This window comes from Pantoea sp. B623 (assembly GCF_024814475.1).
GTDB classification, from domain to species: Bacteria; Pseudomonadota; Gammaproteobacteria; order Enterobacterales; family Enterobacteriaceae; genus Pantoea; species Pantoea ananatis.
On sequence record NZ_JANUXM010000004.1, the window covers coordinates 458,050 to 515,720 of the forward strand.

Below are 57,671 nucleotides of genomic sequence, written 5' to 3' on the forward strand. Positions count from 1 at the left end.
CCTGGACGTTGATTTAACGCGCCGTCATACGCTGCCCGATACGCTCGGGCTTCGCATCGATCAAACCGTGCGCATGTGGTATGAAACGCTGCCCTGGACCGGTCCGTCGCAGCAGGAGATTACCCAGCGCATTATTACCCGCGTGATGGAACTGATTGCGACAGAACGCCCTCTGCTGCCCGGTGTTGAATCGGCCCTGAGGTTATGTAAGCAGCAGGGGCTGAAAACCGGCCTGGTCTCGGCCTCGCCGCTGTTTATGCTGGAAGCCGTGCTGGAGATGTTCAACCTGCGGCCCTGGTTTGACGTGCTGTCTTCGGCGGAGAACCTGCCTTACAGCAAGCCGCACCCTCAGGTGTACGTTAATGCGGCGGAGGCGCTGGGCATCGATCCGTTAAACTGCGTCGCGCTGGAAGACTCCGTTAACGGAATGGTGGCGAGCAAAGCGGCACGGATGCGCGCCATCGTCGTGCCGGCTGCCGTCCATCAGGAAGATGCTCGTTGGGCACTGGCCGATGTTAAACTCGGCAATCTGACACAGCTGATGCCCGCCCACTTACTGGGGTAATCGTGCCTGTGTTGTAACCTGTTGCACAGGCTTAAAAAATTAACGCTTCGTTACAGCGTCACAGGTTCTCATTTACTGGATAAATCCCTATACTGGATGCATCGACAGTTTTTGCAGCCAGGTTTTATCATGACGGCCGAGGGCCATATCTTTTTTGCGGTTGCCAGCGCTATTTTTGCCAAACGGGCCGAACTCACGCCGGTGATGGCGCACGCAGACTGGTGGCATTTGATCCCGGCCACGTTACTGACCTGCCTGCTTCCCGATATCGATCATCCCAAATCTCTGTTAGGACAGCGGCTTCGCTGGCTGTCCCACCCTATTGCGCGGGCCTTTGGTCACCGGGGATTTACCCACAGCCTGCTTGCGGTGGCGGCCAGCCTGTGGCTGTTTCAGATTAACGTCCCGAAAAGCTGGCCCCTCCCGGCCGATGTATTGCAGGGCATGACGCTCGGTTATCTGAGCCATATTGTGGCGGATATGCTCACTCCCGCTGGCGTTCCACTACTCTGGCCCTGCCGCTGGCGTTTTCGCCTGCCGGTACTGAATAGCCAGAAAGGCAATCAACTGGAGCGAGCGCTCTGTTTATGCCTGATCGGTTACGCTCTGTGGTTCCCGGTAGGGATGCCTTCATTTGGCGAAAATGGCTGGCCCGCCCAGGTATTCGACACCTTACAAAATGGCGTTAGCCGTCTCATTTCTGCGCAATCTGAGCGTTAATTGCCCGGGAAAAGGGTAAGGTTATAAGCTATTCCATTTGGATATAAGATCGCGCGATTTCTAACTGTTACCATTTCTGGATACGTATCTTTACGATCAAACCTCTGCTGCTCTCCTGACCAGGGAATGCTGCATTACATCGGAGTTGCTATGGATATTCCTCTTACGCTTAACGTCGTGGCATTTGTGCTGCTACTGCTTTTGCTGTCGCGCCTTGGCCGGGCAAACTGGAGCCTGTCGAAAAAGGTTCTGACTGGCCTGGTGCTGGGTGTAGTGTTTGGCCTCGCGCTTCAGCTGATTTATGGCGGCAACAGCGATATCGTTAAAGCCTCTATCGGCTGGTTTAACATCGTGGGTAACGGTTATGTTCAGCTGTTACAGATGATTGTGATGCCGCTGGTGTTCGTGTCGATTCTCAGCGCCGTGGCCCGCCTGCACAATGCCTCCTCACTGGGAAAAATCAGTTTTCTGACCATCGGCGTACTGCTGTTTACAACGGCAATTTCTGCCCTGATCGGCGTTTTTGTCACCGGCCTGTTTCACCTTAACGCGACCGGTCTGGTACAGGGCGCCCAGGAAACGGCTCGCCTGAGCGCGATTCAGAGCAACTACGTTGGTAAAGTCGCTGATTTGACAGTGCCTCAGTTAATCCTGTCATTCATTCCTAAAAACCCGTTTGCCGACTTAACCGGTGCCAGCCCGACGTCCATCATCAGCGTGGTCATCTTCGCCGCGTTCCTGGGTGTGGCTGCCCTGCAGTTGCACAAGGATGATGAGGTAAAAGGCCAGCGGGTACTGACCGCCATTGATACGCTGCAGTCGTGGGTGATGAAGCTGGTTCGCCTGATTATGAAGCTGACACCTTATGGTGTGCTGGCGCTGATGACCAAAGTCGTTGCCGGCTCCAACGTGCAGGACATCATCAAGCTGGGCAGCTTTGTTGTGGCATCCTATTTGGGCCTGACCCTTATGTTTGTGGTTCATGCGCTGCTCCTGTCGGTCAACGGCATCAATCCTATGCGCTTCTTCCGCAAAGTGTGGCCGGTATTGACCTTTGCCTTTACCAGCCGCTCCAGCGCCGCCAGCATTCCACTGAACGTGGAGGCGCAAACCCGCCGCCTTGGCGTACCTGAATCGATTGCCAGCTTCTCGGCCTCATTTGGTGCCACCATTGGACAGAACGGCTGTGCCGGTCTTTATCCGACGATGCTGGCAGTGATGGTCGCCCCGACGGTCGGCATCAATCCTTTTGATCCGCTGTGGATTGCCACGCTGGTCGGCATTGTGACATTGAGTTCAGCAGGCGTAGCCGGTGTCGGCGGCGGAGCGACCTTTGCCGCGCTGATCGTCCTGCCTGCGATGGGGCTGCCGGTCACGCTGGTCGCGCTGCTGATTTCCATTGAGCCTCTGATTGACATGGGACGAACCGCGTTAAACGTCAATGGCTCAATGACCGCAGGATCGCTTACCAGTCGCTGGCTGGGCCTGACCGATAAACGCGTTTTAGAGCGCAGCGAACACAGTGAATTAGAGCACAGCTAATCACGCCAGACCTGGCGTCCACCGCCAGGTCTTTCTCTCTGTTTTTGTCTTATCTTCTCCTTATTTCTTCATCATCATCCTGTTCCCGTTAAGAAAACGTTAAGCGTGGTAAACGGGCAATAATGCACAGCATTTCCCCTTGTCTTTACGCAGCAAAAAGAGAATTCTGCAGGTAATAACTGCAGGAGAATGCTCATGAAAACGGTTATCGCCTCATTACTGGCGCTAGCAATTGTCGCGCCCACTCACGCGTTTGCTCGTCCCGGCGACTGGGGCCCGGGTCCACACTGGCGACCCGGCCCAGGTTGGCATGGTCCGGCACCGCGCTGGCACGGCCCCGATCACTTCCATGTTCTGCCGCTGGCCGCAACGGCGGTATTGATTGGCGGATTAACGTATTACCTGCTTAACGGCAGTTATTATCAGCGTCACGGAGAAGAGTACGTGGTGGTTGAGCCGCCTGTGCAAACCTACGAAACGGGCATGAGAGTGCTGGATTTTAACGGCAGGCGCTTTTATGTGCAGGACGGGCACTACTATCAGCGGGAAATTAACGGCAGCTACATTGAAGTGCCCCGACCGGCAGGATTGTAGCTATAAAAAAAACGGCTCACCCAATGGCGAGCCGTTTCTTATTTAAAGCGGCTAATTACTGCTTAACCTGCGGGTCTGTGTCGTATTCAGCACAGCTCTGGAAGCCGTAGTTCATCACGCGGCCTACATCGTTGTAGCTGACGAAATAGGTTTGGGCTTTACCGTCACGCTCGCCGATAACGTAGGTCTGGCAGGTACCACGTGCATGCACCATGGTGATTTCAGTGGAAGCTGGGCCAGCAATCTGGCGTACCTGCTCGCGGGTCATGCCTTTTTTGACGTCCTTAACCACCGGCTTAGTCACGTAGCTTTCGGCACGATCGTAAGTCGTACAACCAGAGAGCGCAGCCAGCGTCAGCGCCGCAGCGATACATCCCATCACTTTATTCATCTTGTTGTTCCTCGTTTTTTGTCCATGTGCTGAAAAGCCTGGAACATAAAACGGTTTTTTTCAAGTTAATGACAGACTTAAACTCAACTCGCTCAGGATGCTTTGATAACATGCCCCGAGATGACCTTTGCGCAGCCGCCAATAAGTGAGACAGCACGCTTGCCGGGCCTGCCCTGGCAACAACCCTTAAAAGTGACAATGTCACATTTTTTACTTACAGAGGATACATGAAGCTTTCATCACCAAACCGCCTGGTTTATGCCATTACACTGGGATTGCTTGCCGCGCTGGGGCCGTTGTGCATTGACCTGTACCTGCCCGCGCTGCCCCAGTTGGCAACGGATCTTCAGACATCGACCTCAACGGCACAGCTCAGCCTGACGGCCGGGCTGCTCGGTCTGGGAGCCGGGCAGCTGTTTTTCGGGCCGATGAGCGATAAATTTGGCCGCCTGCGCCCACTGACGTTGTCCCTGGTGCTGCTGTTTATTGCCTCGGTGGGCTGCGCGCTGGCGCAGGACATTAACCAGTTGCTACTGGCTCGCCTGTTTCAGGGACTGGCAGGCGCAGGCGGTGCGGTGCTCTCACGGGCAATTGCTCGTGACATGTACAGTGGTCATGAACTTACCCGCTTTTTTGCCCTGTTAATGCTGGTAAACGGCCTGGCACCTGTCGCTGCACCTGTACTGGGCGGCGCACTCATGACCTTTCTGAACTGGCGCGGTATCTTTGTGGTGCTGGGCTGTATCGCGGTTTTACTTATCCTGCTGGCGCGCGGAAAGCTGCATGAAAGTCTGCCCGCAGGGCGACGCAGTCAGGGATCGGTCTTTTCTGCCTATGCGGCGCTGGGCCAGGTTATTACCCATCGCCCTTTTATGGGATTTTGTCTGACGCAGGGGCTGATGATGTCGGGCATGTTTGCCTATATTGGCGCCTCGCCGTTTGTTCTGCAGGAACGTTATGGCCTGTCACCGCAGGCGTTCAGCCTTTGCTTTGCCGCAAACGGTTTCGGGCTAATCATCGCCTCTCAGACCAGCGCCCGGCTCTGTCCGCTGTGGGGGGAGTTTCGGGTGCTAAAAGGCGGGCTGACGTTGGCAGGCGTGGCATCCAGCCTGTTGCTGATCGCGGGAATAAGTCATGCTCCCCTGCCGCTGTTACTGCTGGCCCTGTTCTTTACCGTTGCCAGTAACGGCGTGATTTCCACGACGGCGGCCTCACTGGCGATGCAAAGCCAGGGGCAGCGCGCCGGTAGCGCTTCAGCCGTGATTGGCGTGACGATGTTTACCCTGGGGGCCATTGCCATACCGGTGACGGGCATCGGAGGAACATCAGTAATCAGTATGACGCTGACCGTTTTTGGCTGCTACATGCTGGCTATAATGACGTTTATGGCTTTGGCGAAAAAACCGGCATCTGGTGCAAAAACCCTGTGATTCCGCCTGCCCTGATAAAAACAGCTGTCGCTTTGGCTTGTTGTTTACAGGGATGCGCGTTAGCGTTAAAACAGGCGTTGTATTGTGCCAATGAGCGACAGACTTGAGGAGATGTTGATGTCACTGCAGCAGGAAATCATTACCGCACTCGGCGTTAAGCCGACTATCGATCCACAACAGGAAATCCGCACTAGCGTTGATTTCCTAAAAGCGTACTTAACCCGTCACAGCGGCGTTAAGACGTTGGTACTCGGTATCAGCGGCGGACAGGATTCAACCCTGACCGGCAAACTGGCCCAAATGGCAATAACGGAACTTCGGCAAGAAACGGGCGATAAGGACTATACCTTTATCGCGGTGCGCCTGCCTTATGGCGTGCAGGCCGATGAGCAGGACTGTCAGGATGCACTGGCCTTTATCCAGCCGGATCGCTCGCTGGTGGTCAACATTAAAGAAGCGGTGCTGGCCAGCGAGCGGGCGCTGAAAGACGCGGGCATCGTCCTGTCCGATTTTTTCCGCGGTAATGAAAAAGCCCGCGAACGTATGAAAGCGCAGTACAGCATTGCCGGCATGACCAAAGGTGTGGTGGTCGGTACCGACCACGGCGCAGAAGCCGTTACCGGTTTCTTCACCAAATATGGCGACGGCGGGAGTGACATCAACCCAATCTTCCGCCTGAATAAACGTCAGGGAAAACAGTTGCTGAAAACTCTGGGCTGTCCCGAGCATCTCTATCTGAAAAAACCCACCGCCGACCTTGAAGACGATCGTCCTGGCCTGCAGGATGAAGTCGCGCTGGGTGTGACATACGACATGATCGATGACTATCTGGAAGGCAAAACCATTGCGCCGGAAAGCGCGAAGATCATTGAAGGCTGGTACCTGAAAACCGAGCACAAGCGTCGTCCGCCTGTGACCGTTTTCGACGATTTCTGGAAATAATCCCCCTCGTCTTTATCCGTTAACATCGCGCCCGGTCAGCTCAGTAGCCGGGCGCTGCCATGTAATAGGTTCCCGATTAAAAACGCTGCCAGTCAGCGTCACCCGCCGCTGCCATCGCGTTGCGGGCAGGAAGTGGCACGCGGTCTGCACGTCCGACCCTGCTGCTTTGGATCGGTGCCTGGCGCTGCGTTTTGGCGAGCGTGAAGGTAGCAACCAGCTGGTTGAGGGTTGAGGCCTGATCCATTAATGAACGGGATGCAGAAGACGCTTCTTCAACCAGAGAGGCATTTTGCTGCGTCACATCATCCATCTGGTTTACGGCCAGGTGCACCTGATTAATCCCTTGAGACTGTTCGTTTGCAGCAACCGAAATCTCATCGACTAAATCGGTCACCTGACGGACCGCGTCTGTCATGCGCGTAATATTGTTACCCACGCCTTCTGCCTGATTCGAGCCGGCTTCCACATGGAGCATAGAAGCTTCAATAAGCGCTTTGATCTCCCTGGCAGAAGAAGACGATCGCTGAGCCAGATTGCGCACTTCCCCTGCCACCACGGCAAAACCACGCCCCTGTTCGCCTGCCCGCGCCGCTTCAACCGCCGCGTTAAGCGCCAGGATATTGGTCTGGAATGCAATACCTTCAATCAACGCGATAATATCGGTAATTTTTGTCGAGCTCGTCCGGATATCGCCCATGGTCATCAGCATCGCCTTCACGCGTGACGCACTGTCTTCAGAGATATCACGCGCGTTTTGGGCAAGCTGGCTGGCAAGTCGTGTATTTTCTGCCGTCTGACGCACTGTTTCACTCAACTCAGACATGCTGGCAGCCGTCTGTTCCAGGGAGGCAGCCTGCTCTTCCGTACGGGAGGAGAGATCTTCGTTGCCCGCAGAAATTTGTGCGGAAGCCGTGCTGACCGACTGCGCCGCGCTTTCTACTGCGCTGAGGGACAGGGCAACGTTTTCCACCAAATGGTTAAATGCCTTTGCCGTCAGGCCGATTTCATCTCTGCGAGCGTCATCTGCACGTAATGTCAGATCCAGATTTTCGCTCGCGGCTTCCATTGTGTGGCGCATCGCGTTGAGCTGACGACGAATAGCAAAAATGGTTTTAAGCGTAAAAAAGCCCAAAAGCAGTATGGCTGAAGCTGAGCCGGCAATCAGAATGAGTAAAGTATGACGATAGGTGCTGTCATTTTCTTTACGGAGTTGATTACCAATATCCACATTCAGTTGCAGCTGTTTCTGATAATCGATAATCAGCTGTCGGGTTACCGCACCGATACCGCTATTACCCTGCAGCATCGACAAAGAAACCGCATCGTTCTGTGCGCGTGAGGCGGTGAGAAAAGCAGGCAGATCCGCCTCAATTTTTTTAATGGTGACAAATGCCTTTTCGGTCATCTGTCGATCTTCCTCACTGGAAATATCGTTCTTAAGGTAATTCTGGTTGAGCAGCGAAATATGGTTTAAGACACCGTTGATTTCTTTCTCAATCTGCATCTGCTTAGCGGGATCGGTCATGCTCTGATGATGGTAGAGCGCGATGATAATGGCGTTGCTGCCGTCAACCATTTTGGCGATATCAGTAATAGAAGGAAGTGTATTTTCCTGCACATACTGGAAACGGTATTGAAAACCGTCCGCCACAGAAACCGCCACGATAACCATGGTTATCAGCGCCATGCAGAGAAGAGAAAAGGTCAGTAAAAGCCGCTGTGTTATAGTCATATTTTTCACCTGGTTGTAATTAAAACAGTTAATTCGTCTAAAAATTTCAGACGCAGACCTTAACTATCGACATAAAAACGTGATAACAGCGCCCAAAACAGGCATTGTTTATTAAGCATTTAACGTGGATGAATTATTTGAAAAACAATAAGTTATTATTATGATGACGTATAAAAAAACACATCGTTACGCACTGTAATAAACCCTTAACCAATTCTTAACGCTCCACCCTGTTTTGGCGCTCGCGGACGGAAATCTATGAAACCTAATCCTGTGGTCATTCCCCTTTGCCTGCGCGGGATTGATGCGCTTGCGAGGCTCGTCAATAGAGGGAAAGCCACAAGGGTTGGATTGCGATCGGCAAAAGGCGTTATGCAACCTGTTAATCAGGCCATTCATGAAGGGCGTTGAGGGAAAAACGTTGCTCCGCACAGGGCCTGTTACAGGTTCCCGTGGGGGAATACCTGATGGACAGGCTACATGCTTACCGTTAGCATACTTCGCGCCCGCTGCCCGCTGGCGGCTCCTTTAGATAGACGTTGAGTTTTATGCCTGCTAACTTATCACGCGCAACCTTAATCGGTTTGAGTGCGATTCTGCTCTGGAGCACCACCCTTGGCCTGTTGCGCAGCGTCAGTGAGGCGTTTGGCCCGACCGGCGGCGCCGCGCTGATTTATTCCACGACAGCGATTTTACTGTGCCTCACGCGCGGCATCCCCCATCCGCGCTCCCTGCCAGGGCGCTATCTGCTTGTGGGCGGCACCCTGTTTGTCGGCTATGAAATTTGCCTGGCGCTGGCGATTGGTCTCGCCAGCAACCGTCAACAGTCGCTGGAACTGGGGATGATCAACTATCTCTGGCCATGTCTGACCATCCTGCTGGCCATTCCGCTTAATCAACAGCGTTTTCGCCTGTGGCTGTGGCCCGGACTGCTGCTTTCCCTGTGCGGAATCATCTGGGTGATGAAGGGCGCCAACGAAGATGTACTGGGCCAGATGACGCAGAATATGGCCCGCAATCCCACAGCCTACCTGCTGGCGTTTATTGCGGCATTAACGTGGGCACTCTACAACAACATCACGCGCCGCTTTGCACGTGGCAGCAACGGCGTCACCCTGTTTTTTGTGGTGACGGCTCTGGCGCTGTGGCTCAAATTCGCGTTGTTCACCCCTCAGGAAACCATGCAGTTTAGCCTGACGGCTGCTGCAGAAGTGCTGTTTATGGGCGCATCGACGGCGCTTGCCTATTCGGCCTGGAACTATGGTATCCAGCATGGCAACCTGACGCTGCTGGCGACCGCATCCTACTTCACGCCGGTGCTCTCGGCGCTGCTGGCCTCGCTGTGGCTTGACCTGGTGCCGGCGGTGAGTTTCTGGCAGGGCGTCGCCCTGATTACCGCCGGGTCGCTACTTTGCTGGCTGGCGACCCGACGTTTATAAATCTCAGACTGGCGAACGTTTAACCTGCCTGTTACACTGTATGGACAACCAGTACAGGAGTCCGTTTTGGTAAGACGTGCAGCGACCCATCGCCTCGAATTTGACGCGGCAACCATTTATGAATACCCGGACCATTTGCGTGAATGGCTGGAAGGCCTGCCCAATCAGCCCGGCGTTTATACCTTTCATGGCGACAGCGAGACCTTGCCGTTGTACATCGGCAAAAGTGTGAATCTGCGTTCGCGTGTGATGTCCCATTTTCGTACGCCAGACGAAGCAAAGATGTTGCGACAGTCGCGGCGCGTCAGTTGGATCCCTACGGCGGGCGATCTCGGTGCGCTGTTGCTGGAAGCGCAGATGATCAAAACGCAGCAGCCCCTGTTTAATAAACGTCTGCGCAAAAACCGCCAGCTCTGTTCGCTGCGCATTACTCCAGAGGGTAAACCGGACGTCGTCTATGCCCGTGACGTCGATTTTAGTCAGTCACCGAATCTGTTTGGGCTTTACCGCAGTCGTTTTGCCGCGCTGGAACGCCTGAAACAGCTCGCCGATGAATATCAGCTCTGCCACGGTTTACTCGGTCTGGAAGCGGTGAGTGCCAGCCGGGGCTGTTTCCGCTCTGCCCTGCGCCGTTGTGCCGGGGCCTGCTGTGGCAAGGAGCCCGTCAGCGATCATCAGGACAGGCTGCTGTCTGCGCTGGAGAGCGTGCGGGTATTCTGCTGGCCGTGGCAGGGTGCCGTGGCGCTGGTGGAGGAAGGCAAACACATGACGCAGATCCACGTTATCGATCACTGGTTTTATCTGGGCTCGGTAAACACGATCGAAGAGGCAAAAGCCCTTAAACGTGGCAAAGGTGGATTCGATCATGACGGCTACAAAATTCTCTGCAGCCCGGTGCTGTCTGGCAACTACCCTGTTATTCCCCTCTAACATAAAAAAACCGCCGACACTGCCCACATCACATGGACAAGGCCGGCGGTCTTCAACCGTGTTTACTGATTAACGTGCAGCTTATTGCGCGGGTGCAGGTGCGGGTGCCATCTTGCCGTGCATCGGACGTTTTTCAGTCAGGTGCTTTTCAAAATTGGCGTTGTACTGTTTTTTCTGCTCCGGCGTCAGCACGTTATACAGCTTATTCTGCGTTTCCATCATGGCAACCGCGTTTGCTTTCGCGTTGGCCGTCATTTTGTCTGCCTGGGCTTCAGCCTGGGCTTTATCAAAGCTGTCAGAGGCGATGATGGCATGGGTTGCACGACGCTCATCCAGTGACGGACGCTGCATTTCACCACGGCGCTCTTTCATAATTTCATGCATTTTGGTTTTTTGATCGGCGGTCAGATTCAGACCGCCGAACATCATATCCATACCGTGCCGCATTGGTTTATGCATCGGCTTTTCCGTGCCTGCCGGTGGTGGTGTCAGATTATCTGCCTCAGCATGAACAACCGATGCCGCGCCAAATGCCAGAGTAGAAGCCAGTAACAGAGAAGTTAATTTACGCATCACAGTGTCCTTTTTATTCACTTGTTCAGTTTCGTAACGACAGCACTCTGTCGCGTCTTCGGAAACAAGCATACGACGCTGAACGTCAATTACTGCGAGCGAGAGTAAAAGCGTGAAAGCGCAAAAGCCACAATTCAGGCAATCATGGAGGGATTAAGAAGAAAGAGGAGAGGAATTGAAAAAGAGTATGAATAATCAGGCGATTTCGGATAAATCGTGGAGAATTGTAATGCCTTTAGCAGTAAAGCGGAAGGTGTCTTCCGCCTTTTTGTTTGAATAAGGTCAGAGAGGCAATGCCTGGGTTTGTTCGCTTTCTTCAATCAACATCAGGCCCGCCCGCAGCCCCAGCGCAACACGCGGGTTAGGAAACAATACATACTCCCGCGCCTGCTGCACGAAGTAGCGTTTTTCCCCGTCTTCAGCCAGTAAGGCCCCCTGCGGGAAGGCGGTGAAGTTTTTGGTGTCATCACTCATATGAAGCTGAAAGTTCTCGCTGTGGCGGGTGATCTGCTGGCTTACCCGATAGCGGCGCGGAACGGATTGCGCTTCCGGTAAGGTCTCGCCATACAACAATGCTGCCAGCGCCTGGGCAGCCGCGCTAAACTGGGTTAAATCGTTTTCGCCAAAGGGCCGGGCCTGCCCCAACTCCAGCGTACAGCTGGCTGCGCCGAAATGCTCACAGCTGAAATGGGTGAAGGTGCCCGCTGGCGAACGGTGGAAAACCAGCGCCTCCAGTCCGGCTACCGCCAGCCAGTGCAAAAACGCCGCCGGCCATGGCCGATCGTTTCTGGGCATTACGCCAAAACGCGTATGATAAGAACCGCGCAGGGCCGTATGCATGTCGAGGTGCCAGCGGGTTTCATCACACTCGCCCAGTTGCCAGAAATTCTCCAGCGTTTGTTCCAGCCGCAGCACTCGCCGCGCCTCATCCCCGTCATCAATCTGTTGCCAGCGTCCGCCGAACAGTCGGTTAATGTCGTAGGCCACATAGCGTTTTCCTGCGCGCAGCGCTGAGGGATTACCCAATACCACCAGCATGCGCTGCTGAAGCGGCTTCTCGCCCTGAAGTAAGGGCGTGATGAGCTGGTTAAGCATTTCTACAGGGGCAGTCTCATTGCCGTGAACCCCTGCAGAAAGCACCAGCGCCTGTTTAACCGGCGTTTTGGGCTCCATGAGAAGAATACCGTGATACAACCACTGCCAGCGAAGATGCGCCGTCTCACCTTTACGCTTACGCGGTGCTTCACCAGACAGCGTCTGCTGTAAAAAGTCCTGCATCGTTCCTCCTTAAAACCGGAAGCGGGCAGCCCTCATGGCAGCGCCTGCTTCACTGCTGAAATGCATACACATTTCCTAAGTCTAGCAGTCTGGTCAATTCATCAAGGGCAACCCGCCCTTCCTGCAGCAATTGCGGATCGGTTAAATCGTCTTGCGTTAGCCTGTCGCGGTAGTGACGGTCGACCCACTGGTTGAGCATGGTGAACAGGCGATCGTTCATCAGTACCGCAGGATTCACCGCCCGTTGCTCATCTGGCGTTAACACCACGCGCAGACGCAGGCAGGCCGGTCCACCGCCATTATGCATGCTTTCCCGCAAATCAAATACCTGTAATGACTGCAACGGTCCATCGCGTTCTACCTGCTCGCTCAGGTAGCGCCATACGCCAGGATGCTGGCGGGACTCTTCAGGCAGCACCAGCATCATGCTGCCGTCGGCACGGGTCAGAAGCTGGCTGTTGAACAGGTAGGTGCTCACCGCATCCTGCACGGAAACCCGGGAGGTTGGCACTTCAAGCGCGACAAACCCCGGAACACATTCGTGCAAGCGACGCAGCAAAGCGGGCTGATCGACAAATGCCTGCTGATGGCAGAACAGCATTTGCTGATTGCTGACCGCAATGACATCGTTGTGGAAAACGCCCTGATCGATGACCTCCGGATTTTGCTGAGCAAAGACCACCTTGTCGGAGGCAAGCTGATGAAGACGGGCGACGGCTTCGCTGGCCTCGCGGGTTTGTCGGGCAGGATAACGCTGCGGGGTCGAGCCAGACTGGTTATCACGACCGTAAATAAACAGTTGTACGCCAGCATCGCCATAATCGCCGCCCAGACGATTATGGTTGGCGGCGCCTTCATCGCCAAACAGCGCGACCTGAGGCAGCGCATCATGCACGGAAAAATGGGCCGGATCGCGAAATATGGCCCGCAACAGCGCCGCCGTTTCCGGGGCTTCAATCGCGCGATGAAATTTATTATTGAGGTTGGCAACGGTAAAATGCACACGACGATCGGCGCTGTCGGCAGAAGGCGAAACCGTGGCGGCATTTGCCACCCACATCGCCGAGGCTGAACTCGCTGCGGACAGCAGCGCCGGTGCGGTTTTCCCTGCTTTTTCCAGCACCTGTGCGTCGCTGCCGCTAAAGCCCAACTGACGCAGCACGGCGATATTAGGCCGCTCATGGGGCGGTATCACGCCCTGAACGAATCCCATATCGGCCAGGGCTTTCATTTTCAACAAGCCCTGCTTTGCCGCCAGGCGCGGGTTCGACGGCTGTCGCTGGTGACGCGTGGAGGCTTCGTTGCCAAATGACAAGCCCGCATAATGGTGGGTCAGCCCGACCAGACCGTCGAAATTCGCTTCAATGGCTTTCATTAACGGGCTCCTTGCGGCGAAAAGTCGAGGCCCGGCGATAAGGCTTCAGGAAGGCTAAGCTCAGGTGATTCCAGCGAGGCCATCGGCCAGGCACAGTAATCCGCCGCATACCACGCGCTGGCACGGTGGTTGCCCGATGCACCAATACCGCCAAAAGGTGCCGTGCTGGCGGCGCCCGTCAGGGGTTTATTCCAGTTCACGATCCCGGCCCGCGCTTCCAGCAGCAGTTGTTCAAACTGTGCACGCGAGGGCGAAATCAAGCCGCATGACAGACCATAGCGCGTCTGGTTGGCCAGACGAATTGCCTGAGGATAATCGTCATAACGGATCACGCCCAGCAGCGGCCCGAACACTTCCTCATCAGGCAGACCGTCCACCGCCGTCAGATCAATAATCCCCGGGGTTAATAATGCCTGTTGGCGATCGGGCCAGCGCATCGTCAGCAGCACCTTGCCGCCCGCCGCGACGCGCTGCTGCCATTCGGCATAAATTTTTTCGGCGGCGGCGCAGGAGATGACGCTGCCCATAAAAGGTTGGGGACTGGCGTTCCAGGCGCCCGGCTGCAGCCTTCCTGCCACCTCGATCAGCCGCTGCAGGAAGGCATCGCCTGCGGCACCGCGCCTGACCAGCAAACGTCGGGCGCAGGTACAGCGCTGACCTGCGGTAATAAACGCCGACTGAATCGCAACATGCACCGCGCCCTCAATATCCGCTGGATCTTCAACGATCAGTGCATTGTTACCGCCCATTTCCAACGCCAGCATTTTTTCCGGCTGCCCGGCAAACTGGCGATGTAACTGATAACCGGTATGCGCGCTGCCGGTAAACAGCAGCCCGTCAATCTCCTGTTCCGCCGCCAGCGCCTGACCGGTTTCACGGCCGCCCTGGACCAGCCCGATGACGCCGGCAGGTACGCCCGCCGCCTGCCACAGCTGCACTGTTTTTTCTGCGGTCGCAGGCGTAAGTTCGCTGGGTTTAAACACAACACAGTTTCCCGCCAGCAAGGCCGGCACAATGTGCCCGTTGGGCAAATGTCCCGGAAAGTTATAGGGGCCAAATACCGCCAGCACGCCATGAGGACGATGACGCAAGGCGCTGTCGCCCTGCTGCTGTTCCCCGGTGCGCTGATGATAGGCCTTCACTGAAATACCAATTTTATTGATCATTGCGGTGACTTCGGTCAGGGCTTCCCAGCGCGGCTTGCCCGTTTCCTGCGCGATACACTCGGCCAGGGCCGTTTTATGTGCCTCAAGCTCTGCCGCAAAGCGTTCGACCAGGGCCTGACGCGCGGCAAACGGCTGTCTCGCCCATGCCGGAAATGCCGCCCGCGCCGCCTGGCAGGCCGCGCTCACCTGCGCCGTTGAGGCCGCTGAACCTTGCCACAGGATTTCACCGCTGACCGGATCCTGTTTGGAAAAATGCACCGACTCGCCATTGAGCCAGTGTCCGTTAATCAGGTGCGTCATGCTTTTTTCTCCTCGCTCCACAGCGTCACGACGCGCAGGCTGTCGCCCGGCTGGCAGTGTAACGCCTGCAGCTGTTCATCATTGAGCTGAACACTTTTCGCCATGGGTTCGACAGGTAAAAGTGCAACACGAAACTGGTGATAATCGCTATTCGCGACTAAACAGAGCGGCGCATCCTGTGGCGCATCCCCCCGTTGAGCCGTCAGTACCCGGCTTTCGCGCACCGCACGAATGTCGTCGATATCGCACTCCAGCGTGGGGCCACCATCGAAGATGTCGATATACTGGCGATAGCGAAAGCCTTCGGCTTCCAGCACCGCACGCGCGGGGGCCGTTTTGGGATGTACCTGACCAATAACGGCCTGCGCTTCTGGCGTCAGATAGTGCAGATAAAGCGGGTGCTTGGGCATCAGTTCGGCGATAAAGGCTTTTTGCCCGGTGCCACTCAGAAAATCGGCTTTGCGAAATTCCATTGAAAAGAAGTGAATGCCCACGCTGTCCCAGAACGGTGAATGCCCCTGCTCATCACTGACGCCGCGCATTTCGGCAACCACCCGCTCCATAAAGTATTCGCGGAAGTTCGCCATAAACAGAAAACGGGATTTCGACAGGAGATAACCGTTTTTGCCATCGCGGTAATCGGCATCCAGGAACAGCGTGCAGAGTTCGCTGCTGCCGGTATGATCGTTACTCAGCGATAAGGTCGGTAAGGCGGCGTAAACGTTCAGCTCTTTCGAGGCGTGCACCTGTGTTCCTACACGAAAGTTATACCAGGGTTCCTGCAGCCCAACCGCAACCTCAATGGCGCAGATCCCCACCGCACGATTATCCTGGCTGTCGGCCAGTACAAACACATAGCCCTGCTCGGCCCGCGGCAAACTGCCCTGCCAGGTTTGCAGCGATCGCTCAATTCGGGCCTGTAAGGTGGCGCTGTCAACCGGCAACGAGGTCAGCCCGCCGCCCGTTTTCGCCGCCAGTTCCATCAGTTGGCTGAGATCGTCCCGTTCGACCGGACGGATCACCATCATGATGTCTTTCCTTGTAGCAGGTGTTCACACGCCTGGGCAAAACGCGCCATGCCGGTCTTCACTTCCTGCTCGCTGATGTTGAGCGCAGGCGCGAAGCGCACCACGTTGGCTCCGGCAATCAGCACCATGACGCCATATTCCGCGGCGATAAGGTTGATCTGTTTCGCCTTGCCCGCAAAGTCGTCGCTGAGCACGGCACCGATCAGTAACCCCAGCCCGCGCACCTCTTTAAACAGGTGCAGACGCTGATTAAGGTCGTTTAGCGCCGCGACAATCCAGTCATGACGTTGCGTGACACCGGCCATCACTTCAGGCTGGTTAATCAGTTCCATGACTTTTCCGGCCACTGCGCCCGCCAGCGGATTGCCGCCATAGGTCGTTCCGTGGGTACCTACGCCCATGACCTGAGCCAGATCCTCGCGCGTCAGCATCGCCCCTATAGGAAACCCGCCGCCCAGCGCTTTAGCACTGGTTAGCACGTCTGGCGTCACGCCATAGTGCATATAAGCGTAAAGCGCGCCGGTCCGGCCCACGCCGCTCTGCACTTCGTCGAAAATTAACAGCGCGTCATGTTTATCGCACAGTTCACGCAGCCCACGCAGGAAGGCGGGTTCGGCGGGCACGACGCCGCCTTCCCCCTGAATGGGCTCGACAATCACGGCGCAGGTGCTGTCGTTAATCAGGTCTGCCGCAGAGGCAAGGTCATTAAAGGCGGCGTGCTGAATATCCGCAGGGAGCGGCGCAAAATCCCGCGAATAGGCGGGCTGGCCACCCGCTGAGACCGTAAACAGCGTACGGCCATGAAAGGCATTTTTAAACGCCACGATGCCGCTTTTATGCTGCCCGACTCTGTCGTGGGCCACTTTACGGGCCAGCTTAAGCGCCGCCTCATTAGCCTCGGCACCGGAGTTACAAAAGAAAACCCGATCGGCAAAGGTGGCATCAATCAACTGCTTCGCCAGGCGTAAAACGGGTTCATTGGTATAGCCGTTGCCCGTGTGCCAGAGGCGTGAGGCTTGATCCTGAAGTGCCTGCTGGAGAGCGGGATGCGCATGCCCGAGCGCATTAACGGCAATGCCCCCGGCAAAATCGATATAGTCTTTTCCCTGCTGATCCCAGAGGGTTGAACCTTCAGCACGGACGGGTACAAAGCTGGCGGGTGCATAAACGGGCATCATCCATTGATCAAAATCCTGACGCGAAACCTGCAGTGACATAGCCCTTCTCCTGTTCCCCAGCGGGTAACGTATTTGTATGTTAATTGTTAAAATATAATAAATCTCGCCCTACTCTAGTTTGCAGATAGAGTGCCAGCCAAGGACTAAAATGCATAAAACAAGCTGGATTAAGGAATATCAATAGGTTACGAAAGGTTGCTATTCACTTATTTTGCATAATAAGTGAATAGTTATCTGATAAAGGCGGGATAGCAGAGCTTTTTAAAGCAGAATTATGCATTCGCGGAATGAAATATCGCTTTTGTGATCGCTGATAAACTATCTGCTCAAAATAGTGCAGCAACCGCCTTAAATCAGGGCAGTTGCACGGCTGTCGTGCAGAGGAGGATAAGTATTAGAGATAACGTTAATGCGACAGACATGATTTTTATCGGCGTAATTTAAAAAAGTGATAAAAAAATACTCACCCTCTCAATTTAAATATATTTATATGAAACTGGTAATATTGTTTCGCAGGTTATCATCAGAGCGTTAATAAATTACCGATCGCCGATTTAATTATCACTAAGCAACCTAATGGTTAACCATCAAACCTGTTTTGTTCATTTATTGCACGAGGTGTGTTGATTATTTAGACAGAAAGGCTAGCAATATCATTTTTTTGCCATATTGCATTTCCCCTTTCTATAAAAATCACTAATCATCTGTTTTATATGCTTTTCTTGCATTTACATTGCTGGCAGGGTCATAAGAAAAAGCACTGACAGGTAGCACCATCGCCGCCAGACTGGCTTGATTGGGATTTAGTTCCTTAAAATACACAATTAGTTACACTTATTGCGCTAGGCTGAATTAACAATTTGTGTCATTTTCTTTTCACCCCAACAGAGGGGAAATAATAATATAACCACAGGGTAAATAATAAATGATGAAGCGCACATTAGTGGCGGCATTAATGCCGTTACTGATCGGTCTGTCTACTGCTCAGGCCGCACAGATTTATAATAAAGACGGGAATAAGCTGGATATTCAAGGCAAGGTTAACGTATTGCGTTATTTTTCCGACGATAATAGCAACAACGGTGACGCCAGTTATGCACGTTTAGGTTTTAAAGGTGAAACCGCGATTACCGATCAACTCACTGGTTACGGTTTCTGGCAGTACCAATACAGCCTGAAAAACTCTGAAGGTAGTGATGCTAACAACGGTAACAAAACCCGTCTGGGCTACGCCGGTCTGAAATTCGGCCAACTGGGTTCGGTGGACTACGGCCGTAACTACGGCCTGGTTTATGACGCACTGGGTTATACCGATATGCTGCCTGTGTTTGGCGGTGATTCAGCGAACTCTGATGCGTTTTTAAGCCTGCGTTCGGGCGGCCTGCTGACCTGGCGTAATAAAGACTTCTTTGGTCTGGTTAAAGGCTGGAACGTTGCGGCGCAGTATGAAGGCAAAAACGATCGCACCAGCACCACTGATACAGGCCTGGAAGTGCGTCGCTCTAACGGCGATGGCTTTGCCCTGTCTACGTCCTATGACTTTGATTTTGGCCTGAGCTTTGTGGGCTCCTATGCCAGCCTGAATCGTATTGCGGCGCAAAACACTGCAGCCTTCGGTCGGGGTGATAAAGCACAACTGTGGGCAACAGCAGCCAAATATGACGCCAATCAGATCTATCTGGCAGCCATGTACGGTGAAACCCTCAACGCGACTCCAATTAACGGTGGTTTTGCGAATAAAACGCAAAACATGGAAGTTGTGGCACAGTACCAGTTCCTGAACGGCTTCCGACCCTCTATTGGCTACGTCGCCTCGAAAGCGAAAGATCTTGAAGGAATTGGCGAGGCTGATCTGTACAAGTATACGGCAGTTGGTGCGACCTATTACTTTAATAAAAATATGTCAGTGTATGCTGAGTACAAAATTAACCTGCTGAAGAAAAACAACCCGCTGGGTCTGGCAACAGACGACATTACGGGCGTAGGTATGACCTACCAGTTCTAATCGTTTACCCTCATTGCAAAACGGCCCGGCCTGTGTCTGACGGGCCGTTTTTTCATCCGCCAGCCTAAGCCCGATCTTCCCACTCACACTTCAAACCCCTTTAACAGCGCCAACGCTGGGAGTGAGAAATCACGTCGACGTTCAACAGCCTGCGGGTTCAATAATCACCCGCGCTGTCAGTTCGCGGATAAGATTTTCGATGATGTCAGCGCGTGCACTTCCGTCTGAAGATATCGCCACAATCCCGAACGGGATCGGTAAAAGACACAAAATGTCGCCTCGTGTCTGACCCGAGAAGGTGAATACGTCTGCGCATCCAGGCTGGCAGCAAGAAGAAGCAAAGCAACCCGGTGATCGCCATTTTTAAAAGATCGCAGGCACTTTCCCGCACGACAACATACTCTCTCTCTCGCTCTGTAATCTTGCTTATTCGCTAAAACTCAGGCTGTTACTGGACGAGGGCATCTGGACAGCACCGTCAACCGCGGGCTCATCCATCGACAATGGCGCTTGCACTTTCAGGGTGATCCAGTTTGAAGTGACGCGCTGCTGTTTACTGTCTTCCACCGTGACCGACAGACGGTACTCATTGCTGGCGCCCGGCGTGCTGTCCCAGGGGGGAACAATCACGCTCCAGCCATCAATGGCATTATTGTTCGGCGGTGATGTCAGGCTCAGTGCCTGAGTATCGCCCTGCCAGCTCAGCGCCTTAATGCTATGACTAGCGCGCAGTTGCAGCTTGAGCGGTACGCTCTCACCGGGATTAAGCTGCCACGGCGGCGTCGCCAGGAATACAGATAGCGTTTTACGCTGCCTGTAGGCCATCACCGGGTTTTGGCTGCGCGTCACCGTGTCGTAGCGGCTGCCCCGTAAGGAGCGCGCTTCCGCGACGTTATTGGCATCCAGCTGCTTGCTCAGCGCGACCCCAAAGCGGTAATTGAGTTTGAGGCCAAGCTGATCCTGGCTCTCTCCGGCACTGCTGGTTTTGTGGCTGGCCGAAATGGTCACCAGCGGCACGGGCGTATAAGACAGCCCCAGCGAGAGCGCCGCCGGGTTATGGTAACGGTTGCCGCTGTTAAACAGGTCAACCTTTTCCCCCAGATATTGCTGATAGCTGAATGATACGCCCAGCTGACGATAGAACGGCAAATAGCTTTGGGTGGTGATGTCGTAACCTTCGGCCATGCGGGACTGCTGGCTGTCACCACGATTACGCCATCCGGACAAGGGATGATAGTAGTTAGCAGAAAAGCGCAGATTGTTGCTCCAGGCCTCAGTGCCCACCGAGGCGCGCTGAAGTCCAGTGCGAAAGCTACGATCGATAAAACTGTTGTAACCCAACAGCCAGTTGCCTGCGTCCCAGCGCTGACCCAGCCCGGCATTACCTACCACGCCTTCAACAGAGTCGTGCAGCCCAAGCTGACTGAATGTAAGGTAGCGATTCTCATCAGCCAGCGGGCTGAACAGATTGCCGCCGGTGCCGTCAAAGTTGCCGGCCATGTCCACGTTTAAGTTGAACTCGGCGTTGCCATAAGGCGACAGTAAAGACTGCCCTTCACTCTCAACCCGCGTCGCCACTTCGTCGCGCAGTCGGTCAAAAGCCCACTGCCCGGCCTGCTCGCCCAGGGTCAGATCACTGCTGCTTTCATTGGCTTCCGCAATACTTTTGGCCGCCTTCGCCAGCTTTTTGCTCCAGTCATGGTTATCTTCGACGTTGCCAAGAGAAGGAAGATCGTTCAGTGACTGGCGAAAACGCGTGGGATCGCTAAAAGGGGTTTCCGACACCTGATGATCCGTTTGCAGCGCACCGGCGGGCAGCGCCAGAAGCGCTGTCAGAGCAGCGAGAGAGAAAGTCACAGGTCTAAACATCAAATCATTACGTCCGGGCATAAAAATCATCAGGTGGTTTCTCAACGAGAGTGATAAAACCAGCGCTAATTATTTTAGCATAATGTGACCCAGATTCATGACTTAACTCGATATTTGTGCATCTGCGAGCCGCCTGGCCGCATGTCGCGGCCAGGCAAGCCGCTTGTTTCAGGAAAAAATTAGCCCGCCATCAACATTAACGGTTTGTCCGGTAATGTAGCGCGCATCATCCGATGCCAGAAAGGCGACCAGCCCGGCAACGTCCTGTGGCTGCCCGGCCCGTTTAAGGGGAATGTTCTCTACCCATTCCGCCATCAGCTCGCCTTTACCATAGGTTTTTTGTTGCGTGCTCAGAATTTCGCCCCAGACGCGATCGTTGTAATCCCACATTTCGCTTTCGATGATGCCAGGGCAAAACGCATTAACCGTGATATTCCAGCGGGCCAGCTCCAGCGCCAGACTTTGCGTAATGCCAATGACGCCCATTTTGCTGGCAGCATAGTGCGGCGTGTAGATAAATCCTTTACGACCCTGCCCTGAAGACGTGTTAATCAGGCTGCCGCCGTTTTGCTGCACCATGTATTTAGCGGCTTCACGACAGCACAGCCAGACGCCCGTGGTGTTCACCGCCAGCACGCGTTCGAAATCGCTTTTGGGTATATTCCCGAAGGTATCAATCGTGATAATGCCCGCGTTCTGAACCGAAACGTCAATGCGGCCAAAGCGCTCAAATGCCTGCTGATACACCTGCTGCACGTCGTTCTCATCGGTTACATCCGCCTGCAGGGCCAGAATCGCGTTGGCGATGGGCCGCAGGCTGTCCGCCGTAGCAAAAACACGTTCAGAATTGGATACCATCACCAGGTTTGCGCCGTCCTGGGCAAACCTGGCGGCAATGCCTGCGCCAATACCGCGACAGGCGCCGGTGATGACGACCGTTTTCCCACTAAAATCCCGGTTCATTGTGTTCTCCTGTTATCCATGACGAATGTCAGCATGGGGCACCGCCGGCGGCTGCTTATCATGGCGGCGCAGTAGTATCACTTTGCTTTGTAAACGCTGCTGGAACTGGTCAATCACCACGGCGGTGACAATCACCACGCCCTTGATCACCATCTGCCAGAAATCACTGACGCCCATCATCACCATGCCATCGGCCAGAAAAACAATCACGAAGGCACCGATAATGGAACCGGACACGCGGCCACGGCCGCCTGCCAACGCCGTGCCACCCAGCACCGTGGCACCGATGGCATCCATCTCAAACATGTTGCCTGTCATGGGGTGCGCGGTCTGCAGCTGAGAAGCCACCACCAGCCCAACTAATCCGGCACACAGCCCGGAAAAAGCGTAAACAAACACTTTGACTTTGATGATGGGCACCCCCGCCAGCCGCGCGGCCGACTCATTGCCGCCGGTGGCATAGATATAGCGCCCAAGCGGCGTTTTCCGTGTCAGGTACAGGCCAAGGAGTAAAAAGCCGATCATCAGCCAGATGGGAATAAAAACCCCCAGTACGGTGCCGGAACCCAGCAGTGCGAAACCGGTATTGCCCAGCGCGGGCATGCCAACCAGATTGGCGTAGGTGGCGCCATCGTTAAACAGCAGCGCTGCGCCACGGGCCACATACATCATGCCCAGCGTACAGATAAAAGGGGCAACGCCGAGGCGAGTAATTATCGTGCCGTTGACGATGCCCACCAGCGTGCCAAACAGCGCGACCGTGAGGATCACCTCCGGCACATTAAGAAACAGTCGCGCGCCATTCCACAGCGGCACGCCCGACGTCAGTAACGCGCCCGCCACCATGCCGCAGATCCCGGCGACGGCACCGACAGACAGATCGATACCTCCGGTCAGGATCACCAGGGTCATGCCGATAGCCAGCAGCCCGGTAATCGCCACGTGCTGGGTCATAATCAGCATGTTCGACGGCGTCAGGAAATTAGGCACCATCACGCTAAAAAAGCCGACCACGATCAGCAGCGCAATAAAGGTACGCGCCTTGAGTAAGTACATGTACAGCAGATATTTTTGATTCATCTTATTCTCCGGCAACCTCAGGCTTGCGGGGTGGATGCACTAATCAGTTTTTCGCGCGTGGCAGCGGCACGGGGCAAATCGGCAGTAATACGGCCATCGGCCATGACCAGAATCCGATCGGCGAGCGCCATGACCTCATCCAGTTCGGACGACGAAAACATCACCGCCAGCCCCTGCTGCGCCAGTTTGCCAATCAGGTGATACACATCGGTTTTGGCCCCGACATCAATGCCGCGGGTGGGCTCATCCAGCAACACCACCGCAGGTCCGGTCATCAGCGCTTTTCCCAGCACCACCTTCTGCTGATTGCCGCCGCTTAACGCGCTGATAGGCAACTCGCTGTCGCTGACTTTAATCACCAGGTGCTGAATCATTTCATTGACACGCTGCCGTTCTTTGTCAGGGTGCACGATGCCCAGCGCCCGGCGAAAGCCGCGCAGGCTGAGATTCGACAAGGTCATATTGGCGCTAATCGACATCAGCTCGATCACGCCTTCACCTTTACGATCCTCCGGCACCAGCGTGATGCCGCGCTTCAGTCGCTGCTGGAAACTGCAGTTGTCCAGCCGCTGTCCACCTAACTGAATCTCCCCACGCTGACAAGGCAGTAACCCGGTTAATCCCTTAAACAGCTCTGTTCGTCCGGCGCCCAGCAGGCCATAAATACCAATCACTTCGCCTTTGCGCAGGCTGAAACTCACCGCATTGAGCCGGTAGCCACCGTTCTGATGCAGTGCGGTGAGCCCCGCCACCTGCAGCACCGTCTCCCCCTGCGGCGCGGGTTGATAGTCGAAGTGCTTTTTCTTGTCGCCAACCATTTGTTCAATGATCCAGGGCACGCTGACGTCGCGCACCTCACGCGCGGCGATGAAACGCCCGTCCCGGAAAACCGTAATGTGGTCGCCGATCTCCATTAGCTCTTCCAGCCGATGGGAGATATAGATAATGGTGACGCCGCGTCGCTTGAGCTGTTTAATGACGTTGAACAGCACTTTAACTTCCGACTGACTCAGGGCGCTGGTCGGTTCATCCATAATCAGCACGCGCGTATCCTTCGACAGCGCGCGGGCGATCTCGACCAGCTGTTGATGACCAATGCCCAGCGCATCCAGCGCAGCATAGGGATCGACGTCCAGTTCCAGCCGTTCCAGCAGTGCTTTGGCCAGCTGATACTGATACTTTTCGTTGATGACGCCGCGCTGGAAGAACTCATTGGCGATAAAGATGTTGTCCATCACGTTCATATTCGGGAACAGGTTCAGCTCCTGAAAGATAATGCTGATGCCCAATTTTTCGGCCTGTTGGGTGGAGTGAAGCGTCACAGGTTTGCCATCCAGCAGAATCTCGCCTGACGATGGGGATTCCACCCCGGCCAGCATCTTCATCATGGTGGATTTGCCGGCACCGTTTTCCCCGATGAGCACATTGACCTTGTTGCGATAAACCCGGTAGTTAACCTGATCCAGGGCGGTCACGCCGGGATAAACCCGCGACAGGCCGCGCGTCTCAATAATGACGTCGTCTTGCTGTTCAGTAACATGCATGATCACCTCCTCACTGACGCGTGATCTGGGCGGGCGTAATATCGGGTAGCGCGTGGGGAATGTCCCAGCTGCTAAAAACGCCGACCACGTCAACCCGGTCGCCCGGTTTTACGGCGGCGTTATGTATCATGGTGACCGCCTGCTGATTGATGGCTTTACCAAAGTCGCTAAACATCACCTGATCGTTAAAATCCTGATAGCTGGCCCCTTTGTAAGCATCCCGCAGCGCCGTCCCACGAATGATGGGCCCGATCTGAATAGTGACAGTGTCACCTGATGCCGCTTTAACTTTCATTTTGCCGTTGCGTGAGGTGGTATCCAGCGCCGTGACTTCCCCACTCACGCTGACGCTGAATATGCAGGGATTCTCGCTCTGCGCCCGGTAGCCCAGGGCGCGACAGGCGCTGTCCAGATCCTTCTCTGACTGCAGGCGCTGAGTGAGCTCGCCCAACGGCTTTGCCTGCGCCACGATCTGTGGCACCAGCTTCTGCTGCCAGAGTTGCCCGATATTGGCCATGTGAGGATTCGGGGGATTCTTGAGGTCGGCCAGTTCCTGCTGGGACACAATACGACAGCTACCCAGTGCTATCACGATCGGTATCAGCCAGAGTCGGTTGTACATGACATTCTCCCTGGCGCCCGTCAGTACGGGCGCGACAACAATGGATTACGACTTGTAGTTAAAGTCCTGTACGTTTTTTGCATTGTCCGGTGTGATCAAAATGCCGCGAAACATCACGCGCTGCTTCTCAGGCTTCACGCCTTTCTGAATGTAATTATCAAGATCGGTTACGCCCTGAGCGGCAATGGCCTGCGCCTGGAGCATCACGGTGGCTTTTAACGTTCCGGCCTGCACCGCATCGCGTTCATCGTTACTGCCATCAATGCCGACGACCACGACATCATTGCGTCCGGCTGCTTTCAGGGCGGCAATGGCGCCTAACGCCACCGGGCCGTTACCACAGATAACGCCTTTTACATCCGGGTGAGCCTGCAGAATACTGTCCATGATGCGCTTGCCGTCGATCAACGTGCCTTTGGCATCCTGACGCGCGACGCTTTGCATATCCGGATACTGTTCCAGCACCTGATGGAAGGATTTCGAACGGGTGACGCAGTTATTGTCGGCGAGGTTGCAGGTCAGCTCGGCGTATTTCCCTTTCTCTCCCATTTTCTCAACAAACACGTTGGCCACATCAGAGCCCGCCTGGAAGTTATTGTGGGTAATCTGTTCCAGCGCCACGTCATCTACCGGAATTTCACGGTTGATCAGCACCACCGGAATACCGGCCTGTTTGGCTTTTTGGATGGCCGCCACGCTGGCCGTGGAATCCGCGTTGTCCAGGATAATGCCCTGCACTTTTTTGCCGATAGCCGCATCAATCAGCTCGTTCTGCTTCTTAACGTCTTCACCGTGAGAGAGCACCGAGGTTTTGTAGCCCAGCGCCTGAGCTTTCACGTTGGCGCCCTTGGCCTCCGAGGCGTAATAAGGGTTATCCAGTGAGTTAACCAAAATCATAATGGTGCCTTTCTCAACCGCCAGCGCGGTGTGAGAAAACAAACAGGCCGCAAGCGTGGTGCAGAGCAACGTCGTTTTTTTCATGGTGTGTCTCGCTATTAGGGTGTTGGCAGAGGAAAACGAAGCCTGGCGGTGGCCTTACCAGATGGTAAAGCCACCGTCGATCATCAGGTCGGCCCCGGTAATCATGTCGCTGCCGTTGCTGGCAAAAAACAGCACGGCGGCGGCGATCTCGTCGGTGTAGGCAAAGCGGCCTAACGGGATCAGTTTTTTCATTTCGGTGCCCTTCTCACCGCGCCAGGCTTTTTCCCCCATCGGGGTCAGCACCACAGTGGGCGACAGGGTATTCACGTTAATGCGGTGCGGAGCAAACTCTTTCGCCATCACTTTGGTCATGCCCAGTAACCCGGCTTTGGCGGAGGTATAAGCGACGTGGTTGTCGATAGCGATGGAGGCCGCCTGAGAGGCGATATTGATGATCTTGCCGCCGTTGCCCGCCTTGACCATCTGCTTGCCCGCAGCCTGTGAGCACAGAAAAGGCCCGGTCAGGTTCACGGCGATCTGCTTTTGCCACTCGGCAAAATCGGTTTCCAGCACGGGCTGAAGCATCACGTAGCCGGCACAGTTCACCAGAATGTCGATATGACCGTAGTGATCAACAATGGCGTCGAACGCCTGCTCAACGTCGGCAGGATCGGTTACATCGCAGCAAATAAACTGCACCTGTCCGGCCAGGGCTGCGCGCGCACTGTCGACCTTATCCGCTTCAAAGGGCGGATAAAGCAGCGCCAGGCTCGCCCCTTTCTCCAGCAGCATCTGATTACTGGCCATGGCGATGCCGCCCAGCCCGCCCGTCACCACGGCCACTTTGCCGCTCAGATTCATTGTGGTGTCTACGCCATAGCGCAGGTTAACGTCATATTCACCGCTCATCCGACTGTCCTCTCTGGTATTTTATTTGCCGCATTCATTTTCGAACAAAAATATAAGCTATCGAATTGATGGTTAATGTGGCTAAGATCAAATTTCACAACACTGCGTGCCTGGCGGCGTGATTCGCTTCAAAGCGCGTGATCCCGGTTGCAAACCGCCTGAGTAATATGGATTGTGTTGCTGTCGCGAAGGTGAAAGGGATAAAGCATGGCGCATATTGACTTTCGAACGAAAATAAACATCTTTTCATGCTGACTCGCAAAGGCGAAATCTGCGGGTTAAACTCTGCGACAACGCGTTATCGCTATAAGCCCGATGCGATTAAAAGAGGGAGCGTTTCGATTGAAAAGCAAGACTGAGCAGCTAGCTGAAATGCAGCAGCGTCGTGACAAGATCCTGGAGATGATTCGGGAGGACGGGACGGTGACGGTGAAAGCGCTGACGAAAACGTTCGGGCTGACCGAGGCCACGCTGCGAACCGACCTGCGGATGTTGCAAAAACAGGGTTTCGTGCAGCGCTACCACGGCGGTGCGACCCTGATGACCGGCAAACAGAATACCGGCCTGCTGCAGCTGGAACGTCAGACCCACATGGAAGAAAAAGACGCGATTGGGCGCCTGGCAGCCCAGCATATCGAAAACGGTGATACGGTGATTTTCGATTCTGGCACCACCACCACGGCTATCGCGGATGCCATCAGCCACATCCGGCGTTTATCGGTGGTAACCACCGCCGTGAATATCGCCCTGAAGTTGGGCGGCGAGCCCGGGATCAATGTGCTGCTGACGGGCGGGACCTTTAAATTTCCGACGCTTTCAACGTCCGGAGACAAGGCCGCCAGCTTCTTTGAAAACGTGCTGTCAGAAAAACTGTTTCTCGCCACCGCCTGTATCTCGCCACGGCTTGGCCTGAGCTTTCCCAGCGAAACCGACATCAAAGTAAAAATGGCGATGATCAAATCCGCCAGCACCGTCTACGTCGTGGCCGACTCCAGCAAGATTGATAAGGTCTCGATGTTTGCGCTGCCCTGCGACTGGAGCCACATCCACTACCTGATTACCGACAGCGGGATCAGCCAGGCGCATATCTCCGCGTTTGAGGCATTGGGCGTTAAGGTGCTGGTTGCGCCCTTACCCGCTCGCCGCGCCCCCTGATGTTAACGCGTGGCCTTGGCAACCTGATTATCACGCCTGGCAAATGGCCGCCTCTGCGCCCAGCCTGACAAGCAGGTCGGCTCGATAGTAGCGAACCACGTCTCCGACGATCAGCAACGACGGCGACACCGGTTTATGCTGCGCGATCGTCTCTGGCAGCCCTGCCAGCGTGGTCACCAACACCCGCTGATCCTGGCGCGTGCCGTTTTCGATAATGGCGACCGGCGTATCCTCCCTGCGGCCATACTCACGCAGACGGCTGCTAATGATGCTGCTCCAGCTCAGCCCCATGTAAAACACCAGCGTCTGATTACTGGCTGCCAGCGCGGCGGCATCCAACTGAGGCTCACCGCTGCGCCCGTGTCCGGTAATAAAGCGCAGGGACTGGGCGCAATCCCGGTGCGTCAGCGGAATCCCGCTTGCGGCGGCACAGCCGACGGCAGCCGTAATGCCGGGCACGACCTCACAGACAATGTCAGCCTGCTGCAGGCACACCATCTCTTCGCCACCGCGACCAAAGATAAAGGGATCGCCGCCTTTCAGGCGCACGACGTTGCGCCCGCTGAGCGCCAGATCCACCAGCAGTTGATTGATCTGCGCCTGTTTCAGGCCGTGGTGACCGGGCCGTTTACCCACGTCGATGCAGAGCGCGCTGTCCGGCACTTCCGCCATGACCGCCTCACTCACCAGGCGATCGTAAACCACCACTTCAGCGCCGTGCAGTAAACGCAGCGCTTTTACCGTCAGCAGGTCGACATCGCCCGGCCCGGCGCCCACTAACCAGACGCGGCCGGGGCGGGACGCGTTTTCGGGCGCCAGCAGTTTATCTAAGGTGTGAATAGCCAGCGTCATAATTCCTCCGGGACAGAGACGGAAAGCAGAAGGTGTTTTAGCTCCGGCAGGCAGGAGCCACAGTTGGTGCCACATTTGAGCGCTTTGCCCAGTGCCTGGGTGCTGTGGCAGCCCTGACGAATAGCATCAAGAATCGTTTGTTCGCCCACGCCATAGCAGCTACAGATAATGCGTCCGGTCGCCGGGGCCTGCGCCGCCTGGCCTGCCAGCAGCGCGTGGCGTTCAGCGGCGTCCGCCGGTGCCTGACGAAAGGCCTGAGCGACCCTGTCGTGCTGGATTTCAGGTAAGCGCTGGTCAGCATAAAAGGCCAGCTGCAGTTCACCGTCCCGCCATGCCAGGAGTCGATAGCTGTGGCCGCCATCGCTGGCGGTTTGCAGTTGCAACCCTTCAACGCTGAACTGAGACGCCAGCCAGCGCTGCGGCTGGTCCTCTCCGGCCAGCGCAAAGCGATGCGCGCCTTCATGCGGGGTGCGCGCCCAGTAACGCAGCCCGGCCGGTGGCGCACTGTTTCTCTGCCAGAGCCAGCCCTGCCAGCGGGGTTGTAATAACTGAATTCGCACCGCTGTCTGTTTAAAGGCGGGCTGAGCCGAAACCGGGCAGCGGGTCGCGGCCACTAAACCCCCGACGTTACCCTGCAGGCTGAACTGACGGTTCCAGTGCATCGGCACAAACAGCTCCCCGCGCCGCAGACCGCTGTCCAGCGTCACGCGCACCACCATCCATCCCCATTCAGACTGCACGCGCGCCAGCGCCCCGGCAAACAGGCCATAACGGCGCGCCTCTTCCGGATGCAAGGCGGCAAAAGGCTCGTCACAGTGCTGCATCAGGCGAGGCACCAGGCCGGTGCGCGTCATGGTGTGCCACTGATCGCGTACGCGCCCGCTGTTCATCAGTAAGGGATAACGGGCACTGCGCTCTAAAGGCGGCGGCGTGGCCGGTGGCAGCAGCCGTGCCTTGCCATCGGGATGATAAAAACGCCGGTCGCTGAACAGCCGGGCACAGCCTTGTGGGTGACGGGCATTGACGGGCCACTGAACAGGCGTCAGCGCATCCCACTCGGCATCGCTGAGCTGCGCCAGGCCGCTGATATCAAAAGCGCGTTCGCCGTGGTTCTCAAAGCCGGACAGCGCCGCATGCTCGCGGAAGATCGCCGCCGGATGGGTCCAGTTAAATGCCTGACCGAACCCCAGCCGCTGCGCCACCTGCGCCAGCAGCCACCAGTCGGGTTTGGCTTCCCCGGCGGGTGCAACAAACGCACGCTGGCGGGAAATACGGCGTTCAGAATTGGTCACGGTGCCGTTTTTTTCGCCCCAGCCCTGGGCGGGGAGCAGAATATGGGCAAAGACTGTGGTATCCGTGTGCGCCAGCACGTCGGAGACGATTACCAGCGGACAGTTGGCCAGCGCCCGGGCCACGCGATTGCCTTCCGGCATTGACACAGCCGGATTGGTGCCCATGATCCAGACGGCTTTAACCTCTCCCCGATCGATCGCGTCAAACAGCGCCACGGCGGTCAGTCCGGGCTGGCGGGCAATGGTCGGGCTGTGCCAGAAACGCTGTAAACGATCGCAGTCCGCTTCGTTAAAACTCATGTGTGCCGCCAGCTGGTTGGCTAAGCCGCCCACTTCACGTCCGCCCATGGCATTGGGCTGGCCGGTGAGTGAAAACGGCCCACAGCCGGGACGGCCTATTTTTCCGCTGAGAAGATGCGCATTAATTATCGCATTGTTATTGTCACTGCCGCTTTGTGACTGGTTGATGCCCATGCACCACAAGGTCAGGACCCGATCACGCTGGGCAAACAGCTGATAAAAGGCCACCACCTGCGCATCGCTGAGATCGCAGTGTTCCGCAACTTCAGCTATTCCCCACTGGCTGGCTGCCTGCAGGGTGGCTTCAACGCCGTCCAGGTGCGGCAGCATTGTCGCCTCAATGCCCTGATTCTGGGCCAGCCAGTGCAGCAGGCCTGAAAACAGAGCCGGATCGCTGCCCGGCCGCACTGCCAGGTGGAGATCGGCGATATCACAGCTGGCGGTGCGGCGCGGATCGATCACCACCACCTGCATCTCCGGCCGCTGCTGTTTCGCCTGTCTGAGTCGCTGAAAGATGACCGGATGGGCCCAGGCCGCGTTGGAGCCGACCATCACAATCAGATCCGCCTGCTCCAGATCCTCATAGCAGCAGGGTACCGCATCCGCCCCGAGCGCCCGCTTATAGCCCACCACCGCTGAAGCCATGCAGAGGCGCGAGTTGGTATCGATATTGGCGACGCCAAGAAAGCCTTTCATCAGCTTGTTGGCCACGTAGTAATCTTCCGTGAGCAACTGGCCTGAGCCATAAAAGGCCACGGCCTCAGGGCCGTGCTCTGCGATAATCTTCCGGAGCCCGTCAGCGGCGGCATCCAGCGCCGCCGCCATGCTGACCTGCTGTTGATGAATACAGGGATGCAGCAGGCGTCCCGTCCGGGTCAGTGTTTCCCCCAGCGCGGCCCCTTTAACGCACAGTCGCCCGCCGTTGGCCGGATGCAGCGGATCGCCACTCACCTGTGCAGATTCGCTGTGATGCAGGGTCACCTCGACGCCACAGCCCACGCCGCAATAGGCACAGGTCGTTTTCATGATGCCTGCGCCATCAGGTTAAGCGGACGGTTAGCGACCCAGACCTGGCCATCCTCCAGCTTCACCGGCCAGCAGCGCAGCTGATACTGCGGATCATCCAGACTTTGGCCGTCGCGCAGGCGCACGCGCTGTTTGTAGAGCGGTGAAATAACGACGGGTTCACCGGCCACATCGCCGAGAATGCCCCGCGACAGCACGCTGGCGTCGCTGCCCGGCTCGCGATCTTCCAGTGCATAACAGTCGTCGCCAAAACGGAACAGCGCAATGCGCACGCTGCCGAGGCGCGCACCGATCCCCGCTTCGGCTGGAATGGCATCCAGCGAACAGACTTCGCTCCAGGTTTCGGCGGGCAGGTGCATCAGCGGAATACCGCTGGCGGCGTGCGGCTGACGCTGACCGCGTACGCGCGCATAGTGCAGCGTTTCATCCGGCTGATCGCTGTTCACCGTGGCGGTAAACAGCGCCCGGCGCGATGGCTCTGCCAGCGTGGTCTGCCATTCACACTGATACGTTTCCACAACCTGCTGCATTTCCTGCTCCAGCACTGCGGCAATACCGAGGCTGTCATTGATCACGACGTCGCGCAGGTAATCCAGGCCGCCTTCCATGTTATCCATCCAGACGCTGGTGCGCTGTAAGCGCTCCGCCGTGCGCACGTAGAACATCAGAATGCGATCGACATAGCGGATCAGGGTTTCATCATCCAGATCGCTGGCAAACAGCTCGGCATGGCGCGGTTTCATGCCGCCATTGCCGCACACGTACAGGTTCCAGCCCTTTTCTGTGGCGATGACCCCAATATCTTTGCTCTGCGCTTCCGCACATTCGCGGGTACAACCCGAGACGGCCATTTTGATTTTGTGCGGCGCGCGCAGGCCTTTGTAACGATTCTCCAGATCGATGGCGAAGGCGGTGGAATCCTGCACGCCGTAGCGACACCAGGTCGAGCCCACACAGGATTTCACCGTACGCAGCGACTTCCCGTAGGCATGGCCGGTTTCAAAGCCTGCTGCCAGCAGGGTTTCCCAGATCTCAGGCAGTTGATCCAGCCGTGCGCCAAACAGGTCGATGCGCTGACCGCCGGTAATCTTGGTGTAGAGATCGTAACGTGCCGCCACTTCGCCAATGGCGATCAGCCCCTGCGGCGTGATCTCCCCGCCCGGCACGCGCGGCACGACGGAATAGGTGCCGTCTTTCTGGATATTGGCAAAGTAGCGATCGTTGGTATCCTGAAGCGGCAGATGGGCCGGTTTCAGCAAATAGTCATTCCAGCACGAGGCCAGCAGAGAACCGACCAGCGGTTTACAAATCTCGCAGCCGCAGCCGCGCCCGTGGCGCGCCAGCAGGTCATCGAAGGTTTTGATTTCGTTGATGCGGATCAGGTGATAAAGCGCCTGACGTGAATAGGCAAAATGTTCGCAGATATCTTTTTTCACCTCAACGCCCAGGTTTTCCAACTGACATTCCATCACCTGCTTCACCAGTGCCGAGCAGCCGCCACAGCCCGTCGCGGCTTTGGTGCAGCTTTTAATGCTGGCCATATCGCCGCAGCCACTCTGCACCGCCTGGCAGATATCGCCTTTGCTGACGTTGTGGCAGGAGCAGATCTGGGCGCTGTCGGGCAGCATGGCAACGCCCAGACCTTTGGCTGGCGCGCCCTGCAGCGCAGGCAGAATCAGCCCTTCCGGCGCCTCGGGCAGCGGCATCGCGTTTAACATCATCTGCAGCAGCGTGGCATAGTCGCTGCTGTCACCGACCAGCACACCGCCCAGCAACCGCTTACCGTCAGCGCTGACCACAATTTTCTTATAAATGCCTTTCGGACCATCGGCCCAGTAGTAGCTCAGGCTGCCTGCCGTTTTCGCGTGCGCATCACCAAAAGAGGCCACTTCCACGCCCAGCAGCTTCAGTTTGGTGCTCATATCGGCCCCGCTGAACCGGGCTGGCTCGGCGGCCAGATGCCCGGCCAGCACGCGCGCCATCTGATAGCCCGGCGCCACCAGGCCAAAAATTTGTCCGTTCCACAGGGCACATTCGCCGATAGCGTAGATATCGTCATCGCTGGTCTGGCAGACGTCATTGATCGTAATGCCGCCGCGGGGACCAACGCTGATATCGGCGGTGCGGGCCAGCTCGTCACGCGGCCGGATGCCCGCAGAGAACAGCACCAGATCGGTGGCCAGTTCGCCACCATCGGCAAAGTGCAGCACCAGGCTTCCGTCTGGCTGGGTCGCAATCTGTTCAGTCTGCCTGGAGGTGTGAACCGTCACGCCCAGCGAATCAATTTTCTGCCGCAGCATCAGCGCGCCGCCTTCGTCCAGTTGCACGGCCATCAGGCGCGGCGCAAACTCAACGACGTGGGTTTCCAACCCCAACTGCTTCAGCGCATTGGCGGCTTCCAGCCCCAACAGGCCACCGCCGATGACCACACCGCGCTGGCTTTTACCGGCACAGGCGGCGATCGCATCCAGATCGTCCAGCGTGCGGTACACAAAGCAGCGTTCGCCCTCATGTCCCGGCACCGGTGGCACAAACGCGCGCGAACCGGTCGCCAGCACCAGTTTATCCCAGCACAGTGCTTTGCCGTCGCTGTCGTGCAGGCTACGCTGCTGACGATCGATCGCCTCCACCCGACAGCCGCTGCGCAGTTCAATGCCGTGTTGGGCAAAAAAGTCCTCGCCAACCAGCGAGAGCTGCGCGGCCTCTTTGCCGGTGAAGTACTCAGACAGGTGCACGCGATCGTAGGCCGGATGGCGCTCTTCGCCGTACACCACGACGTGATACTGCTGATGCAGATCACGCGCTACCAGCTGTTCCAGAAAATGGTGGCTGACCATGCCGTGACCCACGACGGCTAATACAGGTTTAGAGTGATTCATCACGGGGTTTCCTGCAGCCTGCGGCTGCGTTTCAGGTTCATCAAGGCCAAACAGCGTATTGACAGAAACCTGCCTGGCGTTATGCAGTTGGTTCAGCAACGCGGCACCCTGCTGGCAGTCGCCATACAGCAGCACACCGTTGAGCCGTCCCTGTTTGAGAAAAAGACGTCGATAGTGACCGGAAAGCGGATCGAAACTGGTGACGGAAGGGGCTTCACGGATATCACCCGCGCTGAACAGCGCGATCCCGCTCACCTTAAGACGCGTGCCGGTGGCTTCACTGTAGAAATCAGCCTGAGGACATCCCGCCAGCTGAGCGGCCAGCACCGCCGCCTGCGCCAGGCAAGGCACAACCAGGCCAAAGGTTTCTCCGCTGATTTCACAGCATTCGCCGACCGCATAAATCCCGGCATGGGCGGTGCGTAACTGCCGATCCACCAGAACGCCGCGCTGACAGGGAATGCCTGAGGCCCGGGCCAGGGCGATATCTGGCTGCACGCCCGTTGCGATAACGACCTGCGCCGCCGCCAGCTGTCGGCCATCGTTGAGAGTCAGTGACTGCGGGCCGATTTCTGCGACGCTGCAATTCAGTTCACAGCGGATACCGCGTGCGCTGAGCTGGGCAAGCAGTAATTCCCCTGCCATAGCGTCCAGTTGCCGGTCCAGTAAGCGCGACTGACGATGTACCAGCGTGACATCGCGCCCTTGCGCCTGAAGGGCTGCCGCGGCCTCAATGCCCAGAAAACCGCCGCCGGCGACCACGACCGGCCCGCTACCGGCCAGCAGTAAATCCACATCCTCCAGCGTGCGGAAAGCCGTTACGTGCGGCAGATCGATGCCTGCCACCTGCGGCATGCGCGGTTGCGATCCGGTCGCCAGAATCAGACGATCCCAGTGCAGCAGGCGCTGGCAGGTACGCAACGTGCGCGCCGCCACATCGATCTGCTCAGCCGTTTCCCCGGCCAGCAAGGTGATGCCCTGGCGCGCGTACCAGTCACGATCGTGAATCTGGATTTGCTCCACGGTTTTTTCGCCAGCCAGCAGCGGCGACAACAGCACGCGGTTGTAGTTACCGTGCGGTTCACGGCCAATGACCGTAATGTCATAACGCTCCGGTGCCAGCTGCAACAGCGTTTCCACGGTGTGCATGCCCGCCATCCCGTTACCGACCACCAGCAGCCGTTGTCTCATGGTGTTTTCCTTACGCCGCCGAGGTCTGTTTTTCGTAGAGAAAATGCAGCACTTTTTGGCGCAGTTGGTGATAGCGCGCATCCTCAGCCAGCGCCACGCGCGAACGCGGTCGGGGTAAATCGACGGTAAGTATGTCCCCCACCTGGGCGGCGGGGCCGTTGGTCATCATCAGGACCCGATCAGAAAGCAGCACGGCCTCATCCACGTCGTGGGTGATCAGCACAATGGTGGTATTTAACTCCTGCTGAATACGCATCACGCTGTCCTGCAGGTGCGCGCGGGTTAACGCATCCAGCGCGCCGAACGGCTCGTCGAGCAGTAAAACGCGCGGCTTCATTGCCAGGGCGCGGGCGATGCCGACGCGCTGCTTCATCCCACCAGAGATCTCGCCGGGACGCTTGTGCAGGGCATGGCTCATTTGCACCCGGTTGAGGTTGTGCTCGATCCAGTCGTGCATCTCCGCCTTGTTCATCTTGCCTTTAAAAACCTGCTGCACCGCCAGTTCGACATTCTGAAACGCCGTCAGCCACGGCAGCAGAGAGTGGTTTTGAAACACCACCGCCCGCTCAGGGCCGGGACCGGTGACCTCGCGGTTATCGCACAGCAGCACGCCGCTGGTGGGTCGGGTCAGGCCGGCAATCAGGTTAAGCAGCGTGGATTTACCGCAGCCGGAGTGACCGATCAGACTCAGGGTTTCGCCCTGATGAATATCGAAACTGACGTTGTCCAGCGCCAGAAAGTCTCCGCCCGAGGTGGTAAAGCGCTGGCTGACCTGTTGTACGCGAATGATAGGTTGCATGATGTTCCCCTTATTTATCCCAGCTAAAACGACGCGCCAGCAGCATCAGTCCCTGCTCAAGCAGCAGGCCGACTACACCAATCAGCAGAATGGCAATCAGGATGTTTTCAACGTTCAGGTTGTTCCATTCGTTCCAGATCCAGAAGCCAATGCCCAGACCGCCCGTCAGCATCTCCGCCGCGACAATCACCAGCCAGGCGATGCCAATCGAGAGGCGCACCCCGGTGAGGACGGCAGGCAGCACGGCGGGAAACAGGATGCGGCGCATAATGGTCCATTCAGAGAGCTGCAGCACGCGCGCCACGTTGAGGTAATCCTGCGGGATGCGCTGTACGCCTTCTGCGGTGTTGATGATCATCGGCCAGATCGAACAGATAAAAATGGTCCAGCTAGAGGCCGGTTCCGCCCGCTGGAACAGCAGCAGACCGATAGGTAACCAGGCCAGCGGACTGACCGGACGCAGCAAGGCGATAATGGGATTGAACATGCGCGCCACAAAGGTGAAACGCCCCAACAGAAAACCGGCGGGAATGCCCACCAGCGCCGCCAGACCGAATCCGATGGCCACGCGCTGCAGCGAGGCCAGGACGTTCCAGCCAATGCCCTGATCGTTAGGGCCGTTGTTGTAAAACGGATCGGCAAACAGGACTTTCGCCGCCGCCCAGGTCGCGTAAGGCCCCGGAAAGCCCTGGCTGTACAGCGCCGCGATCTGCCATACCAGAAGCAGGAGCAGGACACCGCACAGCGCCGGAATACAGCGCTGTAGCAGCGGACGCAGGCGCGCAGGCGGGCACACTTTTTTAGGCGTAACCTGGAGGGAAACCACCGTTGCCTGAGTGGGCGTATTGACCGGCTGCGCCAGTGGACGATTCTGGGTTTTCATCAGGGCCTCTCTTAACGTTTGATCGCGAAGCTGGCGGCATAGGCGGCGGGATCGGTGCCATCCCATACTTTGCCGTCCAGTAAAGTGCTGCTGCGCATGTCGCTGCCGGGCAGCGTGACGTTGCCGACCGCGCTGGCAGCCTGTTTGTAGATATCAATACGGTTAATCTGCCTGGCGACGGCCAGATAATCGGGATCGCTGTTGAGCATGCCCCAACGCTTAAGCTGGGTCAGGAACCACATGCCATCGGAGAGATAAGGGAAGCTGACGCTGCCGTCGTGAAAGAAACGCATCGCATGGGGATCCTGCCATTTTTGACCCAGTCCGTTTTCGTACTGGCCCAGCATGCGCCCTTCCAGCGTCTCGGGTTTGGTGTTGATCCAGGCGCGTCCGGACAGTACCTGCGCCGTTTCACGTCGGTTATCGTCTGACGCATCGATCCAGCGCGCGGCTTCCAGCACCGCAGACGTGAGCGCGCGGGCCGTATTCGGGTTGTCTTTGACCCACTCTGCGCGGGTGCCCAGAATTTTTTCCGGATGATCCGGCCAAATCTGCTGGCTGGTGGCGGCGGTGAAACCAATATTGTCGCTGATCGCCCGCTGGTTCCACGGCTCTCCCACGCAGAAGCCGCTCATGTTACCAATCTTCATATTCATCACCATTTGCGGTGGTGGAACCACGACGGTGCGCACGTCCTCAAACGGGTTGATACCGGCGTTAGCCAGCCAGTAATAGAGCCACATGGCATGGGTGCTGGTAGGAAAGGTATGCGCGAAGGTCATGCTGCCCTTCGCCTGGCTGTCGATAGCCTTTTTCAGGCTGGCGCCATCGGTCACCTTCTGCGCCTTGAGCTGGTTTGACAGTGAGATGGCCTGACCGTTGTTGTTTAACGTCATCAGGTTCGCCATATCGTGCTGAGGACCGGCGACGCCCAGTTGAAGGCCATAGATCAGGCTGTAAAGTACGTGTGCTGCATCCAGTTCACCCGAGGTGAGTTTATCGCGTACCGCCGCCCAACTCGCTTCTTTGCTGGCCTGCAGCGTCAGGCCGTATTTCTTGTCAAACCCCTTTACCGAGGCCATAACCACCGGCGCGCAGTCGGTCAGTGGAATAAAGCCGACGCGCACGGTCGGTTTTTCTGGCGCGTCGGAACCTGCCGCCCATACCGCGTTGCGCAATCCCGGCAGCAGCCAGAGTCCACCGACGGCGGCGCCGGATAACAGCAGTTGACGACGAGAGAGTGAAACTGGCGATTTGCTCATCTTTACCACCCTGAAGAAATAAAAAAAGGCGTCCTCCCCACTGCTCTCGCAAGGGGACGGACGCCTTTATCCCAAGCACTCGCTCTACCGCCGTTGGCAAAGCAAATACGTACACTCTTTAAGGTAAAGCAAACCGCGTGCCAGAATTATTTGCCGTCACGTCTGCCCTGCGCGGCGAGAGGTGGCGGATTTTTAATCGTTTTTGCACGTTGGTGACGCAGGTCACGCACAAGCGTTGTGCAGCTAACCCTTTCGGGTTAGCGCTTCACTGTGGCCGCGACCGTCACGATCGCCTGGGCGATTTCCGGCAGCCGTTTGTTTTGATCCATCGCGCTTTTGCGCAGCGTCTGCCAGGCCTTTTCTTCGCTCAGGCCATGCTGCTGCATCAGCCAGTTTTTAGCCTGATCGAGCAGCTTGCGCTCTTCGAGCGTAGCGCGCATGGCGGCCAGCTCATTGGCCTGGCGCTGCAGATGCTGAGACTGCTCACCAATCAACGACAGTAACGATCGCCCCAGTTGTGGGGCGAGGCCTTCGCTGTTAAGCGCGGTGGGCCGGGTAGCCAGCCAGTCTGCGCCAGACACATAGAGCGTGAAGTCACAGCCTGACGGCGCCACGCTCAGGGGCGCGCCAGCCTGATGCTGCGCCAGGGCGATAGCGTCCCGGCAGTGCGCCATCAGCACAGCAGACAGTTGGTCCTCCAGCGACTTCATTTGATCGATGCGCTCAGATAGCAGCGAGAACCAGTGCAGCGCCCCGCTGTCGTCGCGCCTGCCGTCGGTACAGGCGATGCGCCTCAGCCGCTCAATTTCCCGGCTGGGCTGCGCCAGCGGCTGCCAGTTGAGCAGCACGGTCTCATCGGCAAACTGCTGAAAGGTATTAAAGCTCTGTTCCTGCGCCTCAATAAGCGCCACCATCGTGCTGCGCTGTTCGGCCGTAAACTCCCCGGCCGCAAATCCGGCCGCGCCCTGGGCCCGCTCCTGTCCCGTCAGCTCTTTGCCCTGCATAAAGCTGAACAGGGCGATAAGTGCCCGGGTAATTTCCGGATGGCTGGCGGTGTCGGCCGCTTCAAACACCAGATTAAGCAGGCTACGAATAATCGCATTGAACGCCGCCATCGCCTGCGCATGTGTGACGTCCTGACGGGCGATCTTCTGGCGCAGAACCGGCAAGTCTGCCAGTGCCTGTAACGCTGTCGCGATCAGGTTGCAAAAACGGCTGTATCCGGGTTGAGCCTCCGCTCTGGGTAATGCCCGGCTGAACGCAAGCTGGCTCCGGCTGACATCCTGCTCACTTGCACTGCGCTCCTCGCCATACAGCCGCCCTTGCGAACAGATCCACAGGTTGCTGGCCCCCCGTTCGCGCTGCAGCTGATGAACCAGCTCGCAGACCGTAGTAATTAATTTACCGGTCTGCCGAAGTCGCTCCAGACTGGCAATATCGCTTTGCCGTGAGGCCTGCAACCAGCTCAGTGCGTCATCCATTGCTCAACCCTCTGAATGCAAAAAAAGAGTCAAGCAAAAGCCGTGCCGCTTCCGATCGCAGGGCCATAAGGATGAGGGTGCCTGAACAATGACCGCCAGGATCGCAGTCCAGGCAATGCGTGCTGTTAAATTGTTATTGGCGCTTAGGCTTTTTTTTGCCTGTCATCTGACTGTGCCACTATCCAGCCCGACGTGTCTGGCTGGCCTCGGCATGTCTGCTTTGCCCTGTGCGCGACAAGGTGAAACCGACACGACAACGCGGTGTGATAAGAAGGTGATGAACGCGCTTTACCATGCTATATCATTGGGTGCAATGGTTTGAATTCTCAAAAGTCTTAGGTAGACTGAGCGCTGTACAGGATAAATGTCATTTACCGCATTATCTTAACGGCTTACCTACCCGACTGCGCTTCCTCCCCAGTGAAGGTGAACAGCCGTGTTCTGATAAACAACATGCAGGTATATTGATAATATCGTGAGGAAAAAGGTGAAAAAAAATTTAGCGTTTATCCTGTTAGCGGGACTTTTATTGTCCGGCTGTAAAACGCCACCGCCTGCGGTGAATGATGACACCCTGGTCACCAGTGATGTGAACGGTGTGAAACTGGTACACCGTCATGCCGTGGCGGCACCAACAACCTTTACGCCCATCAATCAAACCTGGCGCGCCCTGTACAAGGCGTCGGTGATGACCCAACCCGATTACGGCGGCAAGGTTGTTCGTTACCTGGAGGCGGGCAAGTCTTTTGAGGTTCTTGGCAGCGTTGAGAACCACTGGCTGGCCATTGCTGATAAGCCGGATGGCATGTTAACCGGTTACGTGCCGCTGAAGGCGGGCGTAGAAAGTCATCGTTATGATGACACGTTACGCAATGACCGTCCGCGTCCGCGAAAAACTAAACAAGTGTGCGTTGACGTCGGAGGCGACAGCAAAGCCTGTCGTAATACCGCGACGGCGACCTGGATTCTGAACTAATGAAATTAACTACCTGCCGTGCTGGTCACGTTGCCAGAAACGCTATCTGTCGCGGGAAGAACACACAGTAATGAGCGTGGAATCCTCACCGCGAGAGGTCACGACCTCGGGTACCGAAAATCTTTTGCTTAAAGCGGCCGCGCCACTGCTGAATGCGGTGGTGCAGATTCGTCAGGCCGCCACGCACGACGATCCTGCGGGTTTACGTCAGTCACTGATTGATGAAGTGCGCGTCTTTGAACAGCGCTGCAAGCAGGCGGGTTTGCCGTTTGAAATGATCATTGGCGCACGTTACTGCGTCTGCAGCGCGCTGGATGAGGCGGCCGCGCAAACGCCCTGGGGCACGCGCGGCGTCTGGTCCGGTAACGGCATGCTGGTCACCTTTCACAATGAAAGCTGGGGCGGTGAAAAATTCTTTCAGCTGCTGTCTCGCATCTCGCAAAGCCCTCAGCAACATCTCTGGCTGCTGGAAATCATCCATTACTGTCTGTTACTGGGTTATGAAGGTCGTTATCGGGGCAGTGAAAAAGGCCGGGCGCAGTGCGACAGCCTGCGGGCACGACTCAAGGCCCTGATTGATGAAACCCGCGCTCAGCAGAGTACCGATTCCGCCCCGCTGGTGCAGGTGCATCCGCTGGTCAGCACGCTCGCGCGGCCGATGGTGCCGCTCTGGGCCTGTGCGATGCTCGTCGCCCTGATCGGCTGTCTGATTTACAGCGGGCTGAACTGGCGACTGGGCAATGCGGCCGAACCGCTGCTGCGCAGCCTCTACAACATGCCGCTGCCGCAAATCACGGTAAATCGCCGCCCTTCCTCGCCGCAGGCCCTGCTGGATTTACGCCAGCGGCTCAATGACGTGATCGCCGCCGGTCAGCTGGAGGTCAGTGATGGCGCGTTTGGCAGCAAGGTGATTATTCCTGCTGACAAGCTGTTTGCCGAGCAGGGAACGGTCATCAACCCGGTTGGACGGGCCATCCTGGCGCGGGTTTCCAGCGCGATGAAAGATGTGAAGGGCACGATTCTGGTGTCGGTGTTTACCGACGACAAGCCCGTGGACGGCAGCCGCTTTGCCTCCAGCTACGAATTTTCCTTTGCCCGGGCGCGTTCCGTCAGCCAACTGCTGCAGGTGCAGCTCGCTGACACCCACGTTATCCGCTCTGAAGGACGCGGCGACAGCGATCCCCTGCTGCCGAACGACAGCAGCGAGAACCGAACCCGCAACCGCCGTGTTGAAATTACGCTGTTCGCCGCACCTGAAACACTGAGCACTCACCAAGGAACACACTGATGCGCGCTTCTTTTCGCTTATTTTTAACGCATCGACTGCTGTGGAGCTTTATCGGTGTAACAGCACTGAGTTGCCTGATGTGGATGCTGGGGCCGCTTATCACCTGGAATGAAACCCGTCCGCTTGAACCCGCCCTGCACCGCGAAATCGCCGTGAGCACGCTTTATCTGCTTTGGATCGTGCTTCAGTTAATCCCTGCGGTTTACCGTGCCTGGTATAACAGTCGTCTGCTGGATCGGCTGCAGGTGGTTGAAAGCGACGATCCCGCCGAGCGTCAGGCGACGGAAGCCCTGCTGAGTCAGCGTTTTAGCGAAGCGGCCATGCGCCTGAAACGCACCCATTTTGGCCGGCGTCAGGGCAGCCTGTGGGCACGCATCAACGCGAATTATCTCTACCAGCTTCCCTGGTACCTGATGATTGGCGCGCCGGGTGCCGGAAAAACCACCGCGTTGCTGAACGCCGGACTGAAGTTTCCCCTTACCGATACTTTTGGTAACGAGGCTGTGCGCGGCGTCGGCGGAACACGCAACTGCGACTGGTGGTTCACCGACAGTGCGGTATTGATCGACACAGCCGGACGTTATGCGTTACAGGAGAGTCAACGCGCCCGTGATGCCAGCGAGTGGCAGAGCTTTATTAATTTGCTGAAGCGCTATCGTGCCCGACAGCCGATCAATGGCGTTATCATGAGCATCAGCGTCGCAGATTTGCTGAGCGACTCGGCCGAGGCGCGTTTTGAGCAGGCTAATGCCCTGCGCGACCGCCTGAACGAACTGCATCAGCACACCGGTATTCACTTCCCCGTGTATATCATGGTGACCAAGACCGACCTGCTGAAAGGCTTTATGAGCTATCACGGCTCGCTGGATAAAGCCCGACGCGATGCCATCTGGGGATTCACCTTTCCCTGGGATGCCGGTAAGCCCAATAAGCAGGACTGGCATCCGCACTTTGACCTGCAGTTTACCCAGTTAGAGCAGAAGCTGCAGCTACAGCTGGCCGATCAGATGACCCACGAGCGCGATCTCAATGAGCGGGCAGAGTGTTTCCTGTTTCCTCAGGAGTTCTCGTCTCTGCGCCCGCTGCTCAGCGAATACCTGGACATTGTGTTTTCACCCCGCGCTGAAACCGTCGCCTGGAATCCGCGCGGGCTGTTCTTTACCAGCGGCACCCAGGAGGGCTTACCTTTCGACAGAGTAATGGGTGAGCTCAGCCGCAAACTGCAACTGCGCCAGGCCGGTTCCCATTCGATTGCAGCCTGGGACCGCGTGAACCGCAGCAGCCCGATTCCCGGAAATAAAGGCCAGAGCTTTTTTATTCGCGATCTGCTGAGCAATCTGGTGTTCAGGGAGAGTGGTCTGGCGGGCAGCAACCGTCGCTGGGAGTACCGCAATCAGCTGCTGCACTGGATTGGCTACGGCATGCTGGCCGGCGCGCTGGTGATCATGAGCGGCTTATGGCTGACGAGTTACTATCAGAACCAACACTATCTGCAGCAGGTTACGGCGCGATTGCCGGTTATCTCACAACAAAGTCAGCAGGTGATACATCAGCCCGCTGATAATATTTTTGATCTGCTACCCTTTCTGAATAACCTGGTGAAGTTACCCGTGTCCGACCAGTTTTCTCTCGATAATCCGCCGCTTACTATGCGAGCCGGTTTATATCGTGGAAACCAGGTCAGCGATGCAGCCTGGGCGCTTTATCAAAATGCGCTTAAGTCTTTATTGCTGCCCCGCGTGGCGCAACAGATCACCAACCTGCTGCGTAATGACCCGGGGGATGATAACGAGTACAGCCGAAATGCGCTGCGTGCTTATCAGATGCTGTATCAGCCGAGAAATTATGATGGGGAATTCCTCCGCGCCTGGCTGCTGCAGAATCTGCAGCATTCGTTACCGGAGAAGGTCAGCGCCCGGGATTTGCAGCAGCTGGACTGGCACCTGAGTCAGTTGCTCGATCAGCAAATTCAGTCGTCACCCTATGCTCGCGACAATGCGCTGATGATGCGCAAGCTGGCTGATAACTTAAATAATGCGGGTCGCGACAGTACCCTGCTGGCCACTGCGCCGCGCAAAGCTCAGCGCCTGACGACGCATAACCCATAATAGCGAGGTGAACATGCCTGTCTCTCTGGCCCCTGGCTGGTACGGTAAATTACCCTCCACGGGGGACTTTTTGCATCATCGGTTAACCGAGCAGCTGATTGCGCCCTGGAACCACTGGTTTCAGCAAGGTCTGGTGCACTGGCATCATCAGGATGATGCGGTGAGCGCCGACTTCCTGCGCGCCCCGGTCTGGAATTTTGTGTTACCGATCACCCCAATACGCAATCAGGTGCAAATGGGTTGCCTGCTGCCCTCCTGCGATCGGGTAGGCCGTGCCTGGCCACTGCTGGCGCTGCTGAGTTTCCCCCTGGCCCAGTGGCATCCGGCACAGTTAACGATTTCGGGCGACTGGTATCGGGATCTGGGCGCGACACTGTTGAACGCCGTGACGCAGCAGCAGAGTCCGGCACAGCTGGAACAGGCGATCCAGACCATGACGCCGCTGATGATCCCGGTACAGCAGCACTCCGATATCATGGATGTAATCGGTTTCCAGGATTTACCTTGCACCCTGAGCTGGCAGGACGTTGCTGAACGTTTCGACCCTCAGCAACATATTAGTTACTGGTGGAGCAATCGCAGTGACGGTTTCGTTCATGCCACGCACAAGCATAGCGGCAACCTCACCCCCGAACTGTTCTCATTACTGTTTAATCCGGCGGCAGGTGCACAGCCGGGTCGCAATGGCCTCTATCCACCGATGTTTGAGTGAGGCGTTGCTACTGTCCTCACTGACGGGATAACTCATGCAATTTACCATCGTTCAATGCACGTCTGATGTTCCGGTGAAAACCGTCACCTTTCATCCTCCCGGCGGCACGATTGGCCGCAGCCAGGATAACGACCTGGTGCTACCGGATGAAGCCCGTTCTATTTCCCGCCTGCAGGCGCTGGTGCACCTGTCAGGCGAAGGCGAATGCCGTCTGACCAATCAGGGCAGCGTCACGCCTGTTGAACATAACGGTGTGGCGCTGAAGCGTGGCGTGCAGGTGCGCCTGAAGCACGGCGACGCCCTGCGCATTGGTGACTACGCCATCGACGTGCGCGATCCGGCAGTTCACGGCGTAAACAGCGATCCCCTGGCGTTTTTTACCGACGCTGCGACGCGAACGAATCCGCTGGATATTCCCGACCATGCCGACGTAGAGGAAGTGGTGGAAGAGCCTGTAGTGAAGCGGCCGGAACGGCGCGGCGACGCGAGGCTGGCCATTGATCCCCAGACCAGCGAAACTTTTCACGTACCCTTCGCCGCTGGAGTGGAGCAGGACAAACTGGTGGCGGCCCTGCTCGACGGCATGGGCCTTAATAACGGCCATAATACGGCTATCAGCGAAGAGCAAATGCGCACCACGGGCAGAATGTTGAGCCTGTTCTCGCAGGGGACGGTTGCCCTGCTGTCATCACGTTCCATTCTGAAACGTGGCGTGAAAGCCGAAATGACGATGATCCTGAACGAGGCAAATAATCCGTTCAAAATCCTGCCTTCAGGCAAAACGGTTCTGATGCAGATGTACCAGAGCCAGATGCCCGGTTTTATGCAGCCCGAGCAGGCCGTGCGCGATGCGCTGGTCGATCTGCAGGCGCACCAGCTGGGCATGATTGCCGGGATCCGCGCGATTATCGCCGCGATGCTGCAGTCGTTTAATCCTCAGGGACTGGAGGAGCAGGCGCGCGCTGACGGTGCCGTATCCAAAACCCCGTTCTCGTCCTTTAAGAAAGCCGCCCTGTGGGACTATTTTACTCGTCGCTACCAGCGCACCGCCGGCGAGATCGAAGACGATTTTCATACGCTCTTTGGGGAAGCCTTCCTGCATGCCTACGACATGGAGGTCAATCAGTATAAAGACTCCCAGACGCGCACGGACGACGCATGAATATTGCCTTTGCCAGTCATTGTCAGCAGGGGCTGCGCGATGAGAATCAGGATCGAACCGGTGTGATACTGGATGCGCGCAAAGCCTGCTTTGTCGTGTGTGACGGCGTGGCTGGCCTGCCCGGCGGCGATCAGGCCGCACAGCTGGTATGCGATGTGCTGATTGAACAATTGCAGGATTGCGAGCAGGTTACCCCCGCCGTGACGCATCAGGCGGTGGAAAAGTGCCGTTCAATACTTGAAATGGCCCAGGGTAATAATCCGAATTTTTCCACCATGTGCACCACGCTTGCGGGCCTGTTTATCGACCGCACCCGACAGCGCGCATGGTGGGCGCACGCAGGTGACAGCAGGGTTTACCACTTTCGTCACGGGGTGCTGAATGAGGTGACCCGCGACCACAGCCTGGCGCAAAAGTTGAGCGATGCGGGCTATGAAAATACCGGAATTAACAGTAATTTACTCTATAATGCGCTCGGCATAGAACCCGCTCATCCTGTGACCTTCGCTGACGAAATTTTGCTGGAAGATGGGGATGCGTTTTTAGTCTGTAGCGACGGTTTCTGGCTGAATCTGACCACCACGGAAATGGAACAGGCTTTGCGCATGGTCAATGACTGTGATGAGTGGCTGACGTTAATGGCGCAGGCGGTGAGCCGCGACGTAAAGAAAGACAACCTTAGCGCCCTGGCGGTGTGGATCGGTGAGCCGCAGGATGCCACCCTGCTCTACACGCTGGCTGACTCAGCACGTTTTCTGCCCTCAGGCTATTGATTAAAGGAACTCTATGAAATTGTGGTTGCCCGCTATAGCCACGTTGTTTATGGCCTTTGCTGCGCAGGCGGAAAATTATCGTGTGGTGTATTCACCCAGTCTTGAACTGGAAGTGTACATTGACAATGTTGCGGGCAAAACGCCTGATGACTGGTGCCAGGAAACGCTACCGATCCGTATCGTATCGGGCAAAGACCAGGATTCAGCGATTTTAAAATCCTTTCTGCCGCGCGTGGGCACGCTATTAGCCAACCAGTGTAACGAGCTGGACGTCTTGCCCTGGCAGATGATGGACGGTGAGGGCAAGGTGCTGGCGACCGGCAGCGCCAGCAAGCTGCAGAACTGGCGAATGATCGTGAATACCGATGCAGCCGCCCCGGCACCACGGGCCAGCGCAGCCAGTCCGTCGCGTCCGGCAGACAACACGCCGCTGCAGCATTTCGCTTTACCGAACGGCTGCCGTTTCCGCACCGCGTGGGACGAGCGTGGACTGTCGATATTTGTGCCCGACAAAGGTAAACAGCAGTGCTCATCGGAGGGCTGGCTGGAAGGCAAAAGTGAAATAACCCTGAGCGGTGGCGCGCAGTCACAGACGGTTGCGGTCAGTTTTTACCAGGGTTATCCCCTTGCCAACCTGACGCTCACCGACCAACGCCTGCAAATTGTGGATGTGAATAAACAGCGTATGATTCTGGCCCGATCCGATGCGCCAGACAGCTGGGTTGTATTGCCCTTTGATGAACAGCAGCATCTGTGGCGCTTTGACGGAACCTTATTGATCAAAGCCGATCAGGCGACGACACAGCAGGATACTACCGCGCTGGCCTCGCGCATCAGCACCCTGCGCAGCCGCTGGGCAACCAGTTTTACGTCGTCGCAAAAAGTGAATGTGTTACTTGTCGATGCCTTGCGCGCGGATCGGGTCGATCCTGGCGCAGGTGCATGGCGTAACATCAATTAATTACCGCGTAGCCTGACAAGCAGGCCCCGTTCAGAGAGTCTATTATGTCGGCTAATGACAGTCAGAAAACAATACCGAATGCCTTACCTGACGGATATCGTTTTAACGAGTTCGAAATTAAAGAGGTGATTGGCGGCGGCGGTTTCGGCATTGTCTATCGCGCATGGGATCATCAACTTGAACGCACCATTGCGATCAAAGAGTACATGCCTGTGTCGCTGGCGGTCAGAACACAAGACTTATCGCTGGAGCTGCGCGGTGAACGCTTTCAAAAGCTGTTTAACGCCGGTCTGAACAGTTTTATTCAGGAAGCCCGACTGCTGGCGCGCTTTAACCATCCCGGCCTGCTGCACGTTCTGCGTTTCTGGGAACAGAACGGCACCGCCTATATGGGAACGCTCTACTACAACGGCATGACGTTGAAAGAGTGGCAGATCACCAGCCATGAGGCGATTTCAGAAGCCTGGATTCGCCGCCTGCTGCCGCCGCTGTTAGGGGCGATTAACACCATTCATCAGGCTGGCTATCTGCATCGCGATATCTCGCTGGACAACATCCAGATTCAGGAAAATCAGCTGCCGGTCCTGCTCGACTTTGGCTCCGCCCGTAAAGAAATTGGCAACCTGTCCGACGAAACCGAAATCATGCTCAAGCCGGGGTTTGCACCGATTGAGCAGTACAGCGAAGAAGGTGAAAGCGAACAAGGGCCGTGGACGGATATTTATGCCCTGGGCGCCGTATTACATACGCTGATTACAGGTGCCCCGCCGCCGGTCAGCGTGGTGCGCTGCATTGAAGATAACTACCTGCCGCTGGTCACGCGCAAACCGGCAGGTTACTCGCTGCCGCTGCTGCACGCGATTGACTGCGCGCTGATGATGAAGCCCCACGATCGCCCGCAGAATATCGATGAGTTTGCCGCGTTAATTGATTTGCCGGTTAGCGACGTTGAGGCGGTGGTGAACAGCCTGCAACAGCGTAACGACGAGCAGAATAACAGCGAGGCCGCCTCAGCCGATACCGCGCCACCGGTCGTGTTAGCAATGAATCATGGTGCCACGGCGGCAGAACCCGTGACCGGACGTAACGTCCGTCGTCTGTCTCCAGGATTAGTGGCACTGGCCGCTGTGGCGCTGATTGCGGTTGCGGTGGTGGTCTGGATTGAGAATTCGCGCGCGCCTGCGGCGTCCCTCGTCAATAAGGGCCCGTCATCATCGGGCGCCGTAACGGGCACGGTGCCTGCCGGGCTGGCGATGGTTTACCTTAAGCTCACCAACGACGAGCAGGTGGTACTGAACGGCCAGCCCGTTGCAGTACGTGCCAGCAGCAACGGTTTTGCGGTGCTAAACCTGGCCGCCGGGCAGTACCGCATTGACGTACGCGCCGGTAACAGGCTGCGCAGTCAGTCACTGGTGATCGATAAACCCGGCACCTGGCTGATTAATCCCACCAATTAGTGCGCGGCAATACAGGATAAGGGCAGCCTGGCTACCCGTTTTGCTCAAGGATTTACTGTCTCAGGCCTGTTTCAGCCAGTCTTGTTGCAACGCACGTACCTGGTGCGCCAGACGGATCAGGTCTTCCTCCTCCATCCCGCGCCGGGTCAGCTCGGCTTCCAGCGAGAACAAATACTGGGCATTCGACCCCAACGGCCCGGTAGCCGCGGCAATCAATGGCGCAACGGCCTGCGGACAGGTGTCATCCTCATACAGCGGGTGACGCGGATCCATAATAAACACCAGCGCGGTCACGCGGCGGCCGTCTTCCAGTGAAAGTTCACACCAGGTCGGCAGGTAGCAGCCGGTAATCATTTCTCGCTTCCACAGCAGCGCCAGCTCGTCGTGCAGGCGCGCTTCCGGCAGACGAAAGGCCAGCCCTTGGGTCATTCCGCCCTCTTTCAGCGCCAGCATGCGGCCCGGATGTGCAGCCGTGCCGCGTCCTGCGGTGAGGCGTAAACAGAATGCCCGATGCCAGCCGTCCAGTGACGCCGATGCCACCTCGTCTGCCTCAAATACCGGGTTCCACATCAGCGAACCGTAGCCGAAGATCCATACCGGGCTGTGATCGGGCCGACACGCCAGGGTTGCTGCCAGCGATGCTGCACGCTGTTCACAACTCCACAGGAGTGTTTCCTCGATATCACCAAATGACGTTTTACAATCTGCTTTTAATAAGAATTCCCGGGTTAGCAATGCGACCTCCTCAACGTTCACCACATCCTATGCAAGTGGCTCCTCTGCTCTGTGACGTTCAACATTCACTGGTTCACGCTCTGTTCATTTAACTGACATTAATTATTAACACAATGAGTTGCAAGCAAGAGTCGGAGTAGAAAGTAAAAATCTACTTATATTGCGGTATTAAAAGAAAGGTTAATTACATACCAAAATCTTATTTTAAAAAAATGCTAAGATGTAACAGCTCGTTATCGCGGATTATGGACACGATAATAACGGCTTTTTATTAATAACAAATACGAAACAACTGCGACAGGTCGTTAATATCAGATTGGGCGCATGAGGGACAACGGCGGAGGCTGCCGCGCCCGCGTTGGCAGGCGACATCATTATTGGGGCAGGCGTTGAAGCAGAAACACAGCATCCCGTTCGGGGCGGGATGGGTGAGCGCGTCGGCTGAGCGGATGTTATTTTTTAGGATGCCATTTATCATCATCCCCTTTTTGATATTCATGCTTTACCGCTGCCCAGGCCACCTTATGTGCAACCTCTTCACGGGATTCATCCCCACGGCGATCGTCAGGGTCTTTGTACTCTGTCCATGCGTGGTTAAAAGCCTGCTGGTAGATGTCCTGCGCGTGGGCAGGCAGAACACGTTTAACAGGCTCCGGAAGATCGCTTCGCTTATCGTAGGGCATAGCCACTCCTCAGTTAACAGGGGAATGAATAAGCCTGGCGCAGATGGCCATAAATGCAAACCGGGTTTTATTGTGCCTTCCGCGATTTTTCTCTTCAATGGCAGGTTAATGCCCCCCTTTCACTACCTTTTATGGGGCTAAATGCCAGGATAACCCTGGTAATTGCATCTTCTTCCGCCTGATTTCACAGAGGAAACGTGCGATAAGCGAAAGTTATTCGCCCTTCAAACAAAAAAAGCCTGAAAGTAAAAAGCGGTAAATTTTCACATTCATTGTGATTGAAAAGTTAAACTGCGTAACCTATAAGTTTCAATGTAATGATGGGTAAATGAATTACCCCTTTTATTCAGCAGAGAGGATGGTGAATGCCTTCACATGAAAAAACACGTCACAAAGAGTTTTCACTAATACTTCCCCTTATTGCCCTGGGCATACTCTATTTTTTTAGCGCACAAACCTCACTGCCTGTTGTGGTCGGTATTAACTTACTGGCGCTGTTGGCGATCCTCAGCAGCGCCTTCAGCGTCGTGCGCCATGCGGACGTTCTGGCTCACCGTCTGGGTGAACCCTATGGCTCGCTGATTCTCAGTCTTTCTGTGGTGATCCTCGAGGTCAGCCTGATTTCGGCGCTGATGGCCACCGGCGATGCGGCACCGGCGCTGATGCGCGATACGCTTTATTCCATCATCATGATTGTGACCGGCGGTCTGGTGGGCTTCGCGCTGTTGCTGGGTGGAAATAAATTTGCCACTCAGTATGTGAATCTTGCTGGGGTAAAACAGTATCTGATTGCCATTTTCCCGTTGGCGATTCTGGTTCTGGTGTTTCCGAATGCTCTGCCGGGTGGAAACTTCACTACGGCGCAGGCGCTGCTGATCGCTGCGATTTCTGCCGCAATGTATGGCGTTTTCTTGTTGATTCAGACTAAAACGCACCAGAGCCTGTTTATCTACGAGCACGAAGATGAAAGCGATGATGGCGATCCCCATCACGGTAAGCCTTCTGCCCACAGCAGCGTCTGGCACGCTATCTGGCTGATTATCCATCTGATTGCGGTCATTGCCGTAACCAAGATGAATGCCAACCCGCTGGAGCATTTGCTGAGCGAGATGAACGCACCTAAGCAGTTCACCGGTTTCCTGGTAGCCTTATTGATTCTTTCGCCGGAAGGGCTGGGCGCGATAAGGGCTGTATTGATGAATCAGGTTCAGCGCGCCATGAACCTGTTCTTTGGCTCGGTGCTGGCGACCATTTCACTGACGGTGCCCGCCGTCTCCATCATCGCCACCCTGACCGGACAGGAACTGATCTTTGGCCTGGAGCCGCCGCAGATGGTGATTATGATTGCGTCACTGATTCTGTGCCAGATCAGCTTCTCAACCGGCAGGACCAACGTACTGAATGGCGCGGCCCATCTGGCACTGTTTATTGGTTACCTGATGACGATAATGCTGTAATCCGCTGATCCAAGACAAAAAAAAAGAGCGACTATTCGCTCTTTTTTCTTATCGGCAGCCGCTGGCTTAGTTGCTGGTATCCAGCGCCGGGAAGCTTTTGACCAAATCATCAATCGCTTTCATCTGCACCAGGAAAGGCTCCAGCTTGTCCAGTGGCAACGCCGACGGGCCATCGCACTTAGCACTGTTGGGTTCCGGATGCGCTTCGATAAACAGACCCGCAATGCCCACGGCCATACCGGCACGGGCCAGCTCTGCCACCTGAGCACGGCGCCCGCCCGAGGCGGCACCAAAAGGATCGCGGGTTTGCAGCGCGTGCGTCACGTCGAAAATGACCGGAGAGTTATTGGTCACCTTCTTCATCACGTTGAAACCCAGCATATCCACAACCAGGTTATCGTAGCCGAAGTTACTGCCGCGATCGCAGAGAATGACTTTGTCATTTCCGCCTTCGGCAAACTTATCCACGATATTGCCCATCTGGCCGGGGCTGACAAACTGCGGCTTCTTGACGTTAATCACTGCGCCGGTTTTTGCCATCGCTTCGACCAGATCGGTCTGACGCGCCAGGAAAGCCGGCAGCTGAATCACATCCACGACGTCGGCAACCGGCTGGGCCTGGGATGCTTCGTGAACGTCGGTAATGATTTTCACGCCAAACGCCTGCTTCAGCGCCTGAAAAATCTTCATGCCTTCTTCCAGGCCGGGACCACGGTAAGAGTGAATTGAGGAACGGTTGGCTTTGTCAAAAGACGCTTTGAACACGTAAGGAATGCCGAGTTTGTCGGTCACTTTTACATAGTGCTCGCAGATGCGCATGGCGAGATCGTAAGATTCCAGCACGTTCATGCCGCCGAAGAGAACAAATGGCAGATCGTTTGCGACCTTGATATCACCGATACTGACGACTTTCTGTGTCATGCCCTTTCCTTATCTGGGGTGACGCTTAATGCAGCGTCACGCGTTTTTGTTCGATTGCGTGAATCTGAACTTTGATCATCTCGCTGACCGGGTCTTCAGGACACTGTTCAACGAAGTAGGTTAAGTCATTTAACGCGATATGTTCGCACTCAAGCTGAGCGTAAATTAAACCACGATCGCGAATTTCATAGGGATCGTCCGGATCAATTCGCAGAAGTACCTGACTGACGTTCAGGGCCAGCTCCATCTGCTTCTCTTCCATCAGGGCCGCTTTCAGCGTATCCAGCATCTTGCGCATGACGCTCTCGGTTTTGGCTTCGTCCAGATCGTCATCATACAGACGCGCCAGCGGACTGATATTGCCCTTCAGCCACACTTCCAGCGTGTGCGTGTCCAGGGTTTCCCCGTTAAAGGGATTAATCAGCCACTTGTCGCCGTCGAGCCAGTCGGCGCGCAGAATCAGCTGCGTCGGGAAAATCACCGGCATCAGGGGTAATTCCAGTTCAGCCGCGATATGCAGCAGGATCACGCCCAGCGATACCGCCGTGCCCTGACGGGTTTTCAACACTTTATCCAGCCAGAGCGCATCTGACAGGTTATAGACGCCGCTGGCACCGCCAAATTTCCACTGCTTGTAAAACAGCTCCAGCAGCTTTTCGAGCTTTAAATCGGCATCCTGTTCATGACTGACGTAGTCACGGGCTTCAGCCACTAACGCAGCTAACTGTTCTTCAACCGACAACGCCGGGAAATCAGTGCGGATGGCCATCGTGGCACCAATCACTGCCTCACACAGCGGTGTCTCACTGTAATCGAGTTGTTCGGTGGAGCTCATACTATCCCCAGTAACGGCATTTTACTCAGTGCCAGCTTAATGATCGTCACCAGCGCAATCAATGCCACGATAAAGGCGATCCAGCGGGTGCGGTCAGAACGTGGGCGGCGGCTTAACGCAACCGACCCAAGGGCAATATAGATAATAACGCCTAACAGCTTCTCAGTCAGCCAGCTTCCCTGAGGCGAAAACGGATAGAAATGGGTGATCATCACCAGCGATGCACCGCTCAGCAGCAACAGCGTGTCATTGACATGAGGCAGGATGCGTACCCAGCGGCGTTGCAGCATCGCAGAGCCTGTGCGCTGCCAGTAAAATCGCAGCAAAAACAGCAAAATAGTTACTGCCACGGTCAGCAGGTGCAGATTCTTGATTAGCGGATAGTAAGCAAACATCGTTCATCCATGTTGTTCTTGAGTATTCTTCAATAGCGCGCTCAGGCCGGGTGCGGGGCTGCCTGCCCAAACGTGACCCGGGGGTTACCGCCATAATCATTCGCCGTCGCCACCGACAGGTAATGATGCTGCTGCATCAAGTGGCGCACGGCTTCGTCCTGCTGCCAGCCATGCTCCAGCAGCAGCCAGCCGCCTGGCTGTAACCAGTTTATCGCCTGCTCGATCAGCAGCCGTAAATCCGCCAGGCCCGCCTCTTCCGCCACCAGCGCACTGCGTGGCTCAAAACGCACATCGCCCTCGTTAAGGTGGCGATCGTTTGCGTCGATATAGGGCGGATTACTAACAATCAGGTCGAATCTGGCTGGCGTAATCTGCGCAAACCAGTGGCTTTGTATGAAGGTGGCGTTAGGTATGGCCAGATGCGCGGCGTTGCGCTTAGCTAGCGCGACCGCGGCAGGAATGCGATCGACACCGATGACGTCGCAATCCGGACGTTCGCTGGCAATCGCCAGGGCTATCGCCCCGCTTCCGGTGCCCATATCCAGGACGCGTGCGGGTGACTCAGGCAGATGCGCCAGCGCCTGCTCCACCAGTATTTCGGTGTCAGGACGGGGGATCAGCGTCGCGTCGTTCACCTGCAGCGGCAGCGACCAGAACTCCCGCTCGCCGATCAGATGCGCAACAGGTTCGCCCCGGGCGCGACGCGCCAGCAGCACATCTAACTGTTGCAGTTGCGCTTCCGTCAGGAGAGTTTCATCAAACGCCACCAGCCAGCTGCGGGATTTGCCGGTCACAAACCCCAGCAAAATCTCTGCGTCTCGTTTCGGACTGTCGCCCCCACACAAGGTGGCGACCGCCTGTTTAAGCCAGTGACGGATATCCATCAATCCTGACCGGCCAGCGCGGCCAGTTGGTCAGCCTGATATTCCTGCACAATAGGTTCAATCAGACTGTCCAGCTTGCCTTCCATGGTTTCATCCAGACGGTAGATCGTCAGGTTGATACGATGGTCGGTGACGCGGCCCTGCGGGAAGTTATAGGTCCGAATACGGTCAGAACGGTCGCCGCTGCCCAGCAGGTTGCGGCGCGTACTGGCCTCAGCTTCGTGGCGTTTTGCCATTTCGGCCGCATGGATACGCGCGCCCAGTACGGACAGGGCTTTGGCTTTGTTTTTGTGCTGAGAACGTTCGTCCTGGCACTCCACCACAATACCGGTTGGCAGGTGGGTAATACGAATCGCAGAGTCGGTGGTGTTAACGTGCTGACCACCGGCCCCTGAGGAGCGGAACGTATCAATTTTCAAATCAGACGGGTTGATCTCCGGCAGCTCGGCCTCCGGCAGTTCCGGCATCACCGCCACCGTACAGGCGGAAGTGTGGATGCGTCCCTGGGATTCGGTTTCTGGCACACGCTGAACGCGATGGCCGCCTGATTCGAATTTAAAGCGGCCGTAGGCGCCTTCACCCATCACGCGGGCGATCACTTCTTTGTAGCCGCCATGTTCGCCCTCGTTGGCGCTGACGATTTCAACGCGCCAGCGACGTGACTCGGCGTAACGGCTGTACATCCGGAACAGATCGCCAGCAAAAATTGCCGCTTCGTCGCCGCCGGTGCCGGCCCGCACTTCCACAAAGCAGTCGCGCTCATCGTCTGGATCTTTCGGCAGCAGTAACAGCTGCAGCTGTTGCTCCAGGGACTCACTTTTTTCCCGTGCTTCCAGAAGCTCTTCCTGCGCCATATCGCGCATCTCAGGATCGTCGAGCAACATTTTTGCGGTTTCGATATCGTCCTGGTTCTGCTGCCAGTCGCGGAAGCAGCGCGTGACATCGGTCAACTGAGCATATTCACGCGACAAAGCACGAAAGCGGTCCTGATCGGCAATCACGCCGGCATCGCCCAGCATCGCTTCCACTTCTTCGTGGCGCTCCTGCAGCGCTTCCAGTTTAGCAACAATAGAGGTTTTCATTTAACTGTGGGATTCCCGTAACAGATGACGACAGCAGTGTGCCTAATCGAGACCCAGGCTGTCGCGTAAAATCTGCAGGCGTTCGCTATCGCCGTCGCGGGCGGCCTGCTGAAGAGATTTGGTTGGAGCATGAATCAAACGGTTGGTCAGCTTATGGGCCAGTTCCTGCATGACTTTCTGCGGATCTGCCCCCTGCTGCAGCGCCTGGAGCGCACGGCCTTCCAGCTCAGCGCGAATATCGTCTGCCTGCGAGCGGTACTCACGAATGGAGTTGACCGCGCCTTGCGAACGCAGCCAGGCCATAAAATCGCTGCATTCCTGCACCACAATGCTTTCGGCCTGCACCGCAGCGGCTTTGCGCTGGGCAAGGTTTTGCTCAATGATGGCCTGCAGATCGTCAACGCTGTAAAGATAGGCGTTGGCTAATTTGCCCACTTCCGGCTCCACATCGCGGGGGACCGCAATATCCACCAGCAGCATCGGCTGATTACGACGCGCTTTTAACGCGCGCTCCATCATGCCTTTACCGATGATCGGCAGCGGGCTGGAGGTGGAGGTAATCACGATGTCGGCATCGGCCAGACGGGAATCAATATCGGCCAGGCTAATCACTTCCGCACCGACTTCGTTAGCCAGCAGTTCCGCACGTTCACGGGTACGGTTCGCAATGATCAGCTTTTTCACCTGATGTTCGCTGAGATGACGGGCCACCAGTTCGATGGTTTCTCCCGCGCCCACCAGCAGCACGTTCACCGTGGACAGCGACTCAAAGATTTGACGAGCCAGCGTACAGGCGGCAAAGGCCACGGAAACAGCATTGGCGCCAATATCGGTTTCGGTACGAACGCGTTTGGCCACCGAGAAGGTTTTCTGGAACATGCGTTCCAGCTCGCTGCTCAGCGCATGACCACGCTGAGAGTCGGCAAAGGCTTTTTTGACCTGCCCCAGAATCTGGGGTTCACCCAACACCAACGAGTCCAGCCCGCTGGCCACGCGCATCAGGTGGCTAACCGCCTCGTTATCCTG

49 protein-coding genes (2 of these 49 only partly in view) are annotated in these 57,671 nt (G+C 56.4%); 19 read left to right on the forward strand and 30 right to left on the reverse strand.

Annotation, left to right across the window (positions count from 1 at the left end):
- From hxpB to NXS97_RS04010, 4 genes are all read left to right on the forward strand, one after another.
- On the forward strand, nucleotides 1–565 hold the 3' portion of the coding sequence (hxpB, locus tag NXS97_RS03995) for a hexitol phosphatase HxpB (RefSeq protein ID WP_019105322.1). 104 nt of this gene lie to the left of the window's left edge; the window shows 565 of its 669 coding nt (coding positions 105–669); its start codon lies off the left edge, out of view; its stop codon occupies nucleotides 563–565.
- A gap of 129 nt (nucleotides 566–694) precedes the next feature.
- Nucleotides 695–1,285: a metal-dependent hydrolase gene (locus tag NXS97_RS04000; protein WP_015700429.1), complete on the forward strand. Its 591-nt coding sequence runs from the start codon at nucleotides 695–697 to the stop codon at nucleotides 1,283–1,285.
- Nucleotides 1,286–1,435: 150 nt separating this feature from the next.
- Nucleotides 1,436–2,827: an L-cystine transporter gene (locus NXS97_RS04005; protein WP_014605969.1), complete on the forward strand. Its 1,392-nt coding sequence runs from the start codon at nucleotides 1,436–1,438 to the stop codon at nucleotides 2,825–2,827.
- 195 nt (nucleotides 2,828–3,022) lie between these two features.
- A complete protein-coding gene (locus tag NXS97_RS04010) occupies nucleotides 3,023–3,421 on the forward strand; it encodes a DUF6515 family protein (protein ID WP_014605970.1) in 399 nt (132 codons plus the stop codon).
- A 55-nt stretch (nucleotides 3,422–3,476) separates the two neighbouring features.
- Here NXS97_RS04010 and osmE read toward each other — a convergent pair whose 3' ends face one another.
- Nucleotides 3,477–3,812: an osmotically-inducible lipoprotein OsmE gene (gene osmE / locus NXS97_RS04015; RefSeq protein WP_013025567.1), complete on the reverse strand. Its 336-nt coding sequence runs from the start codon at nucleotides 3,810–3,812 to the stop codon at nucleotides 3,477–3,479.
- A gap of 227 nt (nucleotides 3,813–4,039) precedes the next feature.
- On the opposite strand from osmE, the gene NXS97_RS04020 reads away from it, so the two are divergent.
- A complete protein-coding gene (locus NXS97_RS04020) occupies nucleotides 4,040–5,242 on the forward strand; it encodes a multidrug effflux MFS transporter (protein ID WP_105078586.1) in 1,203 nt (400 codons plus the stop codon).
- 117 nt (nucleotides 5,243–5,359) lie between these two features.
- Nucleotides 5,360–6,184: an ammonia-dependent NAD(+) synthetase gene (gene nadE, locus NXS97_RS04025; RefSeq protein ID WP_116219698.1), complete on the forward strand. Its 825-nt coding sequence runs from the start codon at nucleotides 5,360–5,362 to the stop codon at nucleotides 6,182–6,184.
- A gap of 76 nt (nucleotides 6,185–6,260) precedes the next feature.
- Here nadE and NXS97_RS04030 read toward each other — a convergent pair whose 3' ends face one another.
- Nucleotides 6,261–7,916 carry a methyl-accepting chemotaxis protein gene (locus NXS97_RS04030; RefSeq protein ID WP_259231722.1) on the reverse strand — a complete coding sequence of 552 codons (1,656 nt, stop codon included), beginning with the start codon at nucleotides 7,914–7,916 and terminating at the stop codon, nucleotides 6,261–6,263.
- Nucleotides 7,917–8,464: 548 nt separating this feature from the next.
- Between NXS97_RS04030 and yddG the strand changes: the two genes are divergently transcribed.
- Together yddG and cho are read left to right on the forward strand one after the other, a co-directional pair.
- A complete protein-coding gene (yddG, locus tag NXS97_RS04035; protein ID WP_116219697.1) occupies nucleotides 8,465–9,355 on the forward strand; it encodes an aromatic amino acid DMT transporter YddG in 891 nt (296 codons plus the stop codon).
- A gap of 66 nt (nucleotides 9,356–9,421) precedes the next feature.
- Entirely contained in the window at nucleotides 9,422–10,285 is an 864-nt protein-coding gene (cho, locus tag NXS97_RS04040; RefSeq protein ID WP_019105325.1) for an excinuclease Cho, read from the forward strand.
- An 81-nt stretch (nucleotides 10,286–10,366) separates the two neighbouring features.
- Here the strand turns inward: cho and spy are convergent, their stop codons facing one another.
- From spy to NXS97_RS04070, 6 genes are all read right to left on the reverse strand, one after another.
- Nucleotides 10,367–10,858: an ATP-independent periplasmic protein-refolding chaperone Spy gene (spy, locus tag NXS97_RS04045; RefSeq protein WP_019105326.1), complete on the reverse strand. Its 492-nt coding sequence runs from the start codon at nucleotides 10,856–10,858 to the stop codon at nucleotides 10,367–10,369.
- A 282-nt stretch (nucleotides 10,859–11,140) separates the two neighbouring features.
- On the reverse strand, nucleotides 11,141–12,136 hold the full coding sequence (astE, locus tag NXS97_RS04050; RefSeq protein ID WP_014605977.1) for a succinylglutamate desuccinylase: 996 nt from the start codon (nucleotides 12,134–12,136) through the stop codon (nucleotides 11,141–11,143).
- 49 nt (nucleotides 12,137–12,185) lie between these two features.
- Nucleotides 12,186–13,511 carry an N-succinylarginine dihydrolase gene (gene astB, locus NXS97_RS04055; protein ID WP_072136684.1) on the reverse strand — a complete coding sequence of 442 codons (1,326 nt, stop codon included), beginning with the start codon at nucleotides 13,509–13,511 and terminating at the stop codon, nucleotides 12,186–12,188.
- On the reverse strand, nucleotides 13,511–14,977 hold the full coding sequence (gene astD, locus NXS97_RS04060; protein ID WP_014605979.1) for a succinylglutamate-semialdehyde dehydrogenase: 1,467 nt from the start codon (nucleotides 14,975–14,977) through the stop codon (nucleotides 13,511–13,513). Before astD ends, astB begins: the two co-directional genes overlap by 1 nt.
- Entirely contained in the window at nucleotides 14,974–16,005 is a 1,032-nt protein-coding gene (gene astA, locus NXS97_RS04065; RefSeq protein ID WP_014593580.1) for an arginine N-succinyltransferase, read from the reverse strand. The genes astD and astA overlap by 4 nt, the downstream gene beginning before the upstream one ends.
- Nucleotides 16,002–17,222: an aspartate aminotransferase family protein gene (locus tag NXS97_RS04070; RefSeq protein WP_013025556.1), complete on the reverse strand. Its 1,221-nt coding sequence runs from the start codon at nucleotides 17,220–17,222 to the stop codon at nucleotides 16,002–16,004. The genes astA and NXS97_RS04070 overlap by 4 nt, the downstream gene beginning before the upstream one ends.
- A gap of 886 nt (nucleotides 17,223–18,108) precedes the next feature.
- Here NXS97_RS04070 and NXS97_RS04075 point away from each other — a divergent pair.
- Nucleotides 18,109–19,188 (forward strand): porin OmpC, encoded by a 1,080-nt coding sequence (locus NXS97_RS04075; protein WP_014593579.1) that lies wholly within the window; start codon nucleotides 18,109–18,111, stop codon nucleotides 19,186–19,188.
- A gap of 426 nt (nucleotides 19,189–19,614) precedes the next feature.
- Here NXS97_RS04075 and NXS97_RS04080 read toward each other — a convergent pair whose 3' ends face one another.
- From NXS97_RS04080 to NXS97_RS04110, 7 genes are all read right to left on the reverse strand, one after another.
- A complete protein-coding gene (locus NXS97_RS04080) occupies nucleotides 19,615–21,087 on the reverse strand; it encodes a YchO/YchP family invasin (RefSeq protein ID WP_042678173.1) in 1,473 nt (490 codons plus the stop codon).
- A 138-nt stretch (nucleotides 21,088–21,225) separates the two neighbouring features.
- The gene (locus NXS97_RS04085) at nucleotides 21,226–22,020 is read right to left on the reverse strand and encodes a glucose 1-dehydrogenase (protein WP_259231724.1); all 795 of its coding nucleotides are present in this window, start codon (nucleotides 22,018–22,020) and stop codon (nucleotides 21,226–21,228) included.
- Nucleotides 22,021–22,032: 12 nt separating this feature from the next.
- Nucleotides 22,033–23,100 (reverse strand): ABC transporter permease, encoded by a 1,068-nt coding sequence (locus NXS97_RS04090; protein ID WP_014593577.1) that lies wholly within the window; start codon nucleotides 23,098–23,100, stop codon nucleotides 22,033–22,035.
- 17 nt (nucleotides 23,101–23,117) lie between these two features.
- Nucleotides 23,118–24,644 carry a sugar ABC transporter ATP-binding protein gene (locus tag NXS97_RS04095; RefSeq protein WP_028715065.1) on the reverse strand — a complete coding sequence of 509 codons (1,527 nt, stop codon included), beginning with the start codon at nucleotides 24,642–24,644 and terminating at the stop codon, nucleotides 23,118–23,120.
- A 10-nt stretch (nucleotides 24,645–24,654) separates the two neighbouring features.
- A complete protein-coding gene (locus tag NXS97_RS04100) occupies nucleotides 24,655–25,266 on the reverse strand; it encodes a DUF2291 family protein (RefSeq protein WP_042676378.1) in 612 nt (203 codons plus the stop codon).
- A gap of 45 nt (nucleotides 25,267–25,311) precedes the next feature.
- Entirely contained in the window at nucleotides 25,312–26,247 is a 936-nt protein-coding gene (locus NXS97_RS04105; RefSeq protein ID WP_014593574.1) for a D-ribose ABC transporter substrate-binding protein, read from the reverse strand.
- A 54-nt stretch (nucleotides 26,248–26,301) separates the two neighbouring features.
- Entirely contained in the window at nucleotides 26,302–27,096 is a 795-nt protein-coding gene (locus NXS97_RS04110; protein WP_013025548.1) for a GolD/DthD family dehydrogenase, read from the reverse strand.
- A 342-nt stretch (nucleotides 27,097–27,438) separates the two neighbouring features.
- Here NXS97_RS04110 and NXS97_RS04115 point away from each other — a divergent pair, with 342 nt between their 5' ends.
- Nucleotides 27,439–28,251, forward strand: a complete 813-nt coding sequence (locus NXS97_RS04115) for a DeoR/GlpR family DNA-binding transcription regulator (protein ID WP_013025547.1) — start codon at nucleotides 27,439–27,441, stop codon at nucleotides 28,249–28,251.
- Nucleotides 28,252–28,281: 30 nt separating this feature from the next.
- Here the strand turns inward: NXS97_RS04115 and cobA are convergent, their stop codons facing one another.
- The 7 genes from cobA to NXS97_RS04150 all read right to left on the reverse strand — a co-directional run bounded on the left by cobA (nucleotide 28,282) and on the right by NXS97_RS04150 (nucleotide 40,216).
- A complete protein-coding gene (gene cobA / locus NXS97_RS04120) occupies nucleotides 28,282–29,103 on the reverse strand; it encodes a uroporphyrinogen-III C-methyltransferase (protein WP_014605984.1) in 822 nt (273 codons plus the stop codon).
- The gene (locus NXS97_RS04125; RefSeq protein WP_116219696.1) at nucleotides 29,100–31,721 is read right to left on the reverse strand and encodes a nitrate reductase; all 2,622 of its coding nucleotides are present in this window, start codon (nucleotides 31,719–31,721) and stop codon (nucleotides 29,100–29,102) included. Before NXS97_RS04125 ends, cobA begins: the two co-directional genes overlap by 4 nt.
- The gene (gene nirB, locus NXS97_RS04130; protein WP_116219695.1) at nucleotides 31,718–35,791 is read right to left on the reverse strand and encodes a nitrite reductase large subunit NirB; all 4,074 of its coding nucleotides are present in this window, start codon (nucleotides 35,789–35,791) and stop codon (nucleotides 31,718–31,720) included. The genes NXS97_RS04125 and nirB overlap by 4 nt, the downstream gene beginning before the upstream one ends.
- 10 nt (nucleotides 35,792–35,801) lie before the next feature.
- Entirely contained in the window at nucleotides 35,802–36,590 is a 789-nt protein-coding gene (locus NXS97_RS04135; RefSeq protein WP_013025543.1) for an ABC transporter ATP-binding protein, read from the reverse strand.
- A 10-nt stretch (nucleotides 36,591–36,600) separates the two neighbouring features.
- The gene (gene ntrB, locus NXS97_RS04140) at nucleotides 36,601–37,473 is read right to left on the reverse strand and encodes a nitrate ABC transporter permease (protein WP_116219694.1); all 873 of its coding nucleotides are present in this window, start codon (nucleotides 37,471–37,473) and stop codon (nucleotides 36,601–36,603) included.
- An 11-nt stretch (nucleotides 37,474–37,484) separates the two neighbouring features.
- Nucleotides 37,485–38,735 (reverse strand): CmpA/NrtA family ABC transporter substrate-binding protein, encoded by a 1,251-nt coding sequence (locus NXS97_RS04145; protein WP_022622495.1) that lies wholly within the window; start codon nucleotides 38,733–38,735, stop codon nucleotides 37,485–37,487.
- Between the two features lie 257 nt (nucleotides 38,736–38,992).
- On the reverse strand, nucleotides 38,993–40,216 hold the full coding sequence (locus NXS97_RS04150) for a nitrate regulatory protein (protein ID WP_116219693.1): 1,224 nt from the start codon (nucleotides 40,214–40,216) through the stop codon (nucleotides 38,993–38,995).
- Nucleotides 40,217–40,703: 487 nt separating this feature from the next.
- Here NXS97_RS04150 and NXS97_RS04155 point away from each other — a divergent pair, with 487 nt between their 5' ends.
- The 8 genes from NXS97_RS04155 to NXS97_RS04190 all read left to right on the forward strand — a co-directional run bounded on the left by NXS97_RS04155 (nucleotide 40,704) and on the right by NXS97_RS04190 (nucleotide 49,653).
- The gene (locus tag NXS97_RS04155; RefSeq protein ID WP_015700446.1) at nucleotides 40,704–41,192 is read left to right on the forward strand and encodes an SH3 domain-containing protein; all 489 of its coding nucleotides are present in this window, start codon (nucleotides 40,704–40,706) and stop codon (nucleotides 41,190–41,192) included.
- Nucleotides 41,193–41,262: 70 nt separating this feature from the next.
- The gene (gene icmH / locus NXS97_RS04160; protein WP_014593565.1) at nucleotides 41,263–42,480 is read left to right on the forward strand and encodes a type IVB secretion system protein IcmH/DotU; all 1,218 of its coding nucleotides are present in this window, start codon (nucleotides 41,263–41,265) and stop codon (nucleotides 42,478–42,480) included.
- The gene (gene tssM, locus NXS97_RS04165) at nucleotides 42,480–44,588 is read left to right on the forward strand and encodes a type VI secretion system membrane subunit TssM (protein ID WP_014593564.1); all 2,109 of its coding nucleotides are present in this window, start codon (nucleotides 42,480–42,482) and stop codon (nucleotides 44,586–44,588) included. Before icmH ends, tssM begins: the two co-directional genes overlap by 1 nt.
- Nucleotides 44,589–44,601: 13 nt before the next feature.
- Nucleotides 44,602–45,300, forward strand: a complete 699-nt coding sequence (gene tagF / locus NXS97_RS04170; protein WP_014593563.1) for a type VI secretion system-associated protein TagF — start codon at nucleotides 44,602–44,604, stop codon at nucleotides 45,298–45,300.
- Nucleotides 45,301–45,334: 34 nt separating this feature from the next.
- On the forward strand, nucleotides 45,335–46,462 hold the full coding sequence (gene tagH, locus NXS97_RS04175; RefSeq protein WP_013025535.1) for a type VI secretion system-associated FHA domain protein TagH: 1,128 nt from the start codon (nucleotides 45,335–45,337) through the stop codon (nucleotides 46,460–46,462).
- A complete protein-coding gene (locus tag NXS97_RS04180) occupies nucleotides 46,459–47,235 on the forward strand; it encodes a PP2C family serine/threonine-protein phosphatase (protein ID WP_013025534.1) in 777 nt (258 codons plus the stop codon). The genes tagH and NXS97_RS04180 overlap by 4 nt, the downstream gene beginning before the upstream one ends.
- Before the next feature lie 13 nt (nucleotides 47,236–47,248).
- Nucleotides 47,249–48,196, forward strand: coding sequence for a hypothetical protein (locus NXS97_RS04185; RefSeq protein WP_116219692.1), 948 nt, complete (start codon nucleotides 47,249–47,251; stop codon nucleotides 48,194–48,196).
- 44 nt (nucleotides 48,197–48,240) lie between these two features.
- Nucleotides 48,241–49,653, forward strand: coding sequence for a serine/threonine-protein kinase (locus NXS97_RS04190; protein ID WP_013025532.1), 1,413 nt, complete (start codon nucleotides 48,241–48,243; stop codon nucleotides 49,651–49,653).
- 60 nt (nucleotides 49,654–49,713) lie between these two features.
- Here the strand turns inward: NXS97_RS04190 and NXS97_RS04195 are convergent, their stop codons facing one another.
- Complete coding sequence (locus NXS97_RS04195; RefSeq protein WP_024472169.1) at nucleotides 49,714–50,388, reverse strand: gamma-glutamylcyclotransferase; 675 nt, start codon at nucleotides 50,386–50,388, stop codon at nucleotides 49,714–49,716.
- Between the two features lie 452 nt (nucleotides 50,389–50,840).
- Nucleotides 50,841–51,071, reverse strand: coding sequence for a putative cation transport regulator ChaB (gene chaB, locus NXS97_RS04200; RefSeq protein ID WP_014605995.1), 231 nt, complete (start codon nucleotides 51,069–51,071; stop codon nucleotides 50,841–50,843).
- Between the two features lie 365 nt (nucleotides 51,072–51,436).
- Between chaB and chaA the strand changes: the two genes are divergently transcribed.
- Nucleotides 51,437–52,528 (forward strand): sodium-potassium/proton antiporter ChaA, encoded by a 1,092-nt coding sequence (chaA, locus tag NXS97_RS04205; RefSeq protein WP_013025529.1) that lies wholly within the window; start codon nucleotides 51,437–51,439, stop codon nucleotides 52,526–52,528.
- 66 nt (nucleotides 52,529–52,594) lie between these two features.
- On the opposite strand, the gene kdsA is transcribed toward chaA, so the two are convergent.
- The 6 genes in view from kdsA to hemA are tightly spaced (at most 42 nt apart) and all read right to left on the reverse strand, a layout consistent with a single transcriptional unit that may run on beyond the window.
- A complete protein-coding gene (gene kdsA, locus NXS97_RS04210) occupies nucleotides 52,595–53,449 on the reverse strand; it encodes a 3-deoxy-8-phosphooctulonate synthase (RefSeq protein ID WP_013025528.1) in 855 nt (284 codons plus the stop codon).
- Between the two features lie 25 nt (nucleotides 53,450–53,474).
- Nucleotides 53,475–54,284 carry an invasion regulator SirB1 gene (gene sirB1 / locus NXS97_RS04215; RefSeq protein WP_014593560.1) on the reverse strand — a complete coding sequence of 270 codons (810 nt, stop codon included), beginning with the start codon at nucleotides 54,282–54,284 and terminating at the stop codon, nucleotides 53,475–53,477.
- Nucleotides 54,281–54,679 (reverse strand): SirB2 family protein, encoded by a 399-nt coding sequence (locus NXS97_RS04220; RefSeq protein ID WP_013025526.1) that lies wholly within the window; start codon nucleotides 54,677–54,679, stop codon nucleotides 54,281–54,283. The genes sirB1 and NXS97_RS04220 overlap by 4 nt, the downstream gene beginning before the upstream one ends.
- Before the next feature lie 41 nt (nucleotides 54,680–54,720).
- Nucleotides 54,721–55,563 carry a peptide chain release factor N(5)-glutamine methyltransferase gene (prmC, locus tag NXS97_RS04225; protein ID WP_116219691.1) on the reverse strand — a complete coding sequence of 281 codons (843 nt, stop codon included), beginning with the start codon at nucleotides 55,561–55,563 and terminating at the stop codon, nucleotides 54,721–54,723.
- The gene (gene prfA, locus NXS97_RS04230; RefSeq protein WP_013025524.1) at nucleotides 55,563–56,645 is read right to left on the reverse strand and encodes a peptide chain release factor 1; all 1,083 of its coding nucleotides are present in this window, start codon (nucleotides 56,643–56,645) and stop codon (nucleotides 55,563–55,565) included. Before prfA ends, prmC begins: the two co-directional genes overlap by 1 nt.
- Before the next feature lie 42 nt (nucleotides 56,646–56,687).
- Nucleotides 56,688–57,671 carry the 3' portion of a glutamyl-tRNA reductase gene (hemA, locus tag NXS97_RS04235; protein ID WP_014605998.1) on the reverse strand. Its footprint extends 273 nt past the window's final position, so only the last 984 of its 1,257 coding nucleotides appear in the window; its start codon lies beyond the right edge, outside the window; the stop codon is at nucleotides 56,688–56,690.

Bases quoted from the DNA above. Each gene is read 5' to 3' on its own strand.
- NXS97_RS04190 (WP_013025532.1), top strand. From the start codon at position 48,241: ATGTCGGCTAATGACAGTCAGAAAACAATACCGAATGCCTTACCTGAC.
- astA (WP_014593580.1), bottom strand. From the start codon at position 16,005: ATGATGGTGATCCGTCCGGTCGAACGGGACGATCTCAGCCAACTGATG.
- NXS97_RS04150 (WP_116219693.1), bottom strand. From the start codon at position 40,216: ATGGATGACGCACTGAGCTGGTTGCAGGCCTCACGGCAAAGCGATATT.
- prmC (WP_116219691.1), bottom strand. From the start codon at position 55,563: ATGGATATCCGTCACTGGCTTAAACAGGCGGTCGCCACCTTGTGTGGG.
- NXS97_RS04145 (WP_022622495.1), bottom strand. From the start codon at position 38,735: ATGAGCAAATCGCCAGTTTCACTCTCTCGTCGTCAACTGCTGTTATCC.
- yddG (WP_116219697.1), top strand. From the start codon at position 8,465: ATGCCTGCTAACTTATCACGCGCAACCTTAATCGGTTTGAGTGCGATT.
- NXS97_RS04125 (WP_116219696.1), bottom strand. From the start codon at position 31,721: ATGAAAACGACCTGTGCCTATTGCGGCGTGGGCTGTGGCGTCGAGGTG.
- NXS97_RS04070 (WP_013025556.1), bottom strand. From the start codon at position 17,222: ATGTCACTGCAGGTTTCGCGTCAGGATTTTGATCAATGGATGATGCCC.
- nirB (WP_116219695.1), bottom strand. From the start codon at position 35,791: ATGAGACAACGGCTGCTGGTGGTCGGTAACGGGATGGCGGGCATGCAC.
- NXS97_RS04020 (WP_105078586.1), top strand. From the start codon at position 4,040: ATGAAGCTTTCATCACCAAACCGCCTGGTTTATGCCATTACACTGGGA.
- NXS97_RS04005 (WP_014605969.1), top strand. From the start codon at position 1,436: ATGGATATTCCTCTTACGCTTAACGTCGTGGCATTTGTGCTGCTACTG.
- NXS97_RS04105 (WP_014593574.1), bottom strand. From the start codon at position 26,247: ATGAAAAAAACGACGTTGCTCTGCACCACGCTTGCGGCCTGTTTGTTT.
- chaB (WP_014605995.1), bottom strand. From the start codon at position 51,071: ATGCCCTACGATAAGCGAAGCGATCTTCCGGAGCCTGTTAAACGTGTT.
- astD (WP_014605979.1), bottom strand. From the start codon at position 14,977: ATGACGCACCTGATTAACGGACACTGGCTCAATGGCGAGTCGGTGCAT.
- sirB1 (WP_014593560.1), bottom strand. From the start codon at position 54,284: ATGAGCTCCACCGAACAACTCGATTACAGTGAGACACCGCTGTGTGAG.
- cobA (WP_014605984.1), bottom strand. From the start codon at position 29,103: ATGACGCTGGCTATTCACACCTTAGATAAACTGCTGGCGCCCGAAAAC.
- NXS97_RS04090 (WP_014593577.1), bottom strand. From the start codon at position 23,100: ATGAATCAAAAATATCTGCTGTACATGTACTTACTCAAGGCGCGTACC.
- NXS97_RS04135 (WP_013025543.1), bottom strand. From the start codon at position 36,590: ATGCAACCTATCATTCGCGTACAACAGGTCAGCCAGCGCTTTACCACC.
- astE (WP_014605977.1), bottom strand. From the start codon at position 12,136: ATGCAGGACTTTTTACAGCAGACGCTGTCTGGTGAAGCACCGCGTAAG.
- NXS97_RS04075 (WP_014593579.1), top strand. From the start codon at position 18,109: ATGATGAAGCGCACATTAGTGGCGGCATTAATGCCGTTACTGATCGGT.
- tagF (WP_014593563.1), top strand. From the start codon at position 44,602: ATGCCTGTCTCTCTGGCCCCTGGCTGGTACGGTAAATTACCCTCCACG.
- osmE (WP_013025567.1), bottom strand. From the start codon at position 3,812: ATGAATAAAGTGATGGGATGTATCGCTGCGGCGCTGACGCTGGCTGCG.
- NXS97_RS04180 (WP_013025534.1), top strand. From the start codon at position 46,459: ATGAATATTGCCTTTGCCAGTCATTGTCAGCAGGGGCTGCGCGATGAG.
- ntrB (WP_116219694.1), bottom strand. From the start codon at position 37,473: ATGAAAACCCAGAATCGTCCACTGGCGCAGCCGGTCAATACGCCCACT.
- NXS97_RS04030 (WP_259231722.1), bottom strand. From the start codon at position 7,916: ATGACTATAACACAGCGGCTTTTACTGACCTTTTCTCTTCTCTGCATG.
- kdsA (WP_013025528.1), bottom strand. From the start codon at position 53,449: ATGACACAGAAAGTCGTCAGTATCGGTGATATCAAGGTCGCAAACGAT.
- spy (WP_019105326.1), bottom strand. From the start codon at position 10,858: ATGCGTAAATTAACTTCTCTGTTACTGGCTTCTACTCTGGCATTTGGC.
- NXS97_RS04085 (WP_259231724.1), bottom strand. From the start codon at position 22,020: ATGAACCGGGATTTTAGTGGGAAAACGGTCGTCATCACCGGCGCCTGT.
- icmH (WP_014593565.1), top strand. From the start codon at position 41,263: ATGAGCGTGGAATCCTCACCGCGAGAGGTCACGACCTCGGGTACCGAA.
- NXS97_RS04000 (WP_015700429.1), top strand. From the start codon at position 695: ATGACGGCCGAGGGCCATATCTTTTTTGCGGTTGCCAGCGCTATTTTT.
- NXS97_RS04110 (WP_013025548.1), bottom strand. From the start codon at position 27,096: ATGAGCGGTGAATATGACGTTAACCTGCGCTATGGCGTAGACACCACA.
- chaA (WP_013025529.1), top strand. From the start codon at position 51,437: ATGCCTTCACATGAAAAAACACGTCACAAAGAGTTTTCACTAATACTT.
- NXS97_RS04095 (WP_028715065.1), bottom strand. From the start codon at position 24,644: ATGCATGTTACTGAACAGCAAGACGACGTCATTATTGAGACGCGCGGC.
- NXS97_RS04010 (WP_014605970.1), top strand. From the start codon at position 3,023: ATGAAAACGGTTATCGCCTCATTACTGGCGCTAGCAATTGTCGCGCCC.
- nadE (WP_116219698.1), top strand. From the start codon at position 5,360: ATGTCACTGCAGCAGGAAATCATTACCGCACTCGGCGTTAAGCCGACT.
- NXS97_RS04185 (WP_116219692.1), top strand. From the start codon at position 47,249: ATGAAATTGTGGTTGCCCGCTATAGCCACGTTGTTTATGGCCTTTGCT.
- NXS97_RS04080 (WP_042678173.1), bottom strand. From the start codon at position 21,087: ATGATTTTTATGCCCGGACGTAATGATTTGATGTTTAGACCTGTGACT.
- tagH (WP_013025535.1), top strand. From the start codon at position 45,335: ATGCAATTTACCATCGTTCAATGCACGTCTGATGTTCCGGTGAAAACC.
- tssM (WP_014593564.1), top strand. From the start codon at position 42,480: ATGCGCGCTTCTTTTCGCTTATTTTTAACGCATCGACTGCTGTGGAGC.
- NXS97_RS04220 (WP_013025526.1), bottom strand. From the start codon at position 54,679: ATGTTTGCTTACTATCCGCTAATCAAGAATCTGCACCTGCTGACCGTG.
- prfA (WP_013025524.1), bottom strand. From the start codon at position 56,645: ATGAAAACCTCTATTGTTGCTAAACTGGAAGCGCTGCAGGAGCGCCAC.
- astB (WP_072136684.1), bottom strand. From the start codon at position 13,511: ATGAAAGCCATTGAAGCGAATTTCGACGGTCTGGTCGGGCTGACCCAC.
- NXS97_RS04100 (WP_042676378.1), bottom strand. From the start codon at position 25,266: ATGTACAACCGACTCTGGCTGATACCGATCGTGATAGCACTGGGTAGC.